The 47358-nt window shown below is 70.3% G+C and carries 41 protein-coding genes and 1 pseudogene; 19 read left to right on the top strand and 23 right to left on the bottom strand.

Annotated elements, in window-relative coordinates; translation table 11 throughout:
* The 8 genes and pseudogenes from AB4Z01_RS22865 to AB4Z01_RS22900 all read right to left on the bottom strand — a co-directional run.
* Positions 1-6566: pseudogene (locus tag AB4Z01_RS22865) on the bottom strand (hypothetical protein); the annotation flags it as partial.
* Between the two features lie 534 nt (positions 6567-7100).
* On the bottom strand, positions 7101-8681 hold the full coding sequence (locus AB4Z01_RS22870; RefSeq protein ID WP_441697897.1) for a S41 family peptidase: 1581 nt from the start codon (positions 8679-8681) through the stop codon (positions 7101-7103).
* A gap of 92 nt (positions 8682-8773) precedes the next feature.
* Positions 8774-11158 carry a ribonuclease R gene (rnr, locus tag AB4Z01_RS22875; RefSeq protein ID WP_441697898.1) on the bottom strand — a complete coding sequence of 795 codons (2385 nt, stop codon included), beginning with the start codon at positions 11156-11158 and terminating at the stop codon, positions 8774-8776.
* Between the two features lie 367 nt (positions 11159-11525).
* Positions 11526-14183, bottom strand: a complete 2658-nt coding sequence (topA, locus tag AB4Z01_RS22880; RefSeq protein ID WP_441697900.1) for a type I DNA topoisomerase — start codon at positions 14181-14183, stop codon at positions 11526-11528.
* A 79-nt stretch (positions 14184-14262) separates the two neighbouring features.
* Positions 14263-15402, bottom strand: a complete 1140-nt coding sequence (gene dprA, locus AB4Z01_RS22885; RefSeq protein ID WP_441697902.1) for a DNA-processing protein DprA — start codon at positions 15400-15402, stop codon at positions 14263-14265.
* 198 nt (positions 15403-15600) lie between these two features.
* Positions 15601-16251 carry a glycerol-3-phosphate 1-O-acyltransferase PlsY gene (plsY, locus tag AB4Z01_RS22890; protein WP_441697904.1) on the bottom strand — a complete coding sequence of 217 codons (651 nt, stop codon included), beginning with the start codon at positions 16249-16251 and terminating at the stop codon, positions 15601-15603.
* 222 nt (positions 16252-16473) lie between these two features.
* Positions 16474-17709, bottom strand: a complete 1236-nt coding sequence (locus tag AB4Z01_RS22895) for an MFS transporter (RefSeq protein ID WP_441697906.1) — start codon at positions 17707-17709, stop codon at positions 16474-16476.
* 96 nt (positions 17710-17805) lie between these two features.
* The gene (locus AB4Z01_RS22900; RefSeq protein WP_441697907.1) at positions 17806-17991 is read right to left on the bottom strand and encodes a DUF6726 family protein; all 186 of its coding nucleotides are present in this window, start codon (positions 17989-17991) and stop codon (positions 17806-17808) included.
* 193 nt (positions 17992-18184) lie between these two features.
* Between AB4Z01_RS22900 and AB4Z01_RS22905 the strand changes: the two genes are divergently transcribed.
* Positions 18185-18484: a hypothetical protein gene (locus AB4Z01_RS22905; RefSeq protein ID WP_441697909.1), complete on the top strand. Its 300-nt coding sequence runs from the start codon at positions 18185-18187 to the stop codon at positions 18482-18484.
* Between the two features lie 230 nt (positions 18485-18714).
* On the opposite strand, the gene AB4Z01_RS22910 is transcribed toward AB4Z01_RS22905, so the two are convergent.
* Together AB4Z01_RS22910 and AB4Z01_RS22915 are read right to left on the bottom strand one after the other, a co-directional pair.
* A complete protein-coding gene (locus tag AB4Z01_RS22910; protein ID WP_441697911.1) occupies positions 18715-19239 on the bottom strand; it encodes a hypothetical protein in 525 nt (174 codons plus the stop codon).
* A gap of 106 nt (positions 19240-19345) precedes the next feature.
* The gene (locus AB4Z01_RS22915) at positions 19346-20554 is read right to left on the bottom strand and encodes a CaiB/BaiF CoA transferase family protein (RefSeq protein WP_441697913.1); all 1209 of its coding nucleotides are present in this window, start codon (positions 20552-20554) and stop codon (positions 19346-19348) included.
* A gap of 185 nt (positions 20555-20739) precedes the next feature.
* Here AB4Z01_RS22915 and AB4Z01_RS22920 point away from each other — a divergent pair, with 185 nt between their 5' ends.
* The gene (locus AB4Z01_RS22920) at positions 20740-22338 is read left to right on the top strand and encodes a peptide ABC transporter substrate-binding protein (protein ID WP_441697915.1); all 1599 of its coding nucleotides are present in this window, start codon (positions 20740-20742) and stop codon (positions 22336-22338) included.
* A gap of 61 nt (positions 22339-22399) precedes the next feature.
* On the opposite strand, the gene AB4Z01_RS22925 is transcribed toward AB4Z01_RS22920, so the two are convergent.
* The 5 genes from AB4Z01_RS22925 to AB4Z01_RS22945 all read right to left on the bottom strand — a co-directional run bounded on the left by AB4Z01_RS22925 (position 22400) and on the right by AB4Z01_RS22945 (position 24884).
* On the bottom strand, positions 22400-22603 hold the full coding sequence (locus AB4Z01_RS22925) for a DUF1127 domain-containing protein (protein ID WP_441697917.1): 204 nt from the start codon (positions 22601-22603) through the stop codon (positions 22400-22402).
* Positions 22604-22642: 39 nt separating this feature from the next.
* Positions 22643-23509: an alpha/beta fold hydrolase gene (locus AB4Z01_RS22930; RefSeq protein WP_441697919.1), complete on the bottom strand. Its 867-nt coding sequence runs from the start codon at positions 23507-23509 to the stop codon at positions 22643-22645.
* 3 nt (positions 23510-23512) lie between these two features.
* Positions 23513-23662 (bottom strand): hypothetical protein, encoded by a 150-nt coding sequence (locus AB4Z01_RS22935; RefSeq protein WP_441697921.1) that lies wholly within the window; start codon positions 23660-23662, stop codon positions 23513-23515.
* A 100-nt stretch (positions 23663-23762) separates the two neighbouring features.
* Positions 23763-24644, bottom strand: coding sequence for a helix-turn-helix transcriptional regulator (locus AB4Z01_RS22940; RefSeq protein ID WP_441697923.1), 882 nt, complete (start codon positions 24642-24644; stop codon positions 23763-23765).
* A gap of 27 nt (positions 24645-24671) precedes the next feature.
* Entirely contained in the window at positions 24672-24884 is a 213-nt protein-coding gene (locus tag AB4Z01_RS22945) for a DUF1127 domain-containing protein (protein ID WP_441697924.1), read from the bottom strand.
* Between the two features lie 129 nt (positions 24885-25013).
* Here AB4Z01_RS22945 and AB4Z01_RS22950 point away from each other — a divergent pair, with 129 nt between their 5' ends.
* The gene (locus AB4Z01_RS22950; protein WP_441697926.1) at positions 25014-26354 is read left to right on the top strand and encodes an aminotransferase-like domain-containing protein; all 1341 of its coding nucleotides are present in this window, start codon (positions 25014-25016) and stop codon (positions 26352-26354) included.
* Here AB4Z01_RS22950 and ruvX read toward each other — a convergent pair.
* A complete protein-coding gene (gene ruvX, locus AB4Z01_RS22955) occupies positions 26351-26830 on the bottom strand; it encodes a Holliday junction resolvase RuvX (protein WP_441697928.1) in 480 nt (159 codons plus the stop codon). The genes AB4Z01_RS22950 and ruvX overlap by 4 nt on opposite strands.
* A 102-nt stretch (positions 26831-26932) precedes the next feature.
* Between ruvX and gatC the strand changes: the two genes are divergently transcribed.
* From gatC to AB4Z01_RS22975, 4 genes are all read left to right on the top strand, one after another.
* On the top strand, positions 26933-27220 hold the full coding sequence (gatC, locus tag AB4Z01_RS22960) for an Asp-tRNA(Asn)/Glu-tRNA(Gln) amidotransferase subunit GatC (RefSeq protein WP_034839555.1): 288 nt from the start codon (positions 26933-26935) through the stop codon (positions 27218-27220).
* On the top strand, positions 27220-28695 hold the full coding sequence (gene gatA / locus AB4Z01_RS22965; RefSeq protein ID WP_441697930.1) for an Asp-tRNA(Asn)/Glu-tRNA(Gln) amidotransferase subunit GatA: 1476 nt from the start codon (positions 27220-27222) through the stop codon (positions 28693-28695). The genes gatC and gatA overlap by 1 nt, the downstream gene beginning before the upstream one ends.
* Before the next feature lie 2 nt (positions 28696-28697).
* Positions 28698-29195 carry a GNAT family N-acetyltransferase gene (locus AB4Z01_RS22970; RefSeq protein WP_441697931.1) on the top strand — a complete coding sequence of 166 codons (498 nt, stop codon included), beginning with the start codon at positions 28698-28700 and terminating at the stop codon, positions 29193-29195.
* Between the two features lie 248 nt (positions 29196-29443).
* Complete coding sequence (locus tag AB4Z01_RS22975; protein WP_441697932.1) at positions 29444-30010, top strand: NADPH-dependent FMN reductase; 567 nt, start codon at positions 29444-29446, stop codon at positions 30008-30010.
* Between the two features lie 116 nt (positions 30011-30126).
* Here the strand turns inward: AB4Z01_RS22975 and AB4Z01_RS22980 are convergent, their stop codons facing one another.
* Positions 30127-30687 (bottom strand): helix-turn-helix domain-containing protein, encoded by a 561-nt coding sequence (locus AB4Z01_RS22980; RefSeq protein ID WP_441697933.1) that lies wholly within the window; start codon positions 30685-30687, stop codon positions 30127-30129.
* A 115-nt stretch (positions 30688-30802) separates the two neighbouring features.
* Between AB4Z01_RS22980 and AB4Z01_RS22985 the strand changes: the two genes are divergently transcribed.
* From AB4Z01_RS22985 to gatB, 3 genes are all read left to right on the top strand, one after another.
* A complete protein-coding gene (locus tag AB4Z01_RS22985) occupies positions 30803-31978 on the top strand; it encodes an NAD(P)/FAD-dependent oxidoreductase (protein ID WP_441697935.1) in 1176 nt (391 codons plus the stop codon).
* A 50-nt stretch (positions 31979-32028) separates the two neighbouring features.
* Entirely contained in the window at positions 32029-32514 is a 486-nt protein-coding gene (locus AB4Z01_RS22990) for a RidA family protein (protein WP_441697937.1), read from the top strand.
* A gap of 84 nt (positions 32515-32598) precedes the next feature.
* Positions 32599-34053 carry an Asp-tRNA(Asn)/Glu-tRNA(Gln) amidotransferase subunit GatB gene (gatB, locus tag AB4Z01_RS22995; RefSeq protein ID WP_441697939.1) on the top strand — a complete coding sequence of 485 codons (1455 nt, stop codon included), beginning with the start codon at positions 32599-32601 and terminating at the stop codon, positions 34051-34053.
* Positions 34054-34099: 46 nt separating this feature from the next.
* Here the strand turns inward: gatB and AB4Z01_RS23000 are convergent, their stop codons facing one another.
* Positions 34100-34639: a DUF1097 domain-containing protein gene (locus AB4Z01_RS23000; RefSeq protein ID WP_441697941.1), complete on the bottom strand. Its 540-nt coding sequence runs from the start codon at positions 34637-34639 to the stop codon at positions 34100-34102.
* Between the two features lie 241 nt (positions 34640-34880).
* Here AB4Z01_RS23000 and AB4Z01_RS23005 point away from each other — a divergent pair, with 241 nt between their 5' ends.
* The 3 genes from AB4Z01_RS23005 (at position 34881) to AB4Z01_RS23015 (ending at position 38083) form a co-directional block, all read left to right on the top strand.
* Positions 34881-36125 carry an MgtC/SapB family protein gene (locus AB4Z01_RS23005; protein WP_441697943.1) on the top strand — a complete coding sequence of 415 codons (1245 nt, stop codon included), beginning with the start codon at positions 34881-34883 and terminating at the stop codon, positions 36123-36125.
* Between the two features lie 108 nt (positions 36126-36233).
* The gene (locus tag AB4Z01_RS23010; RefSeq protein WP_441697945.1) at positions 36234-36566 is read left to right on the top strand and encodes a c-type cytochrome; all 333 of its coding nucleotides are present in this window, start codon (positions 36234-36236) and stop codon (positions 36564-36566) included.
* Between the two features lie 353 nt (positions 36567-36919).
* Entirely contained in the window at positions 36920-38083 is a 1164-nt protein-coding gene (locus AB4Z01_RS23015; RefSeq protein WP_441697947.1) for a LuxR C-terminal-related transcriptional regulator, read from the top strand.
* Positions 38084-38097: 14 nt separating this feature from the next.
* Here the strand turns inward: AB4Z01_RS23015 and AB4Z01_RS23020 are convergent, their stop codons facing one another.
* Entirely contained in the window at positions 38098-39102 is a 1005-nt protein-coding gene (locus tag AB4Z01_RS23020) for a CorA family divalent cation transporter (protein WP_441697948.1), read from the bottom strand.
* Positions 39103-39125: 23 nt separating this feature from the next.
* Complete coding sequence (locus tag AB4Z01_RS23025) at positions 39126-40709, bottom strand: inorganic phosphate transporter (protein WP_441697950.1); 1584 nt, start codon at positions 40707-40709, stop codon at positions 39126-39128.
* Positions 40710-40881: 172 nt separating this feature from the next.
* On the opposite strand from AB4Z01_RS23025, the gene AB4Z01_RS23030 reads away from it, so the two are divergent.
* Positions 40882-41268, top strand: a complete 387-nt coding sequence (locus tag AB4Z01_RS23030) for a glycine zipper family protein (protein ID WP_441697951.1) — start codon at positions 40882-40884, stop codon at positions 41266-41268.
* Between the two features lie 3 nt (positions 41269-41271).
* On the opposite strand, the gene AB4Z01_RS23035 is transcribed toward AB4Z01_RS23030, so the two are convergent.
* Positions 41272-42189, bottom strand: a complete 918-nt coding sequence (locus AB4Z01_RS23035) for an arginase family protein (RefSeq protein WP_441697953.1) — start codon at positions 42187-42189, stop codon at positions 41272-41274.
* A 44-nt stretch (positions 42190-42233) separates the two neighbouring features.
* Complete coding sequence (locus tag AB4Z01_RS23040) at positions 42234-42632, bottom strand: carboxymuconolactone decarboxylase family protein (RefSeq protein ID WP_441697954.1); 399 nt, start codon at positions 42630-42632, stop codon at positions 42234-42236.
* 356 nt (positions 42633-42988) lie between these two features.
* Between AB4Z01_RS23040 and rpsM the strand changes: the two genes are divergently transcribed.
* The 4 genes from rpsM (at position 42989) to rplQ (ending at position 45565) form a co-directional block, all read left to right on the top strand.
* A complete protein-coding gene (gene rpsM / locus AB4Z01_RS23045; RefSeq protein ID WP_441697962.1) occupies positions 42989-43357 on the top strand; it encodes a 30S ribosomal protein S13 in 369 nt (122 codons plus the stop codon).
* Positions 43358-43375: 18 nt separating this feature from the next.
* Complete coding sequence (gene rpsK / locus AB4Z01_RS23050) at positions 43376-43780, top strand: 30S ribosomal protein S11 (protein ID WP_309791678.1); 405 nt, start codon at positions 43376-43378, stop codon at positions 43778-43780.
* Between the two features lie 207 nt (positions 43781-43987).
* Positions 43988-45004: a DNA-directed RNA polymerase subunit alpha gene (locus tag AB4Z01_RS23055; protein ID WP_441697964.1), complete on the top strand. Its 1017-nt coding sequence runs from the start codon at positions 43988-43990 to the stop codon at positions 45002-45004.
* Positions 45005-45124: 120 nt separating this feature from the next.
* Positions 45125-45565, top strand: a complete 441-nt coding sequence (gene rplQ, locus AB4Z01_RS23060; protein WP_441697957.1) for a 50S ribosomal protein L17 — start codon at positions 45125-45127, stop codon at positions 45563-45565.
* Positions 45566-45642: 77 nt separating this feature from the next.
* Here the strand turns inward: rplQ and AB4Z01_RS23065 are convergent, their stop codons facing one another.
* On the bottom strand, positions 45643-46407 hold the full coding sequence (locus AB4Z01_RS23065; protein WP_441697959.1) for an SDR family NAD(P)-dependent oxidoreductase: 765 nt from the start codon (positions 46405-46407) through the stop codon (positions 45643-45645).
* A gap of 99 nt (positions 46408-46506) precedes the next feature.
* Between AB4Z01_RS23065 and AB4Z01_RS23070 the strand changes: the two genes are divergently transcribed.
* Positions 46507-47358, top strand: an 852-nt coding sequence (locus tag AB4Z01_RS23070) for a LysR family transcriptional regulator (RefSeq protein ID WP_441697961.1), incomplete at its 3' end; no start/stop codon positions are given.

The following is a 47358-nucleotide window of genomic DNA, read 5'->3' on the forward strand; positions in this document are numbered from 1 at the left end:
TCGGCGAAGGCTGAGCCGATGACGTTCTCGATGCTGCTGAAGCTGTCGCCCGCGGCATCGCCGCCCGAGGTGGTGCCGGTCGTGAGGCTGAGCGAGACCGCGGCGGCCGAGGCGGCATAGGAGGCGGTGTCGCTGCCGTTGCCGCCCTGCAGCACGTCGGCGCCGCCGAGGCCCTGGAGCGTGTCGTTGCCGTCGCCTCCGGCCAGGACATTCGCCGCGGCGCTGCCGGTCAGCGTGTCGGCGAAGGCCGAGCCGACCAGGGTCTCGATGCCGGACAGGGTGTCACCCGCGGCGTCGCCGCCCGCGCCGGTCCCGTTCAGCAGGTTGACCACGACCGCGGCGGCCGAGGCGGCGTAGGAGGCGGTGTCGCTGCCGGCGCCGCCCTGCAGGGAGTCCGCGCCGGCACGGCCCGAGAGCGTGTCGTCGCCGGCGCCGCCGTCCAGGGCATTCGCCCCTGCATCGCCGCTGATCGTGTCGGCGAAGGCTGAGCCGATGACGTTCTCGATGCTGCTGAAGCTGTCGCCCGCGGCATCGCCGCCCGAGGTGGTGCCGGTCGTGAGGCTGAGCGAGACCGCGGCCGCCGAGGCGGCGTAGGAGGCGGTGTCGCTGCCATTGCCGCCCTGCAGCACGTCGGCGCCGCCGAGGCCCTGGAGCGTGTCGTTGCCGTCGCCCCCGGCCAGGACATTCGCCCCGGCCTGGCCATCGATCGCGTCGGCGAAGGCCGAGCCGATGACGTTCTCGATGCTGCTGAAGCTGTCGCCCGCGGCGTCGCCGCCGGTCGCGATGTTGGTCGAGAGGCTGAGAGTGACGGCCGCGGCGGAGGCGGCATAGGAGGCGGTGTCGGTGCCGGCGCCGCCCTGCAGCGTGTCGGCGCCGCCGCGGCCCTGGAGCGTGTCATTGCCGTCGGACCCGACCAGGACGTTGTCCCCGGCATCCCCGGTCAGCGTGTCGGCGAAGGCCGAGCCGTAGAGCCTCTCGATGCCGGCCAGCGTGTCGCCCTGGGCATCGCCGCCCGTGCCGGTGCCGTTGACCGTGACCACGACCGCGGCCGCCGAGTCGAGGTAGGAGGCGATGTCGTCGCTGCCGTTGCCGCCCTGCAGCGTGTCGGCGCCGCCGAGGCCGATGAGCGTGTCGTCGCCGTCGCCGCCGTCGAGCACATTGGCCCCGGCATCGCCGGTCAGCGAGTCGGTGAGGGCCGAGCCGGTCAGGTTCTCGATGCCGGACAGGATGTCGCCCGCGGCGTCGCCCAACGAGGCGGCGCCGTTGACCGTGACCACGACCGAGAACGCCGAGGCCGCGTAGGAGGCGGTGTCGATGCCGTTGCCGCCCTGCAGCACGTCGGCGCCGCCGAGGCCCTGGAGCGTGTCGTTGCCGTCGCCCCCGGCCAGGACATTCACCCCGGCATCGCCGGTCAGCGTGTCGTTCAGGGCCGATCCGGTCAGGTTCTCGATGCCGGTCATGGTGTCGCCCGCGGCGTCGCCGCCCGAGGCGGCGCCGTTGACCGTGACCACGACCGCGGCGCTGGACCCGGCGTAGCTGGCCGTGTCGGTGCCGGCGCCACCGGTCAGCGTGTCGGCCCCGGCGCCACCCTGGAGCACGTCGTCGCCGGCGCGGCCGGTCAGCGCATTGGCCGCGGCGCTGCCGATCAGGGTGTCGTTGAGGTCCGAGCCGATGACGTTCTCGATCGCCGCCAGCGTGTCGCCCTGGGCGTCGCCGCCCGTGCCGGTCCCGGTCAGCAGGTTGACCGTGACGCCCGCGGCCGAGGCGACGTAGTTGGCGGTGTCGATGCCCGCGCCGCCATCCAGCGCGTCCGCCCCGGCGCCGCCGGCGAGCGTGTCGTCCCCGCCGGCGCCGGAGAGGGCGTTGGCCCCGGCGTCGCCGATCAGGACATCGTTGAAGTTCGAGCCGGAGAGATTCTCGATGCTGTCGAAGCTGTCGCCTGTCGCATCGCCGCCGCTCACGGCGGTGTTGGCAAGGTTGATCCCGACGCTCGCGGCGGAGGCGATGTAGTTGGCCGTGTCGCTGCCGGCCCCGCCTTGCAGGACGTCCGCACCGGCGCGGCCCGCCAGCACATCGTCGCCGGCGCCGCCGGCCAGGACATTCGCCCCGGCGCTGCCGTTGATCACGTCGGCGAAGGCCGAGCCGGTGGCGTTCTCGATGCTGCTGAAGCTGTCGCCCGCGGCATCGCCGCCCGACCCGATGTTGCTCGTGAGGTTGAGGATGACGCCCGCGGCGGAGATGGCATAGGAGGCGGTGTCGGTGCCGTTGCCGCCCTGCAGCACATCGGCGCCGCCGAGGCCCTGGAGCGCGTCGTTGCCGTCGCCGCCGGCCAGGATGTTGGCTGCGGCGCTGCCGGTCAGCGTGTCGGCGAAGGCCGAGCCGACCAGGGTCTCGATGCCGGACAGGGTGTCACCCGCGGCGTCGCCGCCCGCGCCGGTCCCGTTCAGCAGGCTGACGGCGACCGCCGCGACCGAGCCGGTGTAGTCAGCGGTGTCCGTGCCGTTGCCGCCGTTGAGGGCGTCGGCCCCGGCCCCGCCGTGGAGCGTATCGTCACCGTCGCCGCCGTTCAGCGCATTGGCCGCGGAGCTGCCGGTCAGGGTGTCGTTCAGGGCCGAGCCGGTGGCGTTCTCGATGGATGTCAGCGTGTCGCCCGCGGCGTCGCCGCCGGAGACGGCACTCGTCAGCAGATTGATCGACACTGCCGCGGCCGAGCCGGTGTAATCGGCGGTGTCTGCCCCATTGCCGCCGTTGAGGGCGTCGGCCCCGGCGCCGCCGCGGAGCACGTCGTTGCCGTCGCCGCCGGCCAGGACGTTCGCCGCGGCGCTGCCGACCAGCGTGTCGTTGAGGGCCGAGCCGATGACGTTCTCGATCGCCGCCAGCGTGTCGCCCTGGGCGTCGCCGCCGGTGCCCGTGCCGGTCAGCAGGTTGACCGCGACGGCCGCCGCCGAGCCCGTGTAGTCGGCAGTGTCGGTCCCGTTGCCGCCGTTGAGGGCGTCGGCCCCGGCCCCGCCGCGGAGCGTGTCGTCACCGTCGCCGCCGGTCAGCACATTGGCCGCGGCGCTGCCGATCAGCGTGTCGTTGAAGGCCGAGCCGATGAGGTTCTCGATGGCCGCCAGCGTGTCGCCCTGGGCATCGCCACCCGTGCCGGTGCCGGTCAGGAGGTTGACGGTGACGCCTACGGCCGAGGCGGCATAGGTCGCCGTGTCGATGCCCGCGCCGCCCAACAACGTGTCCGCCCCGGCGCCGCCGACGAGCAGGTCGTCCCCGCCGGCGCCGTCGAGGGCGTTGGCCCCGGCATTGCCGGTCAGGGTATCGGCGAGGTTCGAGCCGGTGATGTTCTCGATGCTGTTGAAGGTGTCGCCCTCGGCATCGCCGCCCGTCGCGGTGTTGGCGGCGAGGCTGATCGTGACGCCCGCGGCGGACGCGACATAGTTGGCCGTATCGCTGCCGGCCCCGCCCAGCAGCGTATCCGCGCCGCCGCGGCCCGCGAGCACGTCGTCGCCGGCGCCGCCATCCAGGACATTCGCCCCGATACTGCCATTGATGGTGTCGGCGAAGGCCGAGCCGATGATGTTCTCGATGCTGTTGAAGCTGTCGCCCGCGGCATCGCCGCCCGTCGCAGTGTTGGTCGACAGGCTGACCACGATGCCCGCCGCCGAGGCGGCATAGGAGGCGGTGTCGATGCCGTTGCCGCCCTGCAGCGTGTCGGCACCGCCGAGGCCAATGAGCGTGTCGTTGCCGTCGCCCCCGGCCAGGACATTGGCCCCGGCGTCGCCGGTCAGCGTGTCGTTGAGGGCCGAGCCGGTGATGTTCTCGATGCCGGACAGGGTGTCGCCCGCGGCGTCGCCGCCCGACGCGGCGCCATTGACCGTGACCACGACCGCGGCCGCCGAGGCGCCATAGGAGGCCGTATCGCTGCCGGTCCCGCCTTGCAGGTTGTCCGCGCCGCCGCGGCCCGCCAGCAGGTCGTCATCGGCGCCGCCGTTCAGGACATTCACCCCGGCATCGCCATTGATCGTGTCGGCGAGGGCCGAGCCGGTGACGTTCTCGATGCCGCTGAAGCTGTCGCCCTGGGCGTCGCCGCCCAACGCGATGTTGGTCGAGAGGCTGACTGCGATGCCCGCGGCGGAGGTGACATAGGTGATCGTGTCGGTGCCGGCGCCGCCGATCAGCGTGTCGGCCCCGGCGCCGCCGTTGAGCAGGTCGTTGCCGTCGATGCCGTCGAGGATGTTGGCCCCGGCATCGCCGGTCAGGCTGTCGGCCTGGTTCGAGCCGGAGAGATTCTCGATGCTGTTGAAGGTGTCGCCGGCGGCATCGCCGCCCGAGGCGGTGTTGGTGGCGAGGTTGATCGTGACGCTGCCGGTCGCGATGTAATAGGCCGTGTCGCTGCCGGTCCCGCCGCGCAGAACGTCCGCGCCGCCGCGGCCCGCCAGCTGGTCGTCGCCGGCGCCGCCGTCCAGGATATTCACGCCGGCATCGCCGTTGATGTTGTCGGCGAGGGCCGAGCCGAGGATGTTCTCGATGCTGTTGAAGCTGTCGCCCTGGGCATCCCCGCCCGTCGCGGTGTTGGATGAGAGGCTGAGATTGACGGCCGCGGCCGAGGAGGCATAGGAGGCGGTGTCGATGCCGTTGCCGCCCTGCAGCACGTCGGCGCCGCCGAGGCCCTGGAGCGTGTCGTTGCCGTCACCGCCGGCCAGGATGTTGGCCGCGGCGTCGCCGGTCAGCGTGTCGGCGAAGGCCGAGCCGACCAGGGTTTCGATCGCCGTCAGCACGTCGCCCTGGGCGTCGCCGCCCGCGCCGGTCCCGTTCAGCAGGTTGACCACGACCGCGGCCGCCGAGGCGGCGTAGGAGGCGGTGTCGCTGCCGGCGCCGCCCTGCAGGTTGTCGGCGCCGCCGAGGCCCTGGAGCGTGTCGTTGCCGTTGCCGCCGGCCAGGATGTTGGCCCCGGCGTCGCCGGTCAGCGTGTCGGCGAAGGCCGAGCCGACCAGGGTCTCGATGGCCGTCAGCACGTCGCCCTGGGCGTCGCCGCCCGTGCCGGTCCCGTTCAGCAGGTTGACCACGACCGCGGCGGCCGAGGCGGCGTAGGTGGCGGTGTCGCTGCCGAGCCCGCCCTGCAGCGTGTCGGCGCCGCCGAGGCCGATGAGCGTGTCGTCGCCGCCGCCGCCGTCGAGCACATTGGCCCCGGCATCGCCGGTCAGCGTGTCGGCCTGGGCCGAGCCGGTCAGGTTCTCGAAGCCGGCCAGGGTGTCGCCATCGGCGTCGCCGCCCGAGGCGGCGCCGTTGACCGTGACCACGACCCCGGCCACCGAGGCGCCATAGCTCGCCGTGTCGGTGCCCGCGCCGCCCTGCAGCGTGTCGGCACCGGCGCGGCCCTGGAGCGTGTCGTTGCCGGTGCCGCCGTCGAGGATATTGACCCCGAGGCCGCCGATCAGGACGTCGGCGACGGCCGAGCCGATGAGGCTCTCGACGCTGCTCAGCACGTCGCCCTGGGCGTCGCCCCCGGCGCCGTTGCCCGTCGTCAGGTTGACGGTCACCCCGGCACTGGACGCGGCGTAGGTCGCCGTGTCGGCGCCGAAGCCGCCGCTCAGCGTGTCGGCCCCGGCACCGCCGTCGAGCACGTCGCCGCTGCTGCCGCCCTGGAGGACGTTGCCCCCGGCATCGCCGGTCAGCACGTCGGCCTGGTTCGAGCCGGTGACGCACTCGACGCTGATCAGCGTGTCGCCCTGGGCCTCGCCGCCGGTGGCGACGCCGGTGGCCAGGTTGACGGTTACCCCGACAGCGGAGCCACCATAGGTGATGGTGTCGAAGCCGCCCTCGCCGTTCAGCACGTCGCCGAACTGGCCACCTTCGAGGATGTCGTTGCCGCCCCCGCCGTTCAGCGTGTCGGCGCCGCCGGAAACGTTGATGCCGGCATAGCTGTCGCCGTACAGGGCGTCGGCGCCATTGCCGCCATTGAGCGTGTCGTTGCCGTTGTACCCGGCCAGCGTGGTGTTGCTGTTCAGGACGGCGGTCAGGACGTCGACGAACATCGAGCCCAGCGCCGCCTCGAAGCCGGAGAGGGTGACGCCCCCGGTCGCGGTCCCGGTGGCCAGGTTGATGGTGATGCCCGAGCCCCAGACGCGAGCGTCGATGAGGTCCCCGGCGCCGGAGCCGCCGATCAGCGTGTCGGCGCCGCCGCTGATCTGGATGTAGTCGCTGCCGGCGCCGCCGTCGATCGTGTTGGCCCCGTTGTCGCCGGCGATCTGGTCGTCGAAGGCGCTGCCGATCAGGTTCTCGAAGCCGCTCATCTGGTCGCCGACGGCTTCACCGAAGCTGCCGAAGGAGTTCAGCGCCACCCCGACGGCCGAGGTGGCGTTGGCATAGCTGAGCGTGTCGATGCCGCCGCCGCCGTTCATGACGTCCTGGCCCAGGCCACCCCAGATGATGTCGTTGCCGCCGAGGCCGGAGAGCGTGTCGTTGCCGGCGAGGCCATTGATGATGTCGACGCCGTCCGGATTGGCCGGATTGCCCGGATCGGTCCCGGTGAGGATGTCGTTGCCGGCGGTGCCGTTGAGGGTCTGGGACACGGGTCGTCCTCCTGCCTTCGGGGCGCCACCGCCGAATTCTGCAGGAGCGGCCGAGCTGTGAATGCGCCCGGCTGGCCCGGGACTCAGAATGGTAAAATTTTAGCAGACGTTTTGCATATTCAGGTAGGACAAAATCGTCAGGATTGATCGTTTATTGCTTCTACGCGCGCGGTCGGGCAGCGGGATTTCGGGCATATCGCGTTGCCTCTCCCGCCTGGCGGGGCCTTTTCGGAATAAGAGAGCCCGCTCCTTTTTAGTCCCCCCTCCCCTTGCGGGAGGGGGGCAGGGGGAGGGGGCTGCGCGCGTCCGCGCGCGAATGCGCAGAAAACAGGTGGGACGGCCAGAGCCGGATGCCAGAGTTCAGGCCGGTCTTGACGGCGAAAACCCCCTCCCCCTAGCCCCCTCCCGCGAGGGGAGGGGGGACTCTCATTTCCTGCGTTCGATGCCTTTGCCAGGCCCAAGAGACATTCTGAATCGGTCTCGCAAGCGTCCGCTTTCGGGAGCTGCGCGGACGGCCGCCGCGGGACCGGGACGTTACTGCGCGTGGGCGGCGACGGTGCCGCGGTCCTGCGAGCCCAGGGCCTGGGCGTAGAGGGCCGGGTCGCTCAGCAGGTCGATGGCGACCTGGAGGTCGAGGTCGGCGTCGTGCACCTGCCAGGGGCAGGCGGCGCGCACGCGGCGCAGCGCCGCGTCGTCGTCCGGCGCCTGGAAACGCTCCGCCGCCACATCGGCCATGCGCGGCAGCTGGCCGGCGCGGAAGGCCTGGATCAGCGCCTTGGCGTCGGTGCCGGTGCCGCTGGTGCAGATGGTCGGCAGGATGCCCTGGCGGTGCCAAGTGTAGCCGGACGGCGCGTAGATCCGGCTCCAGGTCAGGAACAGCTCGCCATCGTTCGGCAGCCGGGTCACGGTCTGGACGCTGCCCTTGCCGAAGGAGGTGGAGCCGACCAGGATCGCCCGGTCGGCATCCTGCAGCGCCGCGGCCGTGACCTCCGCCGCCGAGGCGGAATGGCCGTCGACCAGCAGGGCCAGCGGCAGGTGGCCGGAGATGTCGCCGTCGCGGGCGCTGAAGCTCTGGTCGCTGTCCGGGTTGCGGCCGCGGGTCGAGACGATCTGGCCGTGGTCCATGAACATGTCGGCCAGCGCCACCGACTGGTCCAGCAGGCCGCCGGGATTGCCGCGCAGGTCGAGGACGACGCCGCGGGCCTTGCCATTGAGGCCGCGCAGCAGCCCGGTCACGGTGTTGCGGACCGCGGCGGCGGCGGTGGTGTTGTAGCGCAGCAGCTTGACGATGATGACGTTGTCGCGCACCTCGCTGCGCACCATGTTCTCGATCACCTTGGCGCGGGTCATGCTGACGGTGCGGCTGCTGCCCTTGGGCTCGCGCACGGTCAGGTCGACCTTGGTGCCGACCGGGCCGCGCATCAGGTCAGCGATCTCGTCGACCTTCGCATCCCCCACCGACACGCCGTCGATGGCGACGATCGCCGAGCCCTTCAGCAGGTTGGCGCGCGCGGCCGGCGTGTCCGGGAAGACGTCGCCGATCACCGGCCGGCCCTGCTCGTCCTGGCTGAGGGCGATGCCGACGCCGGTGTAGCCGTCGCGCTGGGCGCGGTCGTCGCGGGCGCGGTCCGGGTTGACGTAGCGGGAATAGGGGTCGAGATCGGCCAGCAGCGCGTCATAGACCGCCTGATAAGCCATCTCGCTGCCGGCGGAGGCGACCTTCGGCGACGCCAGCGAGGCCGAGTCGAGCGTCGAGGCGACCAGCGTGCCCCAGTCATAGGCGGCATCGGACCCGGGCGAGTCGAAATCCCCGACCACATGGCCGGCGCGGACCAGCTGCACCCGGCCGCCGTCGCGGCGGGCGCTGAGCGTGTCGTCGAGCTTGGACAAGCCGTTCAGCCCGTCCAGCGCCAGCGTCCCGAAATCCTCCTTGACCAGATAGACTTCCTGGATCCGGTCGAAGCCGACGGTGAACACCGAGGGGTCGGCGAAATGGCCGCCGTCGCGGGACTGCGCGTCGGCCTCGGGGGCCGGAGACTCCGGGGCGGAGGCGAGGCAGCCCGACAGCACCAGCAGCGCCGCAACAACCGCCGCCAACCGCTTCTGACGAAACACTTAATGGAACTCCGGGCCCGAGCTTTTCACGCCCACTCTATGCCAGGTACTTGACAGGAAAAAGGCATTATTGCAGCGCAGCAGGGCTGCGTTCAACGCCGAGGCCCGCGCGGCGGCCCGGACCCTGGTTTCCGGCCGGATCGGGGGCCTGATCGCATCCCGATCCGAGGGGGGCCCCGGCGCCCCTGTTCCGGCAGCGGCGGCAGGCCTTCGACATCGGCGCCATGGCCGGCATCGACCAGGGCGAAGACGGTGCTGCCGGTCAGCGGATCGGCCTCGGTGACGCGCACCCGAACCCGGGCGCCCAGCCGGAACACGCGGTTCCAGCGCCGGCCGACCAGGGCGTGGGCCGCCTCGTCATGGTCGTAATAGTCGTCCGGCAGGGTCGAGATCGGCACCAGCCCGTCGGCGCCCGATTCGTCCAGCTTCACGAACAGGCCGAATTTGGCGACGCCGCCGATCCGGCCGGGCAGGATCGCGCCGATCCGGTCCGACAGCCAGCTGGCCAGGTACCGGTCGACCGCGTCGCGCTCGGCCTGGGCGGCGCGGCGCTCGGTGACCGAGATGTGGCTGCCGATCTCCTCCAGCCGCGACAGCTCCTCGTCGGTGGCGCCGTCGGTGCCGAGATGCAGCAGCCGGATCAGGCCGCGATGCACGGTCAGGTCGGCATAGCGGCGGATCGGCGAGGTGAAATGGGCGTAGCGGGGCAGGGCCAGGCCGAAATGGCCGAGATTGTCCGGGCTGTACACCGCCTGGGCCTGGGCCCGCAGCACCATCTCATTGACCATCGGCTCTTCCGGCCGGCCCACCGCCCGCGCCAGGATCTGGCCAAACACCCGCGGCCGCATCACCTGGCCGAGCGACAGGGTGTAGCCGAGCGGCTCCAGGAACTCCTTCAGCGACTCGACCCGGACGCGGTCGGGCTGGTCGTGTACCCGGTACAGCGCCGGCAGGCTCTTGTCGCTCAGCGTCTCCGCCGCCGCGACATTGGCGGCGATCATGAACTCCTCGATCAGCTTGTGGCTGTCGAGCCGGGCCCGGATTCCGATCGAGGCGACGCGGCCATCCTCGCCCAGCTGGACCTTGCGCTCCGGCAGGTCGAGCTCCAGCGTGCCGCGCTTGTCCCGCGCCGCCAGCAGCGCCTGATAGGCGCCGTACAGCGGGGCGATCACCGGCTCCAGCAGCGGGCCCGTGGTCTCGTCCGGCTGGCCGTCGCGGGCGGCCTGCACCTGCTCATAGGTCAGCCGGGCGGACGACCGCATCAGCCCGCGGCGGAAGCGGTGGCGCACGAGGCGGCCATGCTGGTCGATCCACAGATCGGCGGCCAGGCAGGCGCGGTCCTCGTCTGGGCGCAGCGAGCACAGCCCGTTCGACAGCGCCTCCGGCAGCATCGGCACGACGCGGTCGGGGAAGTAGCAGGAATTGCCGCGCTCGAAGGCGTCGCGGTCCAGCGGCGACCCCGGCGGCACGTAATGGGCGACGTCGGCGATGGCGACGATCAGGTGCCAGCCGCCGGGATGATCGGGGTCGGGCTCGGCCCAGACCGCGTCGTCGAAGTCGCGGGCGTCGGCGCCGTCGATGGTGACCAGCGGGATCCGGCGCAGATCGACCCGGTTGCCCAGCGCGGCCGGCTCGGCGGCTTCGGCCTGGGCCAGCGCCTTGGGCCGGAAGTCGGTCGGGATGCCGGCGGTATGAATGGCGATCAGGCTGATCGAGCGCGGATCCTCGGCGTCGCCGTAGCGGGCGGTGACCACGGTGCGGCGCGGCCCGAGGCGATCGGAGGCCTCGACCAGCGCCTCGACCAGGTCGCCATCCTTGGCGCCGCCGGTGTCGCCCTCGCGCACCGGCCAGGTGTCGCGGGCGCGCTTGTCGGCCGGGACGATGCGGGCCTGGCCGTCGCGGCCACGGCGGAACACGCCGACGACCCGGACATCGGCCTGGTTCTCCAGCCGGCGCATGGTGCGGCCGGTCCAGCTGCCGTCCTCGTCCTGCTGCAGCCGCGCCAGCACCCGGTCGCCGACCGCCAGCGCGCCCTGGCCGCGGCCCTCGGCCGCCATGGCGATGCGCGGCGGCGGCTCGTCCTCCTCCCAGCGGATCGGCTGGGCCAGGGCCTCGCCGTCGGCGTCGATGGCGACGATGCGCAGCACCGCGACATTCGGCAGGGCCGCGGCGCCCGGTGCCCGCATGCGGCGGCCGCGGCGCTTCTCCAGCTGGCCCTCCTCGGCCATGTCCTGCAGCAGCTGCTTCAGCCGCACCCGGTCGTCGCCGGTGATGTGGAAGGCGCGGGCGATCTCGCGCTTGCCGACCGTGTCGTCGCGCGACTTCAGGAACTCGGCGATCTGCTCGCGCGTCGGGAACGGCTTGGCCGCCTTCTTGCCCTTGCCCAGCGGCGTCTTGGCCGGGACGACGGTCTTGACGACCTTCTTCCGCTTGATCGGCCGGCGGACCGGCGGCTTGCGGTTGGGCGGTTCGTTCATGGGGTGGGAGCCGCGGCAATACAGATGGCGGGCATCCGAACAGATTGCCTCTCCCGCTTGCGGGAGAGGTCGGACATCCGAAGGATGTCCGGGTGAGGGCATAGCGGCCTCTCCGAAAACACCACTTTGCCAGGAGTGAGCGCGTGATCCGCCCGGTCCTGAAACAGCGATCCCGGTGTCGCGGCCGAGCCGCCCTCACCCGGTCTCGCTGCGCGAGCCCGACCTCTCCCGCAGGCGGGAGAGGCAACAAGACATGCCTGCAGGGAATGCCGATCGAGCCGGCTGAGAGAACCCCCTCCCCCTAGCCCCCTCCCGCGAGGGGAGGGGGGACTCAAATAGATTCGGTGGATGGGGGAGGAGGCTATGGTCACTCCGCGGCCTTGCCCTTGCGGGCGGTGGCTTTCTTGGGGGCGGATTTCGCCTTGGCCGGCGCTTTCTTCGCGGTCGCCGCCTTGGCCGGAGCCCGGCCGCGGCCGCCCTTGGCGGGACCCTTCGCCGCCTTGGCGGCCAGCCACTCGATCGCCTTTTCCACCGTCACCGCCTCGGGCTCGACGCCGCGGGGCAGCGAGGCCATGACCTTGCCGTGGCGGACATAGGGGCCGTAGCGGCCGGCGAACACCTTGATCGGCTCGCCGCCATCGGGATGCGCCCCGACCTCGCGCAGCGGCTCGGCGCTGGGCCGGGCCTTGGCGGCGTCGGCGGCCAGCAGGTCGACGGCGCGGTTCATGCCGATCTTCAGCACATCCTCTTCCGGCGGCAGGTTCTTGTACTTGTCGCCATGCTTCAGATAGGGCCCGTAGCGGCCGATGCCAGCCAGGATCGGCTCACCCGATTCCGGGTGGCGGCCGATCTCGCGCGGCAGCGACAGCAAGGCGAGCGCCTCCTGCAGCGTCATCGCCATCGGGTCCTGCGCCTTGGTCAGCGAGGCGCGCTTCGGCTTCTCGCCCTTGGCCGCCTCGTCCTTCGGCCCGAGCTGGGCGTAGATGCCGTAGGGGCCCTTGCGGATCGACACCGGCAGGCCGGTCTCAGGATCGTCGCCGAGCAGGCGCGGCAGGGCCGAGTCCTCGGCGCCGCCGTCCTCGCCCGGGGCGCCGAGCGGCCGGGTGAAGCGGCATTCCGGATAGTTCGAGCAGCCGATGAAGGCGCCGGTGCGGCCGAGCTTCAGCCCCAGCCGGCCCTTGGCGCAGGACGGGCACAGCCGCGGGTCGGTGCCGTCGCCCTTCGGCGGGAACAGATGGTCCGACAGCGCCTCGTCCAGGGCCGAGATCACGTCGCCGATCTTGAGGTCCTTGGTGCCCTCGATCGCGGCGTGGAACGCGGCCCAGAAGTCGCGCAGCACCTGCTTCCAGTCGAGCTTCCCGCCCGAGATGTCGTCGAGCTGCTCCTCCAGCTTGGCGGTGAAGTCGTATTCGACGTAGCGCTTGAAGAAGTTCTCGAGGAAGGCGGTGACGATGCGGCCGCGGTCCTCCGGGATGAAGCGCTTCTTCTCCAGCCGGACGTACTCCCGGTCCTGCAGCACCTGCAGGATCGAGGCGTAGGTGGAAGGGCGGCCGATGCCGAGCTCCTCCATCCGCTTGACCAGGCTGGCCTCGGTGAAGCGCGGCGGCGGCTGGGTGAAATGCTGCTCGGGGGTGGTCTTGCGGCGGTCGACAGCGTCGCCCTTCGCCATCGCCGGCAGGCGGCGCTGGCTCTCATCGGCATCTTCCCCGGGGGCCACCGGGTCGTCGCGGTCCTCCTGGTAGACCTTGAGGAAGCCGTCGAAGCGGATGACCGTGCCGACGGCCCGGAACACCGCGGTCTGGCGGGCATCGGCGACGTCGACGATGGCCTGGTCCATCACCGCCGATTCCATCTGGCAGGCCATGGTCCGCTTCCAGACCAGCTCATACAGCCGCAGCTCCTCGCGCGACAGGGCGCGGGACACCTCCTCCGGCCGGCGGCGCAGGTCGGTCGGGCGGATCGCCTCATGCGCCTCCTGGGCGTTCTTGGCGGTCGATTTGTAGACCCGCGGCTGGGGCGGGACGTAATTCTGGCCGTACATGCTGCCGATCGCCTGGCGCGCCTGGGCGATGGCCTCGCCGGCCAAGGTCAGGCCGTCGGTCCGCATATAGGTGATCAGGCCGACGGTCTCGCCGCCGATGTCGACGCCTTCGTACAGGCGCTGGGCGGTGCGCATGGTCTGGGTCGCGCTCATCCCCAGCTTGCGCGACGCCTCCTGCTGCAGGGTCGAGGTGGTGAAGGGCGGGGCGGGATGGCGCCGCACCTGCTTGGTCTCGACCGAGGTCACGGCGAAGGCCAGCGGGTCGATCGTGGCCACCGCGGCCCGGGCCGAGGCCTCGTCCGGCAGGTCGAACTTGTCGAGCTTGCGGCCGTTCAGATGGGTCAGCCGAGCGGTGAACTCCTCGCCCTTCGGGGTGCGGAACACCGCCTCGATGCTCCAGAATTCGCGCGCCCGGAACCGCTCGATCTCCAGCTCGCGCTCGCAGATCAGCCGCAGCGCCACCGACTGGACGCGGCCGGCGGAGCGGGAGCCCGGCAGCTTGCGCCACAGCACCGGCGACAGGGTGAAGCCGACCAGATAGTCCAGCGCCCGGCGGGCCAGATAGGCCTCGATCAGCTCCTGGTCCAGGTCGCGCGGATGGGCGACGGCGTCGAGGATGGCCGATTTGGTGATCTCGTTGAAGGTGACCCGGCGGATCTCGACGTCCTTCAGCCCGCGGCGGTCGCGCAGCAGCTGCTGGACATGCCAGGAGATGGCCTCGCCCTCGCGATCCGGGTCGGTGGCCAGCAGCACGCGGGTGACGTCCTTGGCGGCGCGGGCGATCTCGTCCATGCGGGACTTGCCGCGGTCGGCCAGCTCCCAGTCCATGGCGAAGTCCTCGTCGGGCCGGACCGACCCGTCCTTGGCCGGCAGGTCGCGGACATGACCGAAGCTGGCCAGCACCGTGAAGTCGCGGCCGAGATATTTATTGATCGTCTTGGCCTTCGCGGGCGACTCGACGATGACGAGGGTCTGGTCTGCCAAAGCGCCACACTCAATCTTTACGACGGCGTCGCCGGAGGGGCGGCGCCAGGAAAACCACGCCGCGCCGCGGGGCGCTGCGTCAAAGCAGACTGATCCGGTTGCCGGGCTGGCGCTCGATCCGACCGGCGAGTTCGAGCTCCAGCAGCACGGTCAGCACCACCGGCGGAGACAATTGGCAATCGCGCAACAGTTCGTCAACCGCCGTTGGCGTCGGCGACAGCCGTTCCAGCACCTCGGCCATCGCCCGGGCGCGGTCGGCCTCGGCCCCGTCGCCGCCCTGCGGGACGGCAATGGAGAAGGGGCGAGGGGCCATGGGCGACGGTTCCCGCAGCAGCGGGGCGGAGATCTGCGGCGCCAGCGCCTCGAGCACATGCTCGGCCGATTCGACCAGGGTGGCGCCGCCGCGGATCAGCCGGTTGCAGCCCTGGGCGCGGGGGTCGAGCGGCGATCCCGGCACCGCCAGCACCTGTCGGCCCTGCTCGGCGGCCATGCGGGCGGTGATGAGCGAGCCGGAGCGCAGCGCTGCCTCGATCACCACGATGCCGAGCGACAGGCCGGAGATCAGCCGGTTGCGGCGCGGGAAGTGGCGCGCGGTCGGCTGGGTGCCGAGGGCGCATTCCGCCACCGCCAGCCCTGATTGGCCGAGGCGGTCGTACAGCCCGGCATTCTCCGGCGGGTAGACGATGTCGAGGCCGCCGGCCAGCACCGCCAGCGTGCCGGTGGCGAAGGCGCCCTCATGTGCCGCGGTATCGATGCCGCGGGCGAAGCCGGAGACCACGGTGAAACCGGCCTCGCCCAGCTGCCGCGCCATGTCATGGGCGAAGCGGCGGCCGTTGAGCGAGGCGTTGCGTGCCCCGACGATGCCGACCATCGGCCGGGCCGCCAGATCGCCGCGGCCCAGCAGCGACAGCACCGGCGGTGCGTCCTCGATCGCGGCGAGAAGCTCGGGATAATCGGGCTCGCAGACGGCGACGAGGCGGCCGCCGATCCGGGCCAGCGCCTCCAGCTCGCGCTTCGCCTCGGCGACGGAGGGGGGCTTCAGCCCGGCCCGCCGGCCGCCGCGGCGCGACAGCTCCGGCAACGCCTCGATCGCGGCGGCGGCCGAGCCGTAGCGGTCGATCAGGGCATTAAAGGTGATGGGCCCGACGGCATCGGTCCGGGCCAGGCGAAGCCAGTCCAGCCGTTCGGCTTCGCTCAAGGGTCGCCGGGGCGTCGTCATCCCGCCAGCTTCGCGGCTGGGCGCCGGCCGGGTCAATCGGCAATTGGGCCGGGAGGGAGCATGCCTCCCTCAACTGTCATGCCCGGGCTTGACCCGGGCATCCAGGTAATGTCGAAGCCGCTCCGGGTGGCCCCCTGGATTGCCGGGTCAAGCCCGGCAATGACAGAAAAGGAGGGGCGCTGAACCGGGTCGAGGCTCTCAGCCCGCCGCTGTCTTCTTCTGGCCGATCTTCGGCTCCTCGCCGCGCAGCAGGCGGCGGATGTTGCCGTCGTGGCGGATGAACACCAGCACGGCGATGAACAGGGCCAGGGCGGCGCGGGGCAGGTCGGTCCAGACCGCGCCGAAGATCGCCACGCCGGACAGCGCCAGGGCCAGGACCGGCGCCGCGGCGACCGAGGTCAGCGAGGCCAGGGACGAGTAGCGGAACAGCAAGGCCATCACCAGCCAGATCAGGCAGCACAGCGCGCCGACCGGCCACATGATGGCCAGCAGCGTGCCCAGCGCCGTGGCCACGCCCTTGCCGCCCTTGAAGCCGAGCCAGACCGGGTAGTTGTGGCCCAGCATGGCGCCGCCGCCGGCGATCACCGCCAGCATCGGATCGAACAGGCCGGCGACCAGCACCGCGGCCGCGCCCTTGCCGCCGTCCAGCAGCAGCGTCGCCAGGGCCAGGCCCTTGTTGCCGGTGCGCAGCACATTGGTGGCGCCGATGTTGCCGGAGCCGATGCTGCGGATGTCGCCCAGCCCGGCGGCCCTGGTCAGCACCAGGCCGAACGGGATCGAGCCGAGCAGATAGCCCAGCACCGCTGCGGCGGCGAGCACCCAGGTCGAGGTGGGGTCGAATGAGGACATGAGCGAATCCGTTCCTGCGCCGCTCCATCATGGCGATTTTCCCGGCCGGGGGAACGGCGATGTCGGGCGAGAGCACAATGGTTTGAGGCCGGACCGCTCCGGCGCGATCAGCAGGAGCGAGAGGATTTCGGATGTTCGCGTTGCCTCTCCCGCCTGGCGGGAGAGGCAATCTGTTCTGCCGAGCCCGATCGTACCGGCGAGATCCGATTCAAATAAACCGCTCTAGGCGGCGTGGTTCAGGTGGCGGATGCGGCGCAGCTGCGGGAACCAGGTCGACCACAGCCCGGCCACCGCCATGGTGCCGAGGCCGCCGACCACCACCGCCGGCACCACGCCGATCAGCGAGGCCGAGATGCCGGAGCGGAACTCGCCGAGCTCGTTCGAGGCGCCGACGAAGACCATGTTCACCGCATTCACCCGGCCGCGCAGCGCATCCGGCGTCCACAGCTGGATCAGGGTCTCGCGGATATAGACGCTGACCATGTCGAAGGCGCCCATCAGGGCCAGCGCCACGATCGACAGCCAGGGCAGGGTGGAGGCGCCGAAGATGCAGGTGGCGGCGCCGAAGCCGGCGACGCAGGCGAACATGATCAGCCCGGCCTGGTCCTCGATCGGCCGGCGGGCCAGCCAGATCGCCACCACCAGCGCGCCGATGCCCGGGCCGGCCCGCAGCAGGCCCAGACCCCAGGGCCCGACCTCGAGGATGTCGCGGGCAAAGGCCGGCATCAGCGCGGTGGCGCCGCCCAGCAACACGGCGAAGAGGTCGAGCGAGATCGCGCCCAGCACCACCTTCTCGCCCCAGATGTAGCGGAAGCCGGCCCCCAGGCTGTCCCAGCTCGCCGGCTCCGGCACAGTCTTCTGCGCCGGCTTCGGGATCAGCGTCACCAGCCCGATCGAGACCGCCATCAGCACCATGGCGAGGGCGTAGGGCATCTCCGGCGCCACGCCGTACAGCAGGCCGCCGATCACCGGGCCGCTGATGGTGGCGATCTGCCAGGATGAGGAGTTCCAGGCGATCGCGGTCGACAGCTCCGCCGGCGGCACCAGGTTGGGCAGCAGCGACTGCACCGCGGGGCCGAGGAAGGCGCGGGCGATGCCGAAGCCGGCGAGGACCAGGAAGATCGGCCAGACCCGGTGGTCGCCGCCGATGGTCAGGACCAGCAGCGCCAGCGCGCACAGGATCTCCGCGCCGATGCAGACGGCCATGATCCGGCGGCGGTTGTAGCGGTCGGCCGCGGCGCCGGTGACCAGCACCAGCAGCAGCGACGGCAGGAATTGCACCAGCCCGACCACGCCGAGATCGAACGGATCGCGGGTCAGGTCGTAGACCTGCCAGCCGACGGCGACGCTGATGAACTGCACCGCGAAGGTCGCGATCAGGCGGGCGGTCCAGTAATAGGCGAAGCCGCGGTGGCGGAAGATGCTTCCGGATGCGGCGGCAGAGGGATCGGCGGTCATCGGCGGCGCGTGGAAGAGGGGCGCCGACCATAACGGGTCATGATGGGTGACGGAACCCGGATCGCCGGATGGCTGCCCGGCGATCCGGAACTGGGGTCAGTCGATGGCGTCGCCGGTGGCGTCGAACGGGGCGGCGACCGGATGGCCGACGATCGGCACGGCCTTGACCACGGCGCCGGTGACGCGGAATGGCGCGGCGACGACGCCGCAGCCGGCCAGGGCGACGGCCGCGGCGGCCAGGGCCAGCCAGCGGGCGTGTCGGCGGTGAGCGCGGGTGATCATCTCTCGTCCTTGCTTCCGGGATGGGAACGGCGTCGGTGCCGACATCATAACACCCCTGCCGCGGCGATGGGGCAGCGCCGACGCCGCGATGGGATGATCACCTGATGCGGAACGGCCGAGTTAGCCGAGGCTGCAAGTTTACCGAGAGTTTAGGCGCCTTACCAAGAATTAAGATGCTCCGAAGGGGCGATTCATGGCGTTCTCTTTCTGCGCGGCACTGTCGGATGTGCCGTTTCAACACGGCTCCCGGGAGCGCAAGACTATGCGGAAACTTATCCTCGCCGGCATCATGACGTTGGCCCTGCCCGTCGCTGCCTTCGCCCAGACCTCGGGCACGGACGCCACCACCACGCCGGCGGCAACCGCCCACAAGACCACGCATCACACGGCCCACCACCGTGCGCACACCACCAAGCATGCCAGGAAGCATGCCAGGACCCACAAGAAGACCAGCTCGACGATGGCGGCCCCGTCGTCCACCCCCGTGAACTGATCGCTTCTCTCCCCCTTCCAGCGATCGTTCATGAAACCCCGGCGTCGGGCCTCGGCGCCGGGGTTCTTTCAGCCAGCAAGACGAGCTCGACGACGGCGGTGCCGTCGTCCACCCCCGTGACCTGATCGCATCTCTCCCCCTTCCAGCGATCAGTCACGAAACCCCGGCGTCGGGCCTCGACGCCGGGGTTCTTTTTATTCAGCGATCAGCCGCGATGAAGGGCGTCCGTCTCAGCGGATGCTCTCGGCCAGCAGCTGGTTGCGGATCTCGACATGCGGATAGCCGGTCACCGTGGCGGAGCGCCCGATACGGCCGGTGTCGCCCGGCACCACGACGGTCCAGGCCTCGGTCGCCGTCTGCAGCCGGAACGAGGTGACGCCGCCCAGATGACTGACGCCGTCGACATGGCCGGTCACCGTGATCGGCGTGTCGGTGGCGTATTCGCGCGGATCGCCGGGGGCCGGCCCGCTCGGCATCGCCGTGACGGCCGGGTGCCGCGGCTGCACGCCGCCCTGCACCACATAGGGCTGCTGCATCCGGGTGTTGGGGTCGACCGGATAGGTCAGCGGCTCGGCCATCACCGGGGCCGGCGGCGGGGCGACGACCGCGGGGGGCGGCCGCACGATCGCCGTCGGTGCCGGCTGCACGATCGTCGGGGCCGGTGACGGCACGATCACGGTCTGGGCCATGGCCGGCGCTGCGATCAGCAGCGCGGCCAGGGCGGCGGCAGACGCCGCATGGACAGTCTTGGCCATGTCTCTGCTCTCCGTCTTTCAGGGCGCCCGAGCACGACGAACCCTTGCGCGACGCAGCCCGTGGGTGCGCCCGCCTCGCCGGCGCGTGACGCCAGCCTCTATCCCCCTAATAACGCCCGGAAGCGGGTTTCGGTTCACCGAGCCAGTCGCGCAGCACCGATTCGCCGTCGGCGCCGCACACCGGCGGGGCGTGGCGATAGCTGACCGGCGTCTCCGACAGCCGGATCGGGCTGCCGATCAGGGCGACCGGTTCCGGCGCCAGCGGATGCGGCATCTCGATCCGCATGCCGCGGGCCACGACCTGCGGGTCGGCGAAGACTTGGTCGATGGTGTTGATCGGGCCGCAGGGCACCTGCCGGGCCTCCAGCGCCTCGAGCCAGAAGCCGCGCGTCTTCCCGGCGATCAGCCCGGCGACGATGGGCACCAGCACCTCGCGGTTGCGCACCCGGGCCTGGTTGGTGGCGAAGCGCGGGTCGGCCGCCAGCTCCGGCCGGCCGGCGACGGCGCAGAACTTGGCGAATTGCGGATCGTTGCCGATCGCCAGGATCAGGTGCTCGTCCTCGGCCCGGAACGCCTGGTAGGGCACGATGGTCGGGTGGCCGTTGCCGGTGCGCGGGGTCGGCACGCCCGAGGTCAGGTAGTACTGGCCGGCGTTGGACAGCCAGGCCACCTGGGTGTCCAGCAGCGCCAGGTCGACCATCTGGCCGCGGCCGGTGCGGCGGCGGTGCTCGAGCGCGGCGAGGATGCCGATGGTGGCGTAGGTGCCGGTCATCAGGTCGGCGATGGCGACGCCGACCTTCATCGGCTCGCCGTCGACCGGGCCGGTCAGGCTCATGATCCCGCCCATGGCCTGGACCAGATAGTCGTAGCCGGCCCGCGCGGCATAGGGGCCGGTCTGGCCGAAGCCGGTGATCGAGCAGTAGACCAGCGCCGGGAACTCGTCTTTCAGGTCATCGTAGCCGAGGCCGTAGCGGGCGAGGTCGCCAAGCTTGTAGTTCTCGACCAGCACGTCGGCTTCGGCCACCAGCCGGCGCAGCAGGGCACGGCCGTCCTCTTGCGTGAAGTCGATGGCGATCGACCGTTTGTTGCGGTTGGCGCTGAGATAATAGGCGCTCTCGCTGGTGTCGGCGCCGTCGGCATCCTGCAGGAAGGGCGGGCCCCATTTCCGCGTGTCGTCGCCGACGCCCGGCCGCTCCACCTTGACCACGTCGGCGCCGAGGTCGCCCAGGATCTGGGTGGCGCTGGGGCCGGCCAGCACCCGGGTCAGGTCGAGCACCTTGAGGCCGGCCAGGGCGCCGGCGGGGCTGTCGGTCATTCTCGGGGACTCCTCCATGCTCCGTTCTGGTTAGCCCAGGCGGGGCGGGGCCGCAATCGGCCCGGACCTCGAGGGATCATGACCCCAGGTTAAGACCTTCCTCCTTTTTGGCAGGGGCGTATCGGTGGTATAGGCCATAGCCTTGAGCTCCGAAGAAGAGCCAGCCCAACAGGGGGATACACAAGATGCAAGGCTTCTCCAGGGTTCTTATCCGCAGCCTGCTGGCGGCAGCGCTGCTGGGCGGGATGTCGCAGATCGCCGCGGCCGAGATGGTGCTGAACGCCGGCAACAGCCAGGAGCCGGAATCGCTCGACATCCACAAATCGTCGGGCGTCAGCGAGGCGAACGTCCAGAACGACCTGTTCGAAGGCCTGCTGACCCAGGACGCCAAGGCGCAACCGATCCCGGGCGCGGCCGAGAGCTGGACCGTCTCCGACGACGGCAAGACCTACACCTTCAAGCTGCGCGCCGACGGCAAGTGGTCGGACGGCTCGCCGGTGACGGCGGGTGACTTCGTGTTCGCCTGGAAGCGCCTGCTGGACCCGAAGACGGCCAGCCCCTACGGCTACTTCATCGACCAGGTGGTCAACGCCAAGGACATCCGCCTCGGCACCAAGCCGGCCGACACGCTCGGGGCCAAGGCGGTCGACGACCACACGCTGGAGGTCACGCTGACCGGGCCGACGCCGTATTTCCTGTCGACGCTGACCCATCACGCCACCTTCCCGCTCAGCCAGACCAATCTCACGAAGTTCGGCGACGAGTGGGTCAAGCCGGGCAACATGGTGTCGAACGGGGCCTACATGCTGGCCGAGGCGGTGCCGCAGTCGCATGTGAAGCTGGCCAAGAACCCCACCTTCCACGACGCCGCCGACGTCAAGATCGACACCGTCAACTACTTCGTGACCGAGGATGTCGACGCCGAATTGCAGCGCTTCAAGACCGGCGAGCTCGACTACACCTACACCCTGCCGAACCAGCAGATCCCCAATCTGAAGCAGACCATGGCCGACGAGGTGCGGATCGTTCCCTATATCGGCACCTACTACTACACGGTCAACCTGACCCACGAGCCCTGGAAGAGCCATCCGGAGCTGCGCCACGCTTTGTCGCTGGCGATCGACCGCGACGTGATGGTCGGCAAGATCACCCAGGGCGGCGAGCTGCCGGCCTACACCTTCGTGCCGCCGGGAATGAGCAACTTCGCCGCCTGGACGGCGAAGGAGGCCGGCGAGACCCAGGCCCAGCGCGACGCCGAGGCCAAAGAGCTGTTCGCCAAGGCCGGTTACGGCCCGGACAAGCCGCTGACGGTGGAGATCGCCTACAACACCTCGGAAAACCACAAGAAGATCGCCGTCGCCATCGGCGCGATGTGGAAGCAGAAGCTCGGCGTCGACACCACCCTGACCAATCTCGAATGGGGCACGATGCAGAGCGCGCTGCGAAAGAAGGAGTACAAGGATATCGGTCGCACCTCCTGGATCGGCGATTTCGACGACCCCAGCAACTTCCTCGACCTGTTCCGCAGCACCGCCGGCGAGCAGAACTATCCGAACTATGCCAGCCCGGACTACGACAAGCTGATGGATGCGGCTGTGGTCGAGGCCGACCCAACCAAGCGGGCCCAGATCCTGGCCCAGGCCGAGCAGCTGTTCATGGCCGACCAGGCGATCATCCCGATCTACTACTACACCAGCAAGCGGATGCTCTCGACCAAGGTGAAGGGCTGGCAGGACAACGTCCTGGACAACCATCTCAGCCGCTGGCTGACGGTCGAACGGTAGGCCGTTTCCGAGCCGTCGGATCGGGCCCCGCCTCCCACCCGGAGGCGGGGCCTTTCAATTTTCAGCCTTTCCAGAACGGCCTGAGCGCTTCGCGGTCGGCGGTGCTGCGCTCCAGGCCGAGGTCGCGCAGCTCGTGGTCGCTCAGCGTCCACAGCCGCGGGCGGGTGCGGGACCGGCGCAGCCAGACCGCGACCAGTTGCATGAGGCCCGTGGCGAGGCCGGGACGAGCGGGGGCAATCCGACGCTCGAGGGCGTAGGTCGACATGGTGTGTCTCCTGCTTGAAGGAAGGTGGGGGAGGGCCGGCTAGCGGCGCAGGCCCCAATGCGCGCGCAGCTCCTGGTTGAGCTCGACCGCGCGCTCCTCGGGGAAGAACAGGCGCGCGCCTTTCAGGTCGACCCGCCGGCGGGTGCCCGGGATCGTCTCGGCCAGCCAGTGCGACCACTTCACGTCGAAATAGACATCGTCGGTGCCCCAGACGATCAGGGTCGGCGCCGTCAGGGTGCGCAGCCGGTCCTCGACCGCCAGCGTATGCCGGCTGTCGAAGGCGGCGAGGAAGCGCCGGAAGTCGTCGGTGCGCGCGTCACTGCGCACCAGCGGCCGAAGATAGGCCTCGATGTCGTCGTCGGTCACCCGCTCCGGATGCTCATAGGCCGGGCCGAGGGCCTGGGCCGAGCGGTAGACATCCTTGTCCGCCAGCATCGCGTCGAGAACACCGCGCAGCCCGCCGGAAGCGGCCATGGCCAGGAACGGCTTGAACGCCTCCGGTGGCCAGTTGTCATGGGCGTCGCAGTCGGTCAGGGCCAGGCTGCGCACGCGCTCGGGGTTGGTTGCCGCGAAGATCTGGGCGATGCCGCCGCCGCTGTCATTGCCGACCAGGTCAGCCTGCTCGATGCCGAGCGCGTCGAGAAATTCGCGCAGCATCACCGCGTTGGCGGTCACCGACACATCCTGGCCGGGCCCGGTCTCGGTGTCGCCATGGGCCAGCAGGTCGACGGCGATGCAGCGGCGGATGTCCGACAGCTGCGCCAGCTGATGCCGCCACAGATGGCCGTTCAGCAGCACGCCGTGGACGAACAGGGCCACCGGCCCGGCGCCGGCCTCGGCATAGGCGACGCTGCCCGACGGGGTGTCGACGCGGCGCTTCTCCATGACCGCTTCCAGGGAGCGCATCGCTCACTCCCCGCCAGCGGTCGCGGCGTTGGCCTCGCCCAGCGCCCGGGCGCACTCCTCGCAGCACACCTCCACCGTCTGGCCGCCGATCGTCACCTTGATCGTCTCGGCCTCGAGCTCGCAATCGCAGGCCGCGCAGGTTCTCTCGCTCATGGGGCTTCTCCGGTTCCGCCCGATGTCCGGGCAGGGACAGAAGACGCTTTCCGCCGGGTCGGCCGCTGTCGGAATCTTTAGGGACTTGCGGCGAGGCTGGTCAGCGCAGGCGGACGGAGCGCTGGAACTCCGCCGGGGTGCGGCCATAGGCCTGGCGGAAGGCGGCGCTGAAATGGCTGTGGCTGGAGAAGCCGAGATCGAGGCCGAGCGCGGTCAGGTCGTCGTATCGGCCCAGCAGGTCCAGCGCCTGTGCCAGCCGCAGGCGCAGCTGGTACCGGTACAGCGGCATGCCCTCGACCTGCCGGAACACCTGGGTCAGGTAGACCGGCGAGACGCCCACTTCGGCCGCGATCTCGGCCAGGGTCCAGCGCCGCGCCAAATCGGCGGACAGCGCCAGCTTGGCGCGGTCGACCAGCTTCTGCAGGCCCCGGCTGGCCCCGGCCTGGTGCGAGGTGCGCTCGCCGATGGCGCGCCGCACCAGGGTCAGCGCCAAGGTCTCCGCCTCCAGCGTTTCGGCCGCGTTCCGCTTCAGGCTGTGCCGCAGCAGCGCCACCAGCGCCTGGCTGCGCGCATCGATCCGCAGCCGCTGTGGGCGGAACGCTGTCGTGGCGCCCTCGTGCAGCAGCTCCGCCGGCGCCAGCTCGCGCAGCAGCGCGTCGTCGACCACCAGGTCCAGGCAGGCATCGCCGCCCGCGACCGGATGGCTGGTCCGATAGCCCTCGGCCGGATTGAAGAACACCACCTGGTTGGCCTCGGCCACGGCGTCGTCGGTGCCGAGATGGCGGACGAAGACCCCGCGATAGGGGAACACCAGATGGGCGGAGTGCGCGCATTCCTCGGCGCTGCGATGCCGGCACGTGCCGTCGCAGACGACGTCGCGGATGGCGACGACCTCGGTCTGCAGCAGGGTTTCGGCAGAGACATCCGACATCGTGCTGCGGCGGATGCCGCCTCCGGCAGGGCAGGGCTTGTCGCCGATCATACCCTGCCGGCTGGCATCAGGCGAGGCTCAGCCGCGCCAGAACGGTTTCCGCGCCTCGACCACGGCATCGCCGCGGTCGAGGCCGAGGTCGCGCAGCTCGTGGTCGCTCAGCGAGTCGAGCTGGCGTCGGGTTCGCGCGCGCCGCAGCCACAGGCTGAAGGTCTGCCGCAGCCCGGCGAAGGTCGCGGGATGGGGCAGGGCAGAGCGGGGAACGCGGCGCTCGACAACGCGCGTCGACATGGAAGGTCTCCTGGTGGCCCGCAGCCGGCGGGGCACGATGCCCGGACGCCGCAATTGCGGGATTGCATTCGCAGATTGATCCGAGCATGATATCGGTGCAATCACAGTATTGCTCTCGGAGCAATTTAGATGCTGGATGATTTCCGCCGCATTGCCGACGCCGTCGCCGGCGAGATCGCCTCGGGGCAATTGCGCCCGGGCGACCGGCTGCTGCCGCAGCGCGACTTCGCCTATCGCCGCGGCATCGCCGCCTCCACCGCCGCCCGGGTCTATGCCGAGCTGACCCGGCGCGGGCTGGTGTCGGGCGAGGTCGGGCGCGGCACCTTCGTCCGCGCCGCGGCGCCGGTGCCGGCCTCGGTGCTGGCCGAGCCTTGGCAGGCGCCGATCAACCTCGAATCCAGCTTCCCGATCCTGGCCACCCAGCCGGCGATCTTGGCGCAGAGCCTGCAGGGCCTGCTGCGGCCCGACGTCTTCGGCGGCATCCTGCAGGCGGTGCCGGCCTTCGGCACATCGGCCGTGCAAGGCACGGCGGCGGAATTCCTCAGGCGCCCCGGCTGGGACCCCGACCCGGCCTTCATTCTGTTCACGGGTAATGGGCGGCAGGCGATCGCCGCGACCCTGTCGGCGCTGGCGCCGATCGGCGGGCGGATCGGGATCGAGGCGCTGAGCTATCCGGTGATCAAGGGCATCGCCGCCCGGCTCGGCATCTCCCTGGTCCCGATCGCGATGGACGAGGACGGGCTGCGGCCGGACGCGCTGGATGCCGCGCATCGGGCCGCGCCGCTGCGCGGCGTGTATGTCCAATCGATGCTGCACAACCCCCTGGGCATGACCATGCCCGCCGGCCGCCGCGCCGACCTGGCGTCGGTGCTGCGCCGCACCGGGCTGGTGGCGATCGAGGACCGGGTGTTCAGCTTCCTGGCCGAGGACGGGCCGCCCCTGGCGGCGCTGGCGCCGGACCATGTCGTCCTGGTCGACAGCCTGTCGAAACGGGTGGCCCGCGGCCTGTCGATGGGGTTCGCCGTCGCGCCCCGGGCCCTGGTCGAGCCGCTGGTCAGCGCCATCCGGTCCGGCCCCTGGGCGCCCGGCGGCTTCGAGTTCGCGGCGGGGATGCAGGTGATGAAGGACGGTACGGCGGCGGTTCTGGCCGCGGAGAAGCGCCAGGATGCGCAGGAGCGCCAGGTGATCGCCCGCGAGGTCCTGGCCGGGTTCGATCTGCGCGGCGACCCGCGGGCCTACCATCTGTGGCTGGAGCTGCCGGAAGGCTGGCGGGCCGAGGCTTTCGCCGCCGCGGCCGCCCGCAAGGGCATCGCTTTGACCCCCGGCCCGGCCTATGCCACCGGCCCGGGCCACGCGCCAGCCGCGGTGCGCCTGGCCCTGGCCTCGCCGCCGCCCGAGGTGCTGCGCGAGGCGCTGGAGACCCTGGCCCGGCTGGCGCGGGCCGCGCCGGACCGGATCGCGGTGGATTAGAGGGTCGGCGGCGCCCCGAACTGCAGCGCGTCCAGCGCGCCCTGCAGAATCCAGGCGGCGGCGGCGGTGTCCACCGCCTTGGCGCGCTTCTTCCGGGTGACGTCGAACTCGATCATCTGGCGTTGCACCGCCATGGTCGACAGCCGCTCGTCCCAGAAGGCGATCGGCAGCTCGCGCAGCTTCAGCAGGTCCTTGGCGAAGGCGCGCACCGACTGGCAGCGCGGCCCTTCGCTGCCGTCCATGTTGACCGGCAGGCCGATCACCAGCCCGGCGACGCCGCGGTCGTCGACGATGCGCAGCAGCTCGTTGGCGTCGGGCGTGAACTTGGTGCGGCGGATGGTGCCGATCGGCGAGGCCAGCGACAGGCCGGGGTCGGACACCGCCATGCCGATGGTCTTTTCCCCGAGATCCAGGCCGATCAGCCGCCCGCCGGGGGGCAGCCGGGGCTTCAGGTCGCGAAGATTGCAGACCGCCATATCGGGTGATACCTTCCGCGCCGTTTTCCCGTCGGCCGTGCCCCGCGGTTCCGGCCCCATGCCGGCCCAGGTCGGCCTCCGCTCCCCGGAGATGACTACGACATGTCGCTCGACAGAGCCACCGTCGCGAAGATCGCGCATCTGGCCCGTATCCGCCTCGACGAGGCGGAGCTCGATTCCATGACCGGCGAATTGTCCGGCATCCTGGATTTCGTCGAGCAACTGGCCGAGGTGAACACCGACGGGGTCGAGCCGATGACCAGCGTGGCGCAGCAGGGGCTGCGGCGCCGGCCGGACGAGGTGACCGACGGCGGCTACCCGGAGAAGGTTCTGGCCAACGCGCCCTCGGCCAAGGCCGGGTTCTTCACCGTGCCGAAGGTGGTCGAGTGATGTCGAAGCCGACCCACTTCACCCTCGCCGCCGCCCGCGACGCGCTGAAGAAGCGCGAAATCTCCTCGGTCGAGCTGACCACGGCGCATGTCGCGGCGGTGGAATCCCTTCGCGGGCTCAACGCCTTCGTCACCGAGACGCCGGACAAGGCGATCGAGATGGCCAAGGCTTCCGATGCCAGGCTCGCCCGCGGCGAGGGCGGCCCGCTGGAAGGCCTGCCGATCGCCATTAAAGACCTGTTCTGCACCGAGGGCGTGCGCACCACGGCCGGCAGCGCCATCCTCGGCAACTTCGTGCCGCCCTATGAATCGACTGTCACCAGCCATCTGTGGCGCGACGGCGCGGTGATGCTGGGCAAGCTGAACATGGACGAGTTCGCCATGGGCTCGGCCAACATCACCTCCGCTTACGGCAATGTCGAGAACCCGTGGCGGCGGCAGGACGGCAGCAACGCCAAGCTGGTGCCGGGCGGGTCCTCCGGCGGCTCCGCGGCCTCGGTCGCGGCGCGCATGACGCTGGCGGCGACCGGCACCGACACCGGCGGGTCGATCCGCCAGCCGGCCGCCTTCACCGGCATCGTCGGCATCAAGCCGACCTATGGCCGCTGTTCGCGCTGGGGCGTGGTCGCCTTCGCCTCCTCGCTCGACCAGGCCGGGCCGATGGCGCGGACCGTGCGCGACGCGGCGATCATGCTGCGCTCGATGGCCGGCTTCGATCCGAAGGATTCGACCAGCGTCGATATGGCGGTGCCGGATTTCGAGGCGGCGCTGACCGGCGACATCCGCGGCCTCAAGGTCGGCATCCCGAAGGAATACCGGGTCGACGGCATGCCGGCCGAGATCGAGCGCGTCTGGAGCCGAGGCGCCGAGTGGCTGCGCGATGCGGGGGCTGAGATCGTCGAGGTCTCGCTGCCGCACACCAAATACGCGCTGCCGACCTATTACATCGTCGCCCCGGCCGAGGCGTCGTCCAACCTGGCGCGCTATGACGGCGTGCGCTACGGCCTGCGCGAGACCGGCAACAGCCTGAACGAACTGTACGAGAACACCCGCGCCGCCGGCTTCGGCCGCGAGGTCAAGCGCCGGGTGATGATCGGCACCTATGTGCTGTCGGCCGGCTATTACGACGCCTACTACACCAAGGCGCAGAAGCTGCGGACGCTGATCGCCCGCGACTTCACCGAGGCGTACAAGACGTGCGACGTGATCCTGACGCCGACGGCGCCCAGCACGGCCTTCGCCATCGGCGAGAAGCAGGACGATCCGATCGCGATGTACCTCAACGACGTGTTCACCGTGCCGGCGTCGCTGGCCGGGCTGCCGGGCCTGTCGGTGCCGGCCGGCCTCGGCGATGACGGGCTGCCGCTCGGGCTGCAGTTGCTCGGCCGGCCGTTCGACGAGGAGACGGTGCTGCGCGTCGCCGAGGTGATGGAGCAGGCGGCCGGCTTCACCGCCCTGCCGCAGACCATATCCTGACCATGACCGGCTTCGTCATCCGCCGGCTCGAAGCTGCGGATGCCGCGGCCTATCGCGAGATTCGGCTGGAGGGGCTGGAGCGCCATCCCGAGGCGTTCGGCTCGACCTATGAGGCCGAAGCGGCGCTGTCGCCGGAGGATTTCGTCCGGCGCGTGACCGAGGTGCCGACCTTCGCCGCCGAGCGCGATGGCCGGCTGCTTGGCCTCGTCGGACTGGCGCGGGAGAGCGGGGTCAAGCGCCGCCACCGGGGCACGCTGATCCGGATGTATGTGCGGCCCGAGGCGCGCGGCAGCGGCGCCGCCGACGCGCTGGTCGAGGCGGTGCTGGACCATGCCCGGGCCGAGGGGCTCGACGCGGTGCTGCTGGCCGTGATCACCGAGGCTGAGCCGGCCCGTCGGCTCTATGAGCGGCACGGCTTCAAGGTCTATGGCGTCGAGCCGGGCGCGCTGCGGATCGGCGATCGCGCCTATGACGACGAGCTGCGCATCCGCTTCCTGTAAGCCTCTGGCCGTCCAGACTGTCGCCGGTACGTGCTGCGGCTGAAGGACTGGATGGCCACGCTTCGCTCGCCATGACGGTGTGGGGCCATGTGCCTGCTCTCTGAAGCATGCGGCGGGATGATCGCCGGGTCTCTGATCGCCCGCCGGCCGCAGGACATTTGACGCAGGCCGGCGCGCTTGCGCCGACGCCTTGGCCGCGTCAAACATCGCGGCTCCCCCTTCAACCCGCTCCGCAACGGGAGAGTGCCGTGCCCTTGAAGCTCCACACCGTGATCTGCAGCACCCGGCCGGCCCGGATCGGTCCGGTGGTCGCCTCCTGGTTCCAGGAGATCGCCGCCGGCCATGGCAAATTCGAGGCCACGCTGGTCGACCTCAAGGATTTCGACCTGCCGGTGTTCGACGAGCCGGAGCATCCGCGGATGCAGCGCTATGTGCATGAGCACACCAAGCGCTGGGCCGCCAGCGTCAGCGCCGCCGACGCCTTCGTCTTCGTCACGCCGGAATACAATTTCGGCCCGCCGCCGGCACTGCTGAACGCGCYGAACTACCTGTACCTTGAGTGGAACTACAAGCCGGCCGGCTTCGTCAGCTATGGCGGTGCGTCGGGCGGCATGCGCGCGGTCCAGGCCGAGAAGCTGACCCTGACCACGCTGAAGGTGGTGCCGTTGACCGAGGCGGTGGCGATCCCGATGGCCTGGAATTCGGTGGCCGACGGCAAGCTGAACGTCCCCGAGGGCCAGGCGAAGGCCGCGACCGCGATGCTGGACGAACTGGCCCGCTGGGCCGAGGCGCTGAAGCCGCTGCGGGCAAAGTAAGCTTTTTACTGTCATGCCCGGGCTTGACCCGGGCATCCAGAGATGTCGAAGCCGTTCTGGGTGGCCCCTGGATTGCCGGGTCAAGCCCGGCAATGACAATTTGTAGAATCAGCTCGTTACCCCGCATGGATCCACAGGATCTCCGCCTCGAACGGCCCATCCGAGAGGACGGCGTGCGGGGTGCGGGCGTCGAAATAGAGGCTGTCGCCGGCGGCCAGGCGGAACGGCGCCTCGCCGGCGAGATGCATCGTCACTGCGCCGAACAGGACGAAGAGGAACTGCTGGCCCTCATGCTGGTCCAGCGGGCCATAGTCGAGCAGGCTCCGGGCCTTGACCCGGGCGCGCACCGGGGTGATGCGCTTCTCCGCCAGATCGGCGGCCAGCAGCTCATGGCTGTAGCTGCGGGTCTCGTGCCGCGGCCCGGTGCCGGCCCGGGTCAGGCTGCGCGCCGCCGCGGCCGGCCGGGCGTCGCCGAACAACCCGGCCAGGTCGATGCCGAAGCCCTGGGACAGCTTCAGCAGCACCTCGACCGTCGGCGACATCCGGCCATTCTCGATCTTCGACAGGGTCGACTTGGCCAGGCCGGTCTGCTCGGACGCCGCCTCCAGCGTCCAGCCGCGGGTCCGGCGTAGCGCCTTCAGCCGCGGGCCGAGGCTCTGGGGCGCGTCATTGTCCATGCGCGCAAGCTAAGCATGCGCCGCCGAGTCCCGCATCTGTTTCCGATCGGAAAATCCTGATTGCGAAGCCGCGGGCGGCGGCGTAGGAGTCGGAAAACTCCGGACGGGTGCGGTCATGGCGGACAACTTCGACGTGGTCATCATCGGCGGCGGCGCCATCGGCAGCGCCATTGCCTGCTTCCTGATGCTGGAGCCGGGCTTCGACGGCACGGTCGCGGTCATCGAGCGCGACCCGACCTACCGCACCGCCTCCTCGGCGCTCTCCGCCTCCTCGATCCGGCAGCAATTCTCCACCCCCTTCAACGTCGCGGTCTCCCGCTTCGGGCTGGAGGTGCTGAAGCACCCGGAGCGCTGGCTCGAGGTCGAGGGCGAGGTGCCGGATTTCGGCTTCCACGAGAAGGGCTACCTGTTCCTCGCCACCCCGGCCGGGCTGCCGGTGCTGCAGGCCAACCACGAGATGCAGGTGGGCGAGGGCGTCGCCGTCGACCTGATGGCGCCGGACCAGCTGGCCGAGCGCTTCCCCTGGCTGAATGTCGACGGGCTGTCGGCCGGCTCGCTCGGCCTGGCCGGCGAGGGCTGGTTCGACGGCTACAGCCTGCTGCAGGCGTTCAAGCGCAAGGCCCGGTCGCTCGGCGCCACCTACATCACCGACACCGTCACCGGCATCGACCGGGCCGGCGGAAGGGTGACCGGCGTGACCCTGGCGCAGGGCGGCCGCATCGGCTGCGGCACACTGGTCAACGCCGCCGGGCCGCAGGCCGGCAAGGTCGCGGCGCTGGCCGGCATCGCCCTGCCGGTCGAGGGCCGCAAGCGCTGCGTCTTCGTCTTCGACTGCCGCCAGACGCTCGAAGGCTGCCCGCTGGTGATCGACCCCTCGGGCGTCTGGTTCCGGCCCGAGGGCAACCTGTTCATCTGCGGCGCCCCACCGACGGGCGAGGACCCGGACACCGAGGATTTGACGGTCGACCACGGCCTGTTCGACGAAATGATGTGGCCGGCGCTGGCCGAGCGGGTGCCGGCCTTCGAGAGCCTGAAGGTGGTCAATGCCTGGGCCGGCCATTACGAGATGAACACGGTCGACCACAACGCCATCATCGGGCCGCATCCCGACCTGCCGAACCTGATCTTCGCCAACGGCTTCTCCGGCCACGGGCTGCAGCAGTCGCCGGCCGCGGGCCGCGGCGTGGCCGAGCTGATTGCCCATGACGGCTTCCGCAGCCTCGACCTGTCGCCCTTCGCCTTCACCCGGATCCTGGAGAACCGGCCGATCGTCGAGCTGAACGTGGTCTGACGGGCGGCCGGCCTGTAGCATCGGCCGGCACGCATAGGGAGGCCGCACCAATGGCCGAGATCGAAGCGAGGCTCACGGCATTGGAGCTGCAGCTCCCGGCCCCGATCAAGCTGCCGCCCGGCGTAAGCTTGAGCTTTCCCTGGGTCCGAATCCATGGCGACCGGGCCTATGTCTCGGGCCATGGCGCCCTGGCGCCGGACGGGTCGCTGGCGCCACTGCTCGGCAAGGTCGGGCAGGAGCTGACCGAGGAGCAGGGGTATCAGGCCGCGCGGCTGACCGGCCTCGCCATCCTGGCCAGCCTCAAACAGGCGCTCGGTGACCTCGACCGCATCACCGCCTGGCTGCGTGCCTTCGGCATGGTCAACGCGGCGCCCGGCTTCAACCGCTATCCCCTTGTGATCAACGGCTTCACCGACCTGATCGTCGAGGTCTTCGGACCGGAGCGCGGGGCGCATTCCCGCTCCGCCGTCGGCATGGCCGGCTTGCCCTTCGGCCTGGCGGTGGAGATCGAGGCGGAGGTTGCTATCCGGCCATAGCGCGGCAGCGGCGAAAGCCTTGACACGGCACCCCCATCCGCGCTCCCTGTCTCGCTTCCGGACGGTTTGAGTGCGAGCGGTTCCATGTACACGGTCGAGGGCGAGACGGGCACCTGGGAGACGGTGATCGGGCTCGAGGTCCATGCCCAGGTCATCTCCAAGGCCAAGCTGTTCTCCGGCGCGGCCGCAGATTTCGGCGCGGCCCCGAACAGCCAGGTCAGCCTGGTCGATGCCGCCATGCCCGGCATGCTGCCGGTGATCAACGATTATTGCGTCGAGCAGGCGGTGAAGACCGGCCTCGGCCTCAAGGCGCAGATCAACCGCCGCTCGGTGTTCGACCGCAAGAACTACTTCTATGCCGACTTGCCGCAGGGCTACCAGATCAGCCAGTACAAGGATCCGATCGTCGGCACCGGCGAGATTGTGCTCGACCTGCCGGACGGGTCGGCCCGCACCGTCGGCATCACCCGGCTGCATCTCGAGCAGGATGCGGGCAAGAGCCTGCACGACCAGTCGCCGCGCGAGACCTTCGTCGACCTGAACCGGTCCGGCGTGGCGCTGATGGAGATCGTGTCGGAGCCCGACCTGCGCAGCCCGGACGACGCCTCGGCTTACTTGCGCAAGCTGCGCTCGATCCTGCGCTATCTCGGCACCTGCGACGGCAACATGGAGGAAGGCTCCATGCGCTGCGACGTCAACGTGTCGGTGCGCAAGGTCGGCGACACCGCCTTCGGCACGCGCTGCGAGGTCAAGAACGTCAACTCGATCCGCCACGTGATGTCGGCGATCGAGTTCGAGGCGCGGCGCCAGGTCGAGATCATCGAGGGCGGCGGGTCGATCAACCAGGAAACCCGGCTGTGGGACCCGAACAAGGGCGAGACGCGGTCGCTGCGCACCAAGGAAGATGCGCATGACTACCGCTATTTCCCCGACCCGGACCTGCTGCCGCTGGTGCTGGAAGACGGCTATGTCGAGCGCATCGCCCTGACCCTGCCGGAGCTGCCGGACGAGAAGAAGGCGCGGTTCATCAGCGAATACGGCCTGTCGGCCTATGATGCCGGGGTGCTGGTGGCCGAGCAGGCCAAGGCCTTCTTCTACGAGCGCGCGGCCAAGGGGCGCGACCCGAAGCTGGCGGCGAACTGGGTGATCAACGAGCTGTTCGGCGGCCTGGCCAAGGCGGGTCGCGAGATCGAGGACAGCCCGGTCTCGGCCGAGCAGCTGGGTGGGCTGGTCGACCTGATCGCCGACAACACCATCTCCGGCCGCATCGCCAAGGACGTGTTCGCCGAGATGATGGAGACCGGGCAGGATGCCGGCGCCATCGTCGAGGCCAAGGGGCTGAAGCAGGTCACCGACACCGGCGCGATCGAGGCGGTGATCGACCAGGTGATGGCGGCGCAGGCCGACAAGGTGGCCGAGTACCGCTCGGGCAAGGACAAGCTGTTCGGGTTCTTCGTCGGCCAGGTGATGAAGGCCTCGGGCGGCAAGGCCAACCCGGCCATGCTGAACGAGCTGCTGAAGACCAGGCTGAACGGTTGATCCGCTCCGCCGGCATCGCCGCGTGCGATGCCGGCGAACCGAACGGCTAGGCTGGAGCGGCCGACTTGGCCAGTGCCCCCGCGAGCTTGGCCGAGGCGTAGCCGAACAGCGCCCCGATCACCATCGAGACGATCAGCAGGATCAGCGGGTTGCCGGCGCTGACCGTGGTCAGGCGCTGCAGCGGCCCGACGCCAGCTGCGTCCGCGCCCTGATGCAGCGAATAGGCCACGGTCGCGGCATAGCCATAGACATTGGCCGGGACCACCGACAGCAGGTCGACCGAAGCGACGATCACCAGGAAGAAGACGGTGACGCCGACGACGATGGCCGGCCACACCGTGCCGAGCGCGGGCATCGGGACCTTGACGATGATCAGCAGCGCGATCCAGGCGACCACGGCGCCATAGACGTTGCCGGCGATCGTCTTGGTCAGCGCCTTGTCGTCGGCACCGGAGTGGAAGAAGCACCCCCAGGCGATGAATCCGGCCCAGACCAGGACGAAGCCGCTGAGCGGCCCCAAGGCAAGGAAGGCCCATACCGCCCCGAGCACCGCTATGCTCAAGGACAGAGCAAACAGTTTGGACATGGCGATTTTCCCCCAAATCAATATTATTGTTTTCAGGCGGAGGCATATTATTGGATGCAAATCGTCCGGATTCCTACTGTAACAAAGTATGAGTTCTTCGGCCGATCGAGGGCTGAGTTCCTAGGTCGTGGCCCGGCCATCCAGCCGAATTCTTCCGGTGGTGGCGGCGCGCATCCCTCGGTTCGCGTCCTCCGGCCTTTCGGCTATGGTCGCCGGATCGGCGGCGCAGCGGAGAGTGCGGATGGATGAGACGTCTTCGGCCCTCCACCTCGGCGCCGCCCTCGCCGTCGGCCTGATTATCGGGCTGGAGCGCGGCTGGACCGACCGGGACCGGCCCGAAGGCCGCCGCGCCGCCGGCCTCCGCACCTTCGCCATCACCGGCTTCGGCGCCGGCGTCGCCGCGTTCCTGGCGCCCGATCTCGGGCCCGGCCCGCTGCTGCTGTTCCTGGCGGCGATCGGGGCCTACATGCTGGCCGCCTATTGGCGCGACAGCGGCGGCGGCCTGGGCCTGACCACCGAGGTCGCGCTGCTGGTCACCGCCCTGCTCGGCGCCGCCGCCGGGGTCGGGCGCGACCTGGAAGGCATGGGCGGTGCCGTGATCGTGGCCCTGCTGCTGCGCGAGAAGGCTCGGCTGCATGGCTGGCTGGAGCGCTTTACCGCGGTCGAGACCGCGGCGGCGCTGCAGTTCCTGTTGATCGCGGTGGTGGTGCCGCCCTTCCTGCCGGACCGGACGCTCGACCCGTGGGAAGCGATCAACCCGGCCAAGATCTGGTGGCTGGTGGTGCTGGTCGCCGGCCTGTCCTTCGCCGGCTACGCCGCCGTGCGCATCGCCGGCGCCCGGGTCGGGACGCTGCTGACCGGGCTGCTGGGCGGGCTGGTCTCCTCCACCGCATTGACCCTGGTCTTCGCCCGCCAAGCGCAGGCCGCGCCGCAGGCAGCGCCGGCGCTGGCCGCCGGCATCGTCGCCGCCTGGGCGGTGATGGTGGTGCGCGTCGCCCTGCTGGTTCTGGTCCTGCACCCGCCACTGGCGCTGGCCTTGGCGGCGCCCCTCGCCGGCGCCGCGGTGGTGGCGATCGGCAGCGGCCTGTGGCTGTGGCGGGCCGCCGCCGACAAGACCAGCGAGGCGCCGCCGCTCGGCAATCCGCTGGACCTGTGGTCGGCGCTGAAGATCGTGGCGCTGATCACGGCGGTGCTGCTGCTGTCGAAGGTCCTGGACGACACGCTCGGCGTCGCCGGCCTCTATCTGCTCGCCGCGATCTCCGGCCTGGCCGATGTCGATGCGATCACCCTGTCGGCGGCGCGGCTGGCCCGGGGCGGGCTCGACATCACGGCCGGCGCCACGGTGGTGCTGATCGCGGCCGGGGTGAACACCCTCGTCAAGGCCGGACTCGCCGTCGTCCTGGGCGGCCGGGCGATGGCGCTGCGCATCCTGCCGGCGACCGTCGCCATGCTGGCCGCCGGTGCGGCCGGCTTTGTCACCATCTGATGTCTCGGGCCTTCTCGGAAACGGAAAGCCTGGTCTCCGACGATTTCGCCGGGGCGATCTACCGGATCCGGCATGAAGGCTGAGCGCAAACCGACGGGAGGCAGGGTCATGCTCAAGCGGATACTGGCGGGGCTGGCCCTGCTGGCGGTTTCCGGGACGGCGACTTCCGACGCTGCATGGGCGGCGGGGGACAGCATCGCCGGCCGGGCCAAGGCCCGGCAATGCGCGGCGTGCCACGGACTCAGCGGCCTGGCCCGGATGCCGGGTGTCCCGACCATCGCCGGCAAGAACCCCATCGATCTCGAGAAGCAGTTGAAGGCTTTCCGCAGCGGCGAACGCACCGATCCGCAGATGTCGGCCATCGCCAAGCAGTTGAGCGATCAGGATATCGAAGATCTTGCCGCCTGGTATTCCGGCATCCGGTTCTCCGCACCGGAATAGGGACGTCGGCCCAGATGCGAGACAGGCCACACCGAACGGGTGTGGCCTGTCCCAAATGCCGTCGGTCTGCACATCGCCCTCGGTTGAACCTCCCCGGACGAGCCGCTCGGCCTCTGATTTTTAACGAAATGCCTCAGATTGAATAAAATTTATATCAATCTTCGCGGGTGTCTGTAATCTTCATACCCTGAAACACCCGGAGAATGACTGAAAACCGATTCCGGTCCTACCTGCAAATTGAGGGTGGCAACCTGACCCAAATGGACTATCTTCATCAAGACGCTGGCTCAGCCAGTCGGGTGCCGCGACACAAGGCCGATTCCCTCTGTGTCCAGTCGAGGATCGTTCCCGAGATGGCGGATGATCTCCCGGACCTGATCGCGAGAATCTACGACGCGGCGCTTGACCACGGTCTGTGGGATTCGGTTCTCAACGATCTTGCCTGCCTGTTCGCCGATGGCCACGCCAGCCTGTACCTGCTGCACGAATCCGACACCGCCGAGACCACATCCTTCGAGGCGCTGGCCGCGACCAGCCGCTGGGACCAGGCCTTCCTCGACAGCTATGGCCAGCATTTCTGGCGGCTGAATCCGTGGAGCGAGCGGGTCCTGAACCGCGCCGTCGGCGAGGTCACGATCAGCGACACGCTGGTGCCGCGCTCCAATCTGGAGCGGACCGAATTCTTCTCCGATTGGCTGCGGCCGCAGCAGCTGCTGTCCGGCGTCGGTGGCACCTTCCTGCGCCGCGGCGGCGTCTCGGCCCATGTCAGCGTGCTGCATGCCGATCCGGTCACGACGGAGGAGACGGCGCGGCTGGCGGAGTTGATGCGCAGGCTGCTGCCTCATTTCGCCCGCGCCGCCCAGGTCCATCAGCGGCTCGGCGACGTGGTCACCCAGCGCGACGCGCTCGAGACCGGCCTGGACCGCCTGTCGATCGGCGTGATCCTGACCGATCCGACCGGCCGGGTCTCCTTCTCCAACCGTGCCGCCGAGACGCTGCTGCGGGCCGGCACCTCGTTGCGGGTCGACCAGCGCGGCCTGCTCTGCGCCTCGCAGCCGAACGAGACCACGAAGCTGCGCCAACTGATCGCCGCGGCCTCGATCGTCCTCGACGATCCGCGGACGGAGCCGGGTGGCGGGCTGACCCTGTCGGATACGGGCGGCGGCGATCAGCTGGCGGTCCTGGTCACGCCGGTCAGCCGCAACCGGCCGCTGCTGAGCCTGACCGCGCCCAAGGCGGCGATCTTCATCGCCGCGCCGACATCGGCGAACCAGCTGTCGCAGCCGGAGCTGCGGCGGCTGTACGGCCTGACCCTGACCGAGGCGCGGATCGCCGGCGAGCTGGCGACCGGCCTGTCGCTGAAGGCGATCGCGACCCGCCTCGACGTCAGCTACGAGACGATCCGCAACCATCTCAAGAAGATCTTCCTCAAGACCCGCACCAACCGGCAGTCGGAGCTGGTGCGCCTCCTGCTGCGCAACCTGCCGGCGCTCGGCAGCCGCACCGCGGCGGAATAGCCGCGCTCAGGCTTTCAGAACATTCTCCGCCAGAACATCAGCACCAGCGTCGCCACGCCGGCGGCCAGGATCAGCAGCATCACCCATAGGAAGGCGCCCGGATCCTGTAGCCCCGGCAGGCCGGCGACGTTCATGCCGAAGATGCCGGTGATCAGCGTCATCGGCAGGAACACCGCGGTCAGGATGGCCAGCACCAGCAGGCTGCGGTTCATCGCCTCGGCCCGCTGCGCCGCGATCTCCTCCTGCAGCATGCGGGCGCGGTCGATCACCTCGTCCACGCCGCGGGCGGCGCGACGGAAGCGCTCGGCGGCGGCGGCCAGGCCGGCGCGGCCGGCCGGGTCGGCCCAGCCCGGCATGTCGTCCAGGCCGGCGGCGACCACGGCACCCTCGGGCAGCAGATGGCGGCGCAGGGTCGCGGCGCGGCGGCGGATGCGGCCGAGTGCCTGGCGGTCCTCGACCGTGCGGCTGGTCGACCGGTCGTCCAGCACCCGGTCCTCGATGCCGTCGACCTCATCCATCAGCTTCTCGACCGTCGCCTCGGCCTCCGCCGCCAGGTGCCCGGCGATCAGGGCCAGCATGCCGAGCGGGGTCTCCGGTGCTCTCCCCGCGGCCAGGCTGCGGCGGATCTCGTCGACCACGCGCAACGGGTGGCGTCGGCCGGTGACCAGCAGGTTCGGCCCGACGCAGAAGCGCAGGCGGCCGATCTGGTCCGGCTCGAAGGCGAAATCATGGTGCAGCCCGTTGGCGGCGCCGACCAGCCAGCCGTCCAGCCGCTGCATCTGGACCCGGTCGGGCCCGTCCAGCAGCCACTGCGCCACGGCCGGCGGCAGGGTGCCGTGGCGGCCCAGCCAGTGCCGGGCGCGGGTATCGGTCAGCTTCAGATGCAGCCAGACCCAGCCCTCACCCACCTCCGGCAAGGGATCGACCCCGGTCTGGCGGCAGGCGCCGGACTCGGGGTCGAAGCGGTAGGCGGCGGCGACGGCGTCGCCGAAATGGAAGCTGACCGGCGCTGCTCGCACCGCCTCCAAAGTCCGGTCCCGGATCAGAACAGGTGCCGCAGCAGCCAGTAGAGCGTGCCGGCCAGGGCGATCGAGACCGGCAGGGTCAGCACCCAGGCCATCAGCAGGTTGCGGATCGTGCTCCATTGCAGGCCGGAGCGGTTCGCCGCCATGGTCCCGGCGACGCCGGAGGACAGCACATGGGTGGTGCTGACCGGCAGGCCGTACATGTCGGCGGCGCCGATCGTCGCCATCGCCACCAGCTCGGCCGAGCCGCCCTGGGCGTAGGTCAGGTGCTCCTTGCCGATCTTCTCGCCGACGGTGACGACGATGCGTTTCCAGCCGACCATGGTGCCGAGGCCCAGCGCGATGGCGACCGCCACCTTGACCCAGTCGGGGATGAACTTGGTGGCCTGGTCGAGATAGCCGCGATACTGGGTCAGCACCTTGCCGTCATCGGCGCTGAAGGCGGGCGAGCTGGTCTTCGCCATCTGCTTCAGCGCTTCGGAGGTCAGGTACATGTCGTTGCGGATGTTGCCGGTCTGCTCGGCCGGCACCGAGGCCAGCGAGCTGCGGCCGGCGACGCTGCGGTCGATCTCATGGGCCAGGGCGACCAGCGCCGGCACCGTCTCCGGCGCCAGGGTCCGGTCGCGGACATAGGCGGTCACCGCCGCCCGTGCATCGGCCGGCGCGGCGACGTCGCCGGCATAGCGGGTCAGCACCCCGGCGGCCTGGTCCGACGCCTGCTCGAACGCGGTGATCTGCGCCTCCGGCATCGCCCGGTTCAGGGCATAGGCGGTGGGCACGGTGCCGATCAGGATCAGCATGATCAGCCCCATGCCCTTCTGGCCGTCATTCGAGCCATGGGCGAAGCTGACGCCGGTGCAGGTCAGCACCAGCAGGCCGCGGATCCACAGCGGCGGCGGCGTGTTGCCTTCCGGCGCGCGGTACAGCTCCGGCCGCTTGATCAGCGCCTTGGCGGCCAGCAGCAGCAGTGCCGCGGCGGCGAAGCCGATCAACGGCGACAGCAGGAGCGACTTGCCGATGCCCAGCGCCTGCGACCAGTCCACGCCGCTGGTGCCGGTGCCGGGGATCGCCATCAGCTGGTTCATCAGGCCGACGCCGATGATCGAGCCGATCAGCGTATGCGAGGAGGAGGAGGGCAGGCCGAAATACCAGGTGCCGACATTCCAGATGATCGCGGCGATCAGCAGGGCGAACACCATGGCGAAGCCGGCATTGCTGCCGACCTGCAGGATCAGCTCGACCGGCAGCAGCGAGATGATGCCGAAGGCGACCAGGCCGGTGGAGGTCAGGACGCCCAGGAAGTTGAAGAAGCCGGACCAGATCACCGCCACCGTCGGCGGCAGCGAGTTGGTGTAGATCACCGTCGCCACCGCGTTGGCGGTGTCGTGGAAGCCGTTGACGAACTCGAAACCGAGCGCGATCAAGAGGGCGATGCCGAGCAGGATGAAGGGCAGCAGGCTCGGCGAATGCACGTCGCCGAGGTCGTTGGCCAGGCTCCAGCCGGCATAGATCACGCCGAAGATGAGCAGGGCGATGACGGCCAGGGGCGTCAGGCGGCTCAGCCCCCCTGTCGGCCTGGTGTCGAGCACAGAACTGGTCATACGGGGCCTCGCCGGCTGCGATGGTGCGATGCGGTGACCCTACAAGCCGGATGTTACGGTTATGTTATGGTTTGCGGACGGTGGCGGGGCACGTGGCTCTTGGCCGAAAATGGTCTCATTTGGCTATGATAGTGTCGTAGCGCCGTTTTCCGGCCGATCGAGGGAGAGTGACATGGGCTTGAACAGAGCAGCCGTTTTCGCCGTCGTGGCTCTGGGCCTCGCCGGCTGCGCCGACCAGGTGCGGCCGATCATCGACCCCGCGACCTCGGTCGCTGGCGGGCGCAACTACGAATACGATGTCGGCCAGTGCCAGCAGCTGGCCAAGCAGGTCGATGCGGGCGGCCGCACCGTCGGCGGGGCGCTGCTCGGCGCCGGTGTCGGTGCGGCGGGCGGCGCGATCATCGGCGCCTTCACCGGCAATGCCGGGCGGGGCGCTGCGATCGGCGCGGGTGTCGGCGGCCTCACCGGCGTGGTCGGCGGCGGCGCCTCCGCCGCCAACAGCACGCAGAACATTGTGCGGAACTGCATGATCCGCCGCGGCTACGCCGTATTGGATTGACGGTCAGGCCGGCGTCCGCGCCGCCAGCAGGCACAGCCAGGTCCAGCCGATGGTGGCGGCCAGCACGGCGGTGACCTCGCCCTGGTCGTAGGGCGGGCAGGTCTCGACCACGTCCGCCCCGACCCAGCCGACATCGCCCAGCCGGCGCAGCAGCGCCAGCGCCTGCCACGGGAACAGGCCGCCGGCCTCCGGGCAGGCGACGCCGGGCGCCAGGCCGGGGTCGATGCCGTCGATGTCGAAGGTCAGATAGGCCGGGCGGTCGCCGAGCACGGCGCGGATCCGCTCGACCGTCCGGTCGATGCCGTCGAGATGGATGCTCTCGGCGGACAGGCCGGTGACGCCCTGGTCCCGGGTCCAGGCCGCGGTGGCGCGGTCGACCGGGCTGTGCAGCCCGACCTGCACCGTGGCCCGCGGGTCGACCAGGCCGCGCCTGATCGCATGGCGCAGCCAGGAGCCGTGATAGATCGGTGCCGTGGGCGTGCCGGCCCAGGTGTCGACATGGGCATCGAACTGCATCAGCGCCAGCGGGCCGTGCTTTGCCGCCGTAGCCTCCAGCAGCGGCAAGGTGACGGTGTGGTCGCCGCCGAAGGCCAGCAGGCGGGCGCCGGCGCCGATCTGTTCCGCCGCCGCGGCGCGGATCGCCTCCAGGCTGCCGGCGATGTCGGCGGTGATCGGCGCGGCGTCCCCGGCGTCGTAGAGATCCAGCCGCTCCTCCGGGCTCAGGCCGAGGTCGGGATGGTCGTCGCCGGTCAGCGTCCGGCTGGCAGCGCGGATGGCGCCGGGGCCGAAGCGTGAGCCGGGCCGGTTGGTGGTGCCGAAATCGAAGGGCAGGCCCAGCACCGCGGCGGCGGGGCGGCCGCCCTCCGGCCGGGTGCGGTGCGGGGCGTTGAGGAAGGTCGCGATGCCGGCGTATGGGGGCAATGATCTCTCCGTGTGCGGGGGGGATGGTTCGCGATGGCGGATCGTCACTCAGGCCGGCGGAACGCCTCGTCGATCGGCACCTGCAGGCCGTTGACCAGGCGGTTGGTCTCGTTCGCCATGCCGACCACGGCCAGCAGCTCGCCCAGCATCTCGTCGGTCATGCCGGCCTTGCGCGCCGCCACGCTGTGCGAGGCGATGCAGTAGCCGCAGCCATTGGTCGTGCTGACGGCGAGATAGACCATCTCCTTCACGAGCGGGTCGAGCGCGCCGGGCGCCATCACCTCCTTCAGGCTCTCCCAGGTCCGCTTCAGCGTCGGCGGGTGCATCGCCAGCGCCTTCCAGAAGTTGTTGACCTTGTCGATCCGACGAGTGGTCATGATGTCGTCGTAGACGGCGCGCACCACCGGCGACGTCTCCTCGTATTCGACCAGACCCGATGCCATGGCGATGCTCCTCGCGATTCCGATGCGGGCAGGGTGGCACGGCCGGGCGGCCCCGTCATGGGGCCTGGCAAACCGTCACAATTGCGCAGGTGACAAGCCGGATCGGTCCCGGTTATGGTTGCGTCGCTGTCGTCCCGACCAGCGGATTCGAGCACGCGAATCCCGGCGGTTGACTCTGTCCCGACCATCACTATACTCCGCGCGCTTCGGAGCCCGAGGGCCCCGAAGCTTAAGTCGTTCGCGTGGCCGCTCCGGCCCGTGGGCGGACATGAACCAGCAGACCCGGCGTTGCAGGTCAGGTCCCGGTGGGGCAGGGCAGCGGCGGCGCCGAAGGTGGCAACCGCAAGGAGAGCGACGTGGCACGTATCGCCGGCGTCAATATTCCGACCCAGAAGCGCGTCCTGATCGCGCTGACCTACATCCATGGGATCGGCCGTCACGCGTCCCAGAGCATCATCGACAAGGTCGGCATCCCGGCCGACCGGCGCGTCAATGAGCTGACCGAAGACGAGATCCTGCGCATCCGCGAGTCGATCGACGCCGACTTCACGGTCGAAGGCGATCTGCGCCGCGAGACGGCGATGAACATCAAGCGGCTGATGGACCTGGGCTGCTACCGTGGCCTGCGTCACCGCAAGGGCCTGCCGGTCCGCGGCCAGCGCACCCACACCAATGCCCGTACCCGCAAGGGCCCGGCGCGGCCCATCGCGGGCAAGAAGAAGTAATCGGAAGGCGAGCGAACCATGGCCAAGCCAGCAGCTGCCACCGCGAACGCCCGTCTGCGTCGTCGCGAGCGCAAGAACATCACCTCGGGCGTCGCCCACGTGAACTCGTCCTTCAACAACACGGTGATCACCATCACCGACGCGCAGGGCAACGCCATTGCCTGGTCGTCGGCCGGTGGCATGGGCTTCAAGGGCAGCCGCAAGTCGACTCCCTACGCCGCCCAGATGGCCGCCGAGGATGCCGGCCGCAAGGCGCAGGAGCATGGCATGCGCGTGCTCGAGATCAACGTGAAGGGCCCCGGCTCCGGCCGTGAGAGCGCCCTGCGCGCGCTGCAGTCGGTCGGCTTCCAGATCACCTCGATCCGCGACGTCACGCCGATTCCGCACAACGGCGTCCGTCCGCGCAAGAAGCGTCGCGTCTAAGGGCTGCCCGGCCCGCCGGCCGCCGCCCCCCGGTTCTCCGGGGCGCGCGCGGACGGCGGGCCGGTGCCCTTGCGCGGTTTCAGCCGGCCGATCCGGGACAGGACCACTGGCCACAGGGTCCAAGAATGGGATCGGGAGGGGGCTTCGGCCTCCGTCGGCATTTTCGGCCGTATCCGGCCTCTCGTGGCAGAACAGGATGATATGACAGTGCTTCAGCGCAACTGGCAGGAACTGATCAAGCCCAACGCTCTCGACGTCCAGCCGGGCGACGATTCCCAGCGCAAGGCGACCCTCGTCGCCGACCCGCTCGAGCGCGGCTTCGGCCTGACCCTCGGCAACGCCGTCCGCCGCGTGCTGCTCTCGTCGCTGCAGGGCGCCGCGGTCACCGCGATCCACATCGACGGCGTGCTGCACGAATTCTCGTCGATCCCGGGCGTCCGCGAGGACGTCACCGACATCGTCCTCAACGTCAAGGCGCTGTCGCTGCGCATGCACGCCGAGGGCCCGAAGAAGATGCGGCTCAACATCGAAGGGCCGAAGGTGGTCAAGGCCGGCGACATCGTCACCGGGCCGGACATCGAGATCATGGACCCCGAGCTGGTGCTGTGCACCCTCGACGAGGGCGCCAAGCTGGCGATGGAGTTCACGGTCAACAACGGCAAGGGCTACGTCCCGGCCAGCATGAACCGGCCCGAGGACGCGCCGATCGGCCTGATCCCGGTCGACGCCCTGTACAGCCCGATCCGCAAGGTCTCGTACAAGGTCGAGAACACCCGCGTCGGCCAGGTCACCGACTACGACAAGCTGTCCCTGACGATCGAGACCAACGGCGCGGTGACGCCGGAGGATTCGGTGGCCCTGGCCGCCCGCATCCTGCAGGACCAGCTGCAGCTGTTCATCAATTTCGAGGAGCCGTCGCGCGACCATCGCGAGGAGACCTCGGAGGACATGCCGTTCAACCGCAACCTGCTGCGGAAGGTGGACGAGCTCGAGCTGTCGGTGCGCTCGGCCAACTGCCTGAAGAACGACAACATCGTCTACATCGGCGACCTGGTGCAGAAGACCGAGGCGGAGATGCTCCGCACCCCGAACTTCGGCCGCAAGTCGCTGAACGAGATCAAGGAAGTTCTCTCGACCATGGGCCTCCATCTCGGCATGGAGATCCCGAACTGGCCGCCGGAGAACATCGAGGATCTCGCCAAGAAGCTCGAAGAGCCGTTCTGATCGGCTGCCCGATCCTCGGTTGATCGAGGTTTTACCCCCGCCGTTCTGTCCTCGCCGAGGGCAGGCGGCGGGTCCCGCCATCGGACCCCCGCGGGGGCCGCGCCTTGAGGAGAGACCGCCATGCGTCACGGCGTTTCCGGACGTAAGTTCAGCCGCACCAGCAGCCATCGCAAGGCGATGTTCGCCAACATGGCGGCGGCTCTGATCACCCATGAGCAGATCAAGACCACCCTGCCGAAGGCGAAGGATCTGCGCCCGATCGTCGAGAAGCTGATCACCCTCGGCAAGAAGGGCGGCCTCGCCAATCGCCGCCTGGCCTATGCCCAGCTGCGCGACGACGATGTGGTGACCAAGCTGTTCTCGGTGATCGCCGAGCGCTACAAGACCCGCAGCGGCGGCTATTCCCGCGTGCTGAAGGCCGGCTTCCGCTACGGCGACGCCGCCCCGATGGCGGTGATCGAGCTGGTCGAGCGCGACCGCGACGCCAAGGGCGCCGCCGACAAGGTTCGCGACGCCGAGATGAAGGCCGCGGCGGGCGAAGCCGAGGGCGCCGAGGGCTGATCGGCCCGACGACGGTGAACGGATCGAGGCCCGGCGCAAGCCGGGCCTTTTTCGTAGGTGATGACGGATTGGTCGGTTCAATGCCCGCGCTCGGCGCCGCCATTGACCTGGATCACCTGGGCGGTGACATGGGCGGCGCCGGGCGAGGCCAGCCAGGCCACGGCGTCGGCAATGTCGGCCGGCAGCCCGGCGCGGCGGGTCGCGGTCTCGGCGATCAGCGCCGCCTGGCGCTCGGCCGAGAGTCGGTCGGCGAAGAACTCGGTGTCGCGGATATAGCCGGGCGCGACGATGTTGACGGTGATGCCGCGCGGGCCGAGGGCGGCGGCCAGGTCGTAGCCATAGGGGTGCAGCGCGGCCTTGGCGGCGCCATAACAGCCGGCGCCGGAGCCGCGATAGGCGGCGATCGAGCCGATCAGCACCACCCGCCCGCCGGGCGCGCGCAGCCGGTCGCGCAGCCCCTCGGTCAGCAGCACGGCGGACAGCACGTTGCCGGCGAAATTGTCGGCCCAGCGCCGGGCCACCCCGGCCAGCCCGTCGTCGTAATGGCCCGGCGGCGCCTRCAGGATGGCGTTGCCGCCGGCCGCATGCACCAGCACGTCGACCGCGGGGAAGCGGATCTCCCGGCACAGGGCCTCGACCCGGTCGGGCTGTGACAGGTTGGCCGCCAGCGGCAGCACCGGCGGCGCGGCCGGATGCTCGCGCCGGATCGCCTCCGCCGCCGCCTCAAGCATGCCGGCGCGGCGGCCGAGGATCACCACCTGCTCGCCTTGACCGGCGAAGTGCTTGGCCACGGCCAGGCCGATGCCCGTGCCGCCGCCGCTGACCACCACGATGCGTGCCATCGATCCGTTCTCCTTCTGTGATGGCCGGAACGTGGGACGGTGCCGCGCATACTTCAAATATGAGATCATGAGCGTCTGATATCCGGAGAGTATCAGCCGATGATCGAGCTCCGCCTCCTGCGCCAGTTCATCGCCGTGGCCGAGGAGCGGCATGTCCGCCGCGCGGCGGAGCGCCTGGGCATGGCGCAGCCGCCGCTCAGCACGGCGATGCGGCGGCTGGAGGATGTGATCGGCGCGGCGCTGTTCGACCGCAGCCGCCGCCGGGTGGCGCTGACCCCCGCCGGTACGGCGCTGCTGGAGGAGGCACGGCGCACTCTGGCCCAGGCCGAGCACGCGGTGGCGGTGGCGCGCCAGGCGGGGCAGGGGCTGACCGGCCTGCTGCGCGTCACCTTCGTCGGCAGCGCCATGTTCGAGCGCCTGCCGCCGCTGCTGAAGGCGCTGCGCATCCGCCACCCCGGCCTGGCGCTGGATTTGCGCGAGGCGACGACGATGCGGCAGCTCGACGATCTGCGCGGCGGCCGCGGCGATCTCGGTTTCGTCATTCCGCCGCTGCCGGACAGCGAGGGGTTGGAGCAGCGCCCGGCCTGGGCCGAGCCGATGGTCGCGGTGGTGCCGGCCGATCATGCGCTGGCGGGGTCCGGCCGGATCGATCTCGCCGACCTCGCCGCCGAGCCCTTCGTCATGTTCCCGCAGGGCGAGGGGCCGGGCTTTCACGCCGCCATTCTCGAGGTCTGCGCCGCCGCCGGCTTCGTGCCGAGGGTCGCCCAGTCGGCGCATCAGATGCATGCCATCGTATCGCTGGTCGCGGCCGGCTTCGGCGTGTCGCTGGTGCCGGCGTCGCTGCGCCGGCTGCGGCCGCACGGCGTGCGCTACCTGAGCCTCGCCGGCCGTGCGCCGCAGGCCCGGATCGCCGCCGTCTGGCGCCGCGGCGACCGGTCGCCGGCGCTGCTG

The sequence above is a fragment of the Inquilinus sp. YAF38 genome, from assembly GCF_052113205.1.
Classification (GTDB): domain Bacteria; phylum Pseudomonadota; class Alphaproteobacteria; order DSM-16000; family Inquilinaceae; genus Inquilinus.

Bases quoted from the DNA above. Each gene is read 5' to 3' on its own strand.
- rnr (WP_441697898.1), bottom strand. From the start codon at position 11,158: ATGAACGAACCGCCCAACCGCAAGCCGCCGGTCCGCCGGCCGATCAAG.
- dprA (WP_441697902.1), bottom strand. From the start codon at position 15,402: ATGACGACGCCCCGGCGACCCTTGAGCGAAGCCGAACGGCTGGACTGG.
- plsY (WP_441697904.1), bottom strand. From the start codon at position 16,251: ATGTCCTCATTCGACCCCACCTCGACCTGGGTGCTCGCCGCCGCAGCG.
- AB4Z01_RS22895 (WP_441697906.1), bottom strand. From the start codon at position 17,709: ATGACCGCCGATCCCTCTGCCGCCGCATCCGGAAGCATCTTCCGCCAC.
- AB4Z01_RS22900 (WP_441697907.1), bottom strand. From the start codon at position 17,991: ATGATCACCCGCGCTCACCGCCGACACGCCCGCTGGCTGGCCCTGGCC.
- AB4Z01_RS22905 (WP_441697909.1), top strand. From the start codon at position 18,185: ATGGCGTTCTCTTTCTGCGCGGCACTGTCGGATGTGCCGTTTCAACAC.
- AB4Z01_RS22910 (WP_441697911.1), bottom strand. From the start codon at position 19,239: ATGGCCAAGACTGTCCATGCGGCGTCTGCCGCCGCCCTGGCCGCGCTG.
- AB4Z01_RS22915 (WP_441697913.1), bottom strand. From the start codon at position 20,554: ATGACCGACAGCCCCGCCGGCGCCCTGGCCGGCCTCAAGGTGCTCGAC.
- AB4Z01_RS22920 (WP_441697915.1), top strand. From the start codon at position 20,740: ATGCAAGGCTTCTCCAGGGTTCTTATCCGCAGCCTGCTGGCGGCAGCG.
- AB4Z01_RS22925 (WP_441697917.1), bottom strand. From the start codon at position 22,603: ATGTCGACCTACGCCCTCGAGCGTCGGATTGCCCCCGCTCGTCCCGGC.
- AB4Z01_RS22930 (WP_441697919.1), bottom strand. From the start codon at position 23,509: ATGCGCTCCCTGGAAGCGGTCATGGAGAAGCGCCGCGTCGACACCCCG.
- AB4Z01_RS22935 (WP_441697921.1), bottom strand. From the start codon at position 23,662: ATGAGCGAGAGAACCTGCGCGGCCTGCGATTGCGAGCTCGAGGCCGAG.
- AB4Z01_RS22940 (WP_441697923.1), bottom strand. From the start codon at position 24,644: ATGATCGGCGACAAGCCCTGCCCTGCCGGAGGCGGCATCCGCCGCAGC.
- AB4Z01_RS22945 (WP_441697924.1), bottom strand. From the start codon at position 24,884: ATGTCGACGCGCGTTGTCGAGCGCCGCGTTCCCCGCTCTGCCCTGCCC.
- AB4Z01_RS22950 (WP_441697926.1), top strand. From the start codon at position 25,014: ATGCTGGATGATTTCCGCCGCATTGCCGACGCCGTCGCCGGCGAGATC.
- ruvX (WP_441697928.1), bottom strand. From the start codon at position 26,830: ATGGCGGTCTGCAATCTTCGCGACCTGAAGCCCCGGCTGCCCCCCGGC.
- gatC (WP_034839555.1), top strand. From the start codon at position 26,933: ATGTCGCTCGACAGAGCCACCGTCGCGAAGATCGCGCATCTGGCCCGT.
- gatA (WP_441697930.1), top strand. From the start codon at position 27,220: ATGTCGAAGCCGACCCACTTCACCCTCGCCGCCGCCCGCGACGCGCTG.
- AB4Z01_RS22970 (WP_441697931.1), top strand. From the start codon at position 28,698: ATGACCGGCTTCGTCATCCGCCGGCTCGAAGCTGCGGATGCCGCGGCC.
- AB4Z01_RS22980 (WP_441697933.1), bottom strand. From the start codon at position 30,687: ATGGACAATGACGCGCCCCAGAGCCTCGGCCCGCGGCTGAAGGCGCTA.
- AB4Z01_RS22985 (WP_441697935.1), top strand. From the start codon at position 30,803: ATGGCGGACAACTTCGACGTGGTCATCATCGGCGGCGGCGCCATCGGC.
- AB4Z01_RS22990 (WP_441697937.1), top strand. From the start codon at position 32,029: ATGGCCGAGATCGAAGCGAGGCTCACGGCATTGGAGCTGCAGCTCCCG.
- gatB (WP_441697939.1), top strand. From the start codon at position 32,599: ATGTACACGGTCGAGGGCGAGACGGGCACCTGGGAGACGGTGATCGGG.
- AB4Z01_RS23000 (WP_441697941.1), bottom strand. From the start codon at position 34,639: ATGTCCAAACTGTTTGCTCTGTCCTTGAGCATAGCGGTGCTCGGGGCG.
- AB4Z01_RS23005 (WP_441697943.1), top strand. From the start codon at position 34,881: ATGGATGAGACGTCTTCGGCCCTCCACCTCGGCGCCGCCCTCGCCGTC.
- AB4Z01_RS23010 (WP_441697945.1), top strand. From the start codon at position 36,234: ATGCTCAAGCGGATACTGGCGGGGCTGGCCCTGCTGGCGGTTTCCGGG.
- AB4Z01_RS23015 (WP_441697947.1), top strand. From the start codon at position 36,920: ATGGCGGATGATCTCCCGGACCTGATCGCGAGAATCTACGACGCGGCG.
- AB4Z01_RS23025 (WP_441697950.1), bottom strand. From the start codon at position 40,709: ATGACCAGTTCTGTGCTCGACACCAGGCCGACAGGGGGGCTGAGCCGC.
- AB4Z01_RS23030 (WP_441697951.1), top strand. From the start codon at position 40,882: ATGGGCTTGAACAGAGCAGCCGTTTTCGCCGTCGTGGCTCTGGGCCTC.
- AB4Z01_RS23040 (WP_441697954.1), bottom strand. From the start codon at position 42,632: ATGGCATCGGGTCTGGTCGAATACGAGGAGACGTCGCCGGTGGTGCGC.
- rpsK (WP_309791678.1), top strand. From the start codon at position 43,376: ATGGCCAAGCCAGCAGCTGCCACCGCGAACGCCCGTCTGCGTCGTCGC.
- rplQ (WP_441697957.1), top strand. From the start codon at position 45,125: ATGCGTCACGGCGTTTCCGGACGTAAGTTCAGCCGCACCAGCAGCCAT.